The sequence below is a fragment of the Microcoleus sp. Pol7_B2 genome, assembly GCF_036701035.1.
GTDB lineage: Bacteria > Cyanobacteriota > Cyanobacteriia > Cyanobacteriales > Microcoleaceae > Microcoleus.
The window spans coordinates 1-44773 of the sequence record NZ_JAUBQB010000058.1; the positions used below are offsets into that span (position 1 = coordinate 1).

The following is a 44773-nucleotide window of genomic DNA, read 5'->3' on the forward strand; positions in this document are numbered from 1 at the left end:
CTACTTTTTGTCGATAGTCTAGACTGTAAGCCATTTTTTTCTAATTAACTATTTTTATCGATTTTATCATGATCTTATCTCTGTCTCATATTTATTTGAAATGACTATACATCGCCTTTCAGCGAACACCATGATTATTGCGATCGCACTTCTTCTCCTCCCTTGTTCGCAGAATTCTGTGAATTATTATAATTAGAGCGACCGAGTTGTTGAAATCCTATTTAACTCAATCCAAGAACATCCTAATATTTAGCATAGATTGGAATGAGGACAGAAATTATCGCTACAAACTTGATGATTTTGAGGACATAAGCCCTGACTTATTAATAGGCGAGCGCCAATCATTAGACTTTTTGCAAAAATAGATAATATCTGCGTTCATTTGCCTTTATCTGCGGTTAAAAACAGAAAATCCAGAATTCTTGCAAAAAGTCTAACCACTAATCTTACTTAGTCTTGTCCAAAGTCCGCGATTCCAACCAAATAGGAATTGCAATCCAAGCAACTGCTAACAGCAAAGCAAATACCGCAAATTGAGCGGCCCAACCTACCAACTTCTCTAAAGACACAACTTGTCCCAAGAAGTAGGATAAACTCACCATTACAGATGCCCAGCTTGCAGCACCCAGAACATTGAACAGTGAAAATTTCCAAAAAGGCATTTCTGCAATACCTGCTAGGGGGCTAGCAAAAATTCGCAGCAGTGCGATGAAACGACCCAAAAATACGGCTTTAGCTGCATTTTTGCTAAACTGTTCTTTTAAGTCAAACAGTTGTTCTTCTCGAAAGCGGAAAAATTGTCCCAGCTTCAGCAGCAGTGGCCAGCCACCATACCTGCCGATCGCATAACCAAAATTTCCCCCCAATGTAGCACCGGCGATCGCACTGCCGAGAACAAACCAGTAATTCAGTTCCCCGCTGCCAGCTAAAAACCCGCCAGCAATCGTAATAGTCTCGCCTGGAAGAGGAACTCCCAGATTTTCCAGCAAAATTCCCAGAAACACTGCCCAGTAGCCGTAATCACGCGCAAACTGCTGAATAGTCTCTAACGATAAAAACTCAAAAGACATTCGATACTGCCTTCGTAAACTTTTGCAAAGCTCAATACATTTATATATTGGCTCGATTCAGCCAATAGTGCAATCTTTCGCTGTGATGAAGAACACACTGTTGTCGCGATCGCTGGCCCAACTAAAAATTAAGCTTTCAGGCATACTAGATGAATAGAGAATTGTTGCGGTTGCCTTCCGCGCGATCGCTACCTAGTTTCCTACTAAATTTATCACAACGGCTCTCCCCACCGATTCCCTAGCTCGATCGCCCCTCCTAAAACATACGCTGAAATTCCCTGAGTCTCTCAACAGAGTCAGCAACTAAACTAACTTATTCATACTTTACGATCGTAGGATAACTGCTATGGAATTTCCCAACTTCAACCAACCCATCGTCCTTCAACCTCACAACTGCCTCGACTCCCAAGCCGGCAACCTCCTTCAGCAACAGCTAGCCGAGATTGTGCCCGATCGCCACAAACTCTGGGTAATAGACATGGCCGCCGTAGATTTCATCGACAGTTCCGGGATTTGCGCCTTAGTCGGCGGACTCAACGCCGCCCGCCACCGGGGATGCCGCCTCGTCATCTGCAACCTCTCAGCCACAGTCAAGCTAATTTTTGAAATTACTCAACTCGATCAACTCTTTGAAATCTTCGACAGTTTCGAGCAAGTTATCTCCACTGAAACTCCCGCTTTAGTTGCTTGATTAAAATGAGATCCCTAGTTTAGATCTCAAGTTTGCAAGAGACTTCAAGCAACCGCCGAGCTAATTTCTATATCATAAATAGGTTGATTTGTCAAGCAATACCAATGACAAACAAATAAATCCGGCACTTGAACGCCGACAGAAGCGATCGCAGGTGCAGCCGGAAAAGGCCAAAGTCGATCGAAACAAATCCTTTCCCCTACGAAGCCGAACTGTATCAAATAAGTCGCTGGGGGCGCATTTAAAAGATTCAGCAAGCGGTAAGCCAACTCATACAACTGCTGTCGCCAAACATCCGACAAATGCACCGGTTGAGAGTAACTCAACTCGCCAGACTGCTTGTCAGGTTCGCCACCAATCACCTCCGCATACAGTGGCCCCTTTGCAGTCAACACCACAGGCAGCCAAAAATTGCCCTCGCCGACGGGAAAAAGTAACTCCTGGGACACTCGATCGCGCGCCGCCGAAACATTGCCACAAAATCGAAACACATCTTGAGCCGGAAAAAGCAGATTTTCTGGCACATCCAGCGTCAAAGGACAAAAGATCGCCCCACCCGGAGCGATGGCGCCAGAATTGAGTTCAGAAACCCCACAGATATTGACTTCAGTTAAAGGATGAGATTGAGCGATCGCCGCCTTGAGACTGGTGGCCGGGCCTTTCTCACCACCCGCGACAATCAAAACCTTAGACATTGCCAAAGCTCGGCATTTGAATTCCTCGATCGTCCTCAGCATCGACGCTCGGCAGATCCAGGCCCTTAGCCTTGCGGCTCCGCACAGCTAGACGGTAAGTTACGCTTTGCAACTCTGTGTGCAACTGGCGATTTTCCTTTTGCAATTGCTCCAACTTTTCCTTAATCGGCTCGATACGCTCGGCAAACTTCTGGCGGTAAACCCCCGGCAATTCCTGAACCACCTGTTCCAGCATCCGAGAGCGATCCGTCAATTCTTGCACCGACTGTCGCAGTTGGTAAACCTCAGCATCCCGCTCCGCGATTTGTTCCTGATAAAAACCCACCTGTTCTTCAACAGCTTGGAGTTGTTCCCGCATTGCCTGCATTTGAGCTTGGTGGCGATCGGAAACTTCCGGCGCCGGCACAAAACTAGAATTGCCCTTCACCAGCCGGAAAAGTTCTTGAGACAACTGTTGCACCAATTGGTCGCGCATTTGCAGCTCTTCGGTGAGACGAGATACCTCTGATTGCAATTCTTTTGAGCTTACAAGTTTAGTTTGATTCACGATGACTCTCAGCTTTTGTTATATAATGTGTTTCTCTTTAAAAATATCTTCCCCTTACCGCAGAGGCAAGAGGCACTTCAAAAGTTTTGAACCCATTAGGCTAAATCGAGCCAGGGGCCCGATGTCAAGGGTAAAGCTCAGTTTAACTCACATCAGGCATCCACGTCATCACCTGAGTTTCTTGGCATAGACAGAGTTAAAATCCTAGGTTTTTTGTCAATAAACCAGGTTTCTTAGCTTTTTCCGAGAATAGTGCCAGATATTATGTGTAACCAATCACAGCCGAAAGCACTTTGCCAGCTTCGTCCACGGTGCTGCCAAAACAGATAATGCCGTCCTCGTGACCGGCCATCGCCAGAATTTGACGCTCTGCCAAATTCTCCTCCTCAAAAAGTCTAAACATTTCTAAGGCCATCTGGGGAGTGCCGTAAGGTATTTCTTTTCTAGTAGTAGGAATCTTAAACAGCAGTTGCTGCCATAGTTTAGGATTGTGAACATGAATTATCGCGCCCACATCCTGTCTATGAAGGTACAGGGCCCCGTGAGTCAGGGACTCCGACGAAGCTTGTACGGGGCCCCGGCACCCGAGGAAATTTTGTTCTAAGTTAAATTCAGTAACAGTACAGTAGAATTCTGGTCCTAGAGTCCTCAAGTGTGCAGTCTGGGTTCCCGAAATCACGAATTGGCAAGAATTGCCGAGTCTGACGCTGACGTTGCCAAACCCTATGCCATTTTCGTAGACGCCAATTAATCCCCAAGAGTGCAGCCGATCGCGCCAGTCCATCAAATCTGCTATGTTCCGGGCAGCTACAGGGTCTGCTTCTTCCCAGTCACAGCGGTACTTAACGACTCCTTCATCCATCCATTTTTTGTCCGATCAGACACGACTCTGACACGACAGACATTGCCGAAGCTGAGACTTAATCGAAGTTGTCAAGAAGTTGTCAAACAGCTTTTTTTGCCTGCTGCCTTATGTCTCGGTGCATAAGTGCCTTAACTAATCTACATTCCAGTGTCGCCGTAATTAGCGATCGACATTAGCAAAAAGTAAGCTACGAAAGAAGAACCAATTATTCCAAAAATCATGGTTTAGCCTCTAGGTGATTACAAAAGTTCAATATGAAAATGTACGCCTTCAGTTGGGGAGTTTGATTCCAGGCTTTTTCCCTTTCGAGTTTCTGAGGTGAAACTACATAACCTCCCTGAATCGCTTATCTCTCTATACTACAGCATTTCTACTGAGTTTAACTCTACCTTAATAAATATTTAAGGATAAAGTACCCCTTAATTAGGTAACGCCGGTAAAAAGCAACCGTACATTTACTTATTTTTTACGATTATATCTATATTTAAGCAAGAATCAAGGGGAACACAAAAAATATTTTTTAGCCAGTCTGGGAGGAACTGGCGCAATCTTCGGGTGTTCTACGTTAGTCAACACCTATGTTGATCGAGCAATTTTTAGCTCCGGGGCATCCTACAAGCTAAGAAACCGGGTTGAGCGTAATATCATGTCGGGTAAAATCACCGCCACGCCAGCTCGCGTCGGCGGGTTGACCCAAATCTGTAGTAGTAGTATAAGTTATAGATCCCGTAAACCCGCGCCTACCTAAAGGGGGATAGTCGATCGACCGAACCTGATATAAGTCCTATTAAGAAAAAAACAAGCCGATCGAGGAGTGATACCTCGATCGGCTAAAGTCTTCTGTGGAGTGCGATCGCTCGTAGCCCTTTAAATGTGGAAGTGATACAAGATACTGCCGTCGTCTTTAATTTCGCAATTGGCATTAAAGACTTCAGCTTGTTGGTTCAAAAAACGCTGAGCGACATCCGGCGACAGCCGCGTTTCCATTGCAAACCGCACCAGAGTTATTTCGCCGCGGCCTTCTTTGATCAGTCGGTACAAAGCACTTTGGAGCCTTTCACTCTCTTCTCGCTGAAAAGCTGCTTTGTACCTCCAATCCGCCACCGAAGGAATCAAACCGCGACTGACCAAAATCGCCAACAGCAACCCAATTCCCAAAATCAGAGGCACTGTCGGATCGCTCGTGGGCGTCGCCACAATTTGCGGCACTGTAGCGGCGGCCAAACTGCTAACCATTTCTTTTTCCGAAGCTTGCGTATCCGCCATTGCAAGCTGAGTTTTGTTGTAAAAGTCTTGCTGAAGCTTCATTTGCTGCAACAGCCGAGCGCGTTCTCTTTCGTATTGGTCGAGTTTTTGCTGAGCTTGTTTCAGGTCTTGAGTGACTTGTGCCAAACGTTGGTTGAGCGACTGATTGACTGATTGCCAACGATATCTGTTAATCAGGCGGCTTTTTTCCACCATGCCCTTCATCAACATATCCACCGTTTGGATTGCTTGCTCCTGATCGAGCGAGCGATACCCAACAACAATCTCTAGGGGTTGTTCCGGCTTAGAAATCTTGACACTAGCATTTTGTCGAACTTGCTGGGGCGACAGCTTAACTGCATCTGCCACTGCTTTGACAACATTATCTGCCAGCAGAACCTCTGGGGTGAGTTGCTCTCCCTGCTTGAGAATTGTCGTGCCCGTACTCGAAAATTTGACTGGCGGATTATTAGAAGTGAGAGTGCCTTGAGCCATGAATCCGGGGGGCGGGGCGAGGCGGTAGGCCAGGGCGCCTGAAATGCCCATAATTACAGCAAAACTGCCTAAGGCAATCCATCTGTATTGATGTGCTGAAGATCTAAAACGTAAATTTCCCATTTTGATAGTCAAGTCATAACATTCACTTGCCGCAGCTCCTGCCAAACCCAAGAACCATCGTTTCTTTCTGGTTAGTCAAATTGACTGCTGAAAATTTTCTCAGTTTCTATCTAAAAGCTATTAGCTTTTGAGAGTTGTCAATATTCACGATCCGAAAAAACCGATTGCGCTTTTATTTGATCCGAGCTATAACTTCAGTTTTTGTCCTTAATAATTAATCTGTAACAAGGCTTCTGGAAGTCTACTGGCATCAGACTAGCACTCAGGCGTGCGATCGCCTCGCCTCCCCGTGTTTGTTGACATTCAAAACAGTCTCCTTTTCACCCTTGGCAATTCTCCAATTATCTTACGTCTTGGCGTCTTGCGGACGCGGTTGAAGAATAAAAAAAACCTTAAATACTCGACCTAAAAACTTAACAAGCAAGAATTATACCATGCAGTTAAGAGTTTGCTGCGTATTAAAAAAAATTGTGGAGCTGGTCTCGCTCCCAGATCCACATATTCACATAACAATTATGGTTCGATCAGTTGATGGTTCGATCGAGCCTCAGAGGCGAATGTTCAGAAGCCGATCGGCAAAATAAGACCCTCGCGGGCCATGACAGCCTTCGGAAAAGCAATTTGCACGTCTTCGGCGATGCGATCGAGAAAATCGTCAGTATGAGCCGGATCGTGGTGAAAAATCACCACTCGTTTCACCCGCGCCTCCTTAGCCATTCTCACCGCTTCCTGCCAAGTCGAGTGTCCCCAACCCACCTTCGGAGACTTGGGGTTGTGATATTCCTCGTCTGTGTACATCGCATCGTAAATCAGCACGTCAGCGTCGAGGGCTAAATTGTAGACATTCTCATCTAGCCGATCGGGAAAATGTTCAGTATCCGAACAGTAAACAACAGATCGGCCCTGCCAAGTCACCCGGTAGCCCATAGCAGTATTGGGGTGATTCAGAGAACCCGTCCTAATCTCAATATCGTCCAGCATCATCGTCTGGTTGTGATGGAGTTCGTAGAAATTCAAATCTGCCTGCAAACCCATCAGCGGCACCGGCGAATTCGAGTGCAGCACCCGTTCGACAAAGTGCCTTTTCATGCAATCTCCATCCGGCGGAGTCGCCCCGTAAATATCAAAGCTATTGCCGCGGATGAAAGCTGGGGCGAACAGCGGGAAACCTTGAATGTGATCCCAGTGATAGTGAGTAAAAAACATATAAGCTTGCACGGGCATTTCTTGCAGCAACTGGTCTCCCAGCATCCGCAAGCCTGTTCCGCCGTCAAAAATCAAGCGTTTGCCAGCGACTCGCATTTCCAAACAAGAAGTATTGCCGCCGTAGCGAACAGTTTCCTGTCCGGGTGTCGGAACACTGCCCCGTACGCCCCAAAACTGTACTACAAAATCATCTATACCTTTTATTGATTCGGAGGGTTGAGGGCAATCAAGGGGAGTTGCCGCTACAGAGGACAAGCTGATTTCCATTTTAAAATTCAGGCTTTAAGGTTCCACATTGTCCGTGATGGCGCAGAAGATGGTCGCACAACACTAAAGCTACCATCGCTTCCACCATTGGCACAGCTCTTGGCAAAACGCAAGGGTCGTGCCGTCCCTTGGCAGCCAGCAGCGTTTCTTCGCCTTCTCGGGTAACGGTGCGCTGCTGCTGGCGAATTGTTGCAGTTGGCTTGAATGCCGCCCGCAAAATGATATTTTCGCCGTTAGCAATGCCACCCTGAATTCCGCCAGAGCGATTCGTCACTGTACGAATTACACCCTTATCATCAGTATAGTATTCATCATTATGTTCGCTGCCCTTGAGCAGAGTCCCGGCAAACCCGGAACCAATTTCAAAGCCTTTGCTGGCGGGCAAGGACATGATGGCTTTTGCCAAGTCGGCTTCGAGTTTGTCGAATACGGGCATTCCCAGTCCTTTGGGTACATTGCGGGCGACGCATTCGACTACACCGCCGATCGAATCTCCGCTGTCGCGAACTTTTTCGATCAGTTCAATCATTCTTTCGGCACATTCGGCATCTGGACAGCGGACGATGTTACTTTCTACTTGTTCTAAGGTAACAGTGTCCGGATCGGCGACACATTCTAAGTCTTTGATGCGTTTGACGTAGCCGACTATTTCGACTCCTGCTGCTTGTTTGAGAATTTTTTTAGCGATCGCCCCTGCTGCTACTCTACCAATTGTCTCTCTCGCGGATGATCGACCTCCGCCTTGCCAGTTACGAATTCCGTACTTAGCATCGTAGGTAGCGTCAGCGTGAGAAGGGCGGTAAGTTGTCGCCATTTCGCCGTAATCTTGGGGGCGAGTGTCTTGATTGCGGACTAAAATTGCGATCGGCGTTCCCAAAGTTTTGCCTTCAAACACCCCTGACAGAATTTCGCAGGTATCTGCTTCTTTGCGAGGTGTGGTAATTTTGCTTTGGCCGGGGCGGCGGCGATCGAGTTCGGCTTGAATTTCCGATGCGTTGATCGACACCAGGGGCGGGCAACCGTCAATTACTACTCCCACACCCCCGCCGTGAGATTCCCCAAATGTCGAGATCCGAAATAAATGCCCAAAGGTATTGCCCATGATGCTTTGCCCTGAAACTTAATAATTTTTAGCTTAAATGGAATAGAGATTTACTGTATTTCTGAAAAATATAGCATTGACGAGTAGGCGACACGCGATCGCCCCACAGAATCACTCCCTTCCCACCCCTAGAAGAATATCTACCAGGGAGAGAGGGAGAGACAGAGAATAGGAGATATCTGGAAACACACTTAAATTCATCCGTGTATCCGTGTCCGAATCCGTGTTGTGTCTTCCTTCTTCTTTAGTCTTCGTGTTCTTCAAAAGGATCTCTCAATTCCTTAGAGGGGGGACCGAAAGCGGTGTAGATCGAGAATCCGGTGATTGCCACCAGACACACGCCCAGTGAAATGCCTAGAACTGCTGCAGGTTCCATATTTTTGATCGATTATGAGTGCTCCACTCTATAATATTACAAAAAATAACAATCCGTCTGAAACTCTAGTGATTTTAGGCGCTGTACGGTATGGCATCCAACCCCCACTCCCCATTTTCCGAGTCCCCCTGCAGCATTTCTGAGAAATTGCGATCGCAATTAGCGGTGAAAATATGTCAAACTTCTCTGTAGAGATTCATTGCAGGTGACTTATGGCACAACGAACTTGGTTAGGAGATATACTCAAACCCCTTAACTCAGAGTACGGCAAGGTGGCTCCTGGTTGGGGCACCACGCTGTTGATGAGCGTTTTCATTGGACTGTTTTTCGTGTTCTTGTTGATTATTTTGCAAATCTACAACTCTTCTCTGATTCTGGAGAGTGTGGATATGGATTGGTCGAGCCTAGGCCGCTAAAAATTGATCGCAAAACAGTAAGGCTAAAAGTAAAAGCTGAGGGTTGAGGAGAAAGGGCAAAAGCTAAGTTTTCCCGTTTTTCCTTACCCTTTCCGATTACTTTTGCCATAAATAAACAAAAAGTAACTAAACAAATTGCAGGAGAGAAAAAATGAATATTTTTGGCATTGGTTTGCCCGAAATGGCCGTTATTTTTACGATCGCCCTCTTGGTATTTGGTCCGAAAAAATTACCCGAAATCGGCCGGAGTATGGGGAAGGCAATTCGGGGCTTTCAAGACGCTTCGCGGGATTTTGAGTCGGAGTTCACGCGGGAAGCTAAGCAGTTAGAAGAAGCAGTAGCAACTAGCAGCAAACCGGAAACTGAAAAACTCGCGGCGGCTACTCCCAAGGAAGATAGCACAGACAGTTAAATGAACAACACTCAGAAGTCGGAAACACCAGCGGAGTTAGTGATTCCCCAGCTAATAGTTGGGTTGGGAAATCCCGAACCTAAATACGATCGCACCCGACACAACATAGGCTTTAATGCTGTCGATGCCTTGGCTAAATCTTGGCAGATTTCCCTGTCGGAAAATCGCAAATTTCAAGGCATATTTGGCGAGGGAAACAGGCCGCGGGGACAGAAAATCCGTTTGCTGAAACCGCTTACTTACATGAATCTGTCGGGTCAAGCGATTCGGGCGGCGACGGATTGGTACAAAATACCTGCGGAGGCGGTATTAATAGTATACGATGATATGGATTTGCCGATCGGGAAATTGAGAATGCGGCTGGCAGGTTCTGCAGGCGGACACAACGGCATGAAATCAACAATTTCTCATTTGGGCACAGACAAATTTCCCCGGTTGCGGATTGGCATCGGCAAACCTCAAAACGATGCTGCTAAAAATGAGAAAGATACGATTTCCTTCGTGTTAGGAAAGTTTTCCTCAGAGGAAAGTCAGTTAGTAGAAAAAGTGCTTAAACTGGTTGTAGAAGCTGTGGAACTAAGTCTCCACCAAGGAGTAGAAAAAGCCATGAGCCTTTACAATAGTCGCACAATTGCAGAAACAAACGCGGAAACAAAAAGGTGAGTTCGAGACGTTTGCCTGAAACAACTGCATATGTCCGAGTTACTGGTCAATCTTGGCAAAAAGGCACGATTGAGGGTGAAGTGACTGCCGGCAATTTTGAGTGGCAGTTTCAGTGGCGTTTCACGTCAGAAAAAACACTGATACTTGAGCCTTCTCAGGGTAGGGCATTGATTCAGGAACCGCTGCACCGTTTCCTGGAAAAATGGGATTATCAATTAGAACCAGGTGGCGATTATTCGTTTACGGTTCGGGCTCAGTTTTAATATTCATATTTATTTGGGAATAACTCTTGACCCTTTATGCTAAATCTAGCATAATGGAAGTGTAGTCGTAAACAACACAATCAATGCCATGAGAAAAAAAATCTTGAGAAAATATTCTAAACATGAGACAAATATCACCCAAAGATATTCTATGGATCGGAAGTTCTCTGAACGATCTTAAAGAATTTCCTGAAGATGTACGTGGCATAATGGGCTATGCTCTGTATCTAGCACAAACAGGAGGAAAACACCAATCTGCTAAACCTCTCAAAGGGTTTGGAGGTGCAAAAGTTTTAGAAATTACCGATGACTATGATGGGGATACCTATCGAGCTGTTTACACGGTAAAGTTTGCAGATACAGTGTATGTTTTGCACGCTTTCCAGAAAAAGTTTAAAAAAGGAATTGCTACACCGCAACAAGATATTAAGTTAATCCAAGAAAGGCTAAAACTAGCTCAAGAACATTACGAAGAGTTCAATAGTAAGTAAGAATGGAATTAGTAGTGATAAGATGTGCTTAGATTTATAAAGAAGCTGGAAATAGACTGCTTCTTATCACTACTTTTTCAGGAATAACTAAGACCAGGTAAAAAAGGGCGAAATCATGAGTAAGGAGAGCGATATTCAAGTTAGTAGTGGCAATATATTTGCTGATTTGGGTCTGCCTAATTCTGATGAAATGCTGATGAAGGCGGAACTGGTACGCCAGATAACTGAGATCCTTAGTCAAAGGGAACTGAATCAAGTTCAAGCCGCAGAAGTATTAGGAATTGACCAGCCAAAGGTGTCAGCGTTGATGAGAGGAAAGCTGACTGGTTTTTCAACAGAAAGGTTGTTTCGATTTTTAAATGCGTTAGGGTGCGATGTGCAAATTGTGGTGAAGCAAAAGGTCGAATCGCCCGTGACCGCAGGAATTAGTGTTGTTAGCATCTGATATCTGAATAGTCACTTTTTTGTATAATTCACCTTCTTTGCATTCACTTTTATAAATGGGCGGTTTGTCAACAAATCAGGTGGCGTCGCTTCTCGGTAAGCGCCGCAATAATACATTGTCAAAACAGCGTTGTAAGCCCAGCGATCAGAAGGTACATTGGTAAAAGGAGTGGGCAGGCTTTCAACCTGATTCTGCACGCAAGCAGGGAGAATTTGTTCTGGCGTTGCCTGCCGCTGAGTTTTAAAGTCTTAGTAATGGGAAGGGAAAAAGCGCTGGGGAAGGCAAACTTTCTCTAGTAGTATCTCCCGATTCCAGTGATTCTTTAATTAAAGCAGGTGGCGTCGCTTCTCGGTAAGCCCCGCAATAATACATTGTCAAAACAGCTTTGTAAGCCCAGTGATTGGAAGGTACATCGGTAAAAGGATTTGGCAGAGTTTCAACCTGATTCTGCACGCAAGCATTGAGAATTTGTTCTGGCGCTGTCTGCACTTGAACTAAAGAATTATTTGGCTTGGGTTGTGTGGTATTTTCTGCTTTTGCAGGATCAAAAATACCTGTAGAAATTAATAGTGTAGCAGTGGCAAAGATGGTGAGTTTCATACATTTATAATTTTCTGAATAAGTTGATTGGTAGTGAGGAGTTTAGTCCTCAAAATAGGGGAAAATAAGGACTCTTCATCCTTACTCGAAACCTTTGGAATGTTCAGACATTTTTCGCATTCCCAAGGCCAAGACACTCAAAAACAACAGCCCCACTGCCCCAGCTAGCGGATTGCCGTTAATTCCTGTCACCCACTCGGGAACAGATGCCGAATATCGCACTAACTGCCCGATGTTAATGATGTAATATCCCCAGACTAAACCTGCATGAAGCCCGATCGACAAACCGAGGCGATTTTGGCGCGATCTTTTTCCCCAAACCAGAATCAAACCCAGCAACAACAACCCCGGAAACTGTGGCCAAGCCCGTAGCATTGCGGCAACAGGTTTGATAAAATGAGATAGGGCAAACACCAGGCTATTCGCCCACAGAGATATTTTATAATTGTAATCCCGCTGCAACTCTTCCAGCAACCAACCCCGGAATACCAACTCCTCCGCAAAACCGACTCCAAGGGCGCTTAACAGCCCTTCTGCGATGATTCTAGGCAAATTATCTGAATTTTGCCACGCGACTAAGCCGAACAGCCCTTGCACCGCAAATAAGCTGAAAGTGAGCAAAAGCCCGATCGCCAATCCGATTAAAAGCTCAAAACCGTTTTTTCGCGTATTGATTAAACCATAACTCTTGAGTAATTGGGTTTGTCCGTAAACCTGTTTTCCCCACCGCGGCACTAGGAACAGAAACTCAGCAAACAGCAATCCCATTGTGAAAATAGTTGCGAGGTTACTATCTTTAACTAACAAGTAAATTGGTGCTGCTAACGGCAACCAGATTGAGAGCAAAATTAACAGAAAAATTGCGATGCGTAAAAGAAATGGATACGTGGCTATTTTGCTCCGGGTAGTCATTGCTTACAAGTTACTTGCTGAGAGATTTTAATTTTTAGTAAAAATAAACATAACACGGGCCGGGCGCATCAGTGAAACGGTCAAGTTGCTGTGGCTATAGCTCCTTGCCTTACCGACAGCATCGAGGATACGAAGCCCCTAGTGCACTACTTTTGGTGTAGCACAAATAAGCGTCACTAGAAAAAGTGACTGTAAACTCGCCAACACTGCCACTTATATATGGAGTATCAGAATATGGAAGGATAAATCAAAATGTCACAGCAAGATCCTACAAGTATCGATTTAACCAGTAGTGACTTTTCTTTTGGAGAAATCTCAGTCGATGACATCGCTGCGATCGCAGCAATAGAGGCTGGAATTAGCGATCCAACGCATCCAATCCAAAGCGAAACCGCACCAATACCTAGCATCCCACCGCTACCGATCGCACCTATCCCATTTCCGACGCCAATTCCCATCCCCAAACGGCCGGTCAGTGGGCGCTACCGCGGTACATTAGGCAGCTTTCAACTCGAACTGCGGGTTGACGTTGACCGCACTCGACCGATGAAGCGGTTAAGCGGCGACTTTTTCCAAATTAGCGGTGGTACGACCACCTATTTTGGCTCCTTTATCGTCGATGCGCCGACGATAACGGTAACTGCTTCTCAAGTCGTCATCAAGGGTCTCGGAAGCTTTAGCTTTGCCGCCGGAGCTCCGGTGGTGCAGGTAACAATTGCACGAAAGGTCATCTTCCAGCCGCAGGCGCCAGCAACGGTGCAATTTTTCACAAATGGCGGAGCAGCCGGAGCAACTTACACTTGTGTCTTCGAGTCTATCTATTTCCGAAGTCTGCGGCTCGAAACAGACCGGGTTTCCGATGTTGTCACTCCTATATTCAGCAGCTACAACACGGGTTCGCTGCCGTCAGGGGGGCCAGCGCGCAACCTCAGCGTTGTCAGTTCCTATGCAGAAGCTGGGATCGAGATGATCCCAACAGCAGGGAACAACGTTATCAATATCGATGAAGCTGGTGCTGGTGCTAAATGGAGCAACGCGGAACTGCACGCTTCGATGCAAAAACACTTCACCTTGTGGCAAGATTTGCCGCAGTGGGCTGTTTGGCAAGTCGTTGCTCAACTGCACGAGATAGGCCCTAATCTGTACGGCATCATGTTTGACCAGCAAGGGAAGCAGCGGCAAGGTTGCGCCGTATTTCATCAAGGTATTGGCGGGGAAACTGCCGAAAAATTGCGATTGCAGCTCTATACCTACGTTCACGAGCTGGGACATAGTTTTAACTTACTTCACTCGTGGCAAAAGTCCTTGGCGACGCCCCCTGGTACGAATCGCCCCCTGGCGCTGTCTTGGATGAACTATCCCTTTAATTACCCAGCACCGGGTGGCCAGGCTACGTACTGGAGCCAGTTTGCGTTTCAGTTCGACAATGAGGAGGTAATCCATCTCCGCCATGCGTTCCGCAACAATATTATCGTGGGTGGAAACAACTTTACTGTCGGCTCTGGTCTGGGGCAGGAAGTGATGGCCGATCCCATTCGCGATGAGTCGGGACTGACTTTCAGGATCTCTACCAACCAAAAGAGCTTCGCGCTGGGTGAGCCTGTGGTACTGCAATTAATGCTGGGAACGACGACTGCGGGCGGGCGCCGGGTGCATACTTGGTTGCATCCGAATTACGGCTTGGTCAAAATCGTGATTCGCAAGCCTAGTGGCGCGGTTGTTGTTTATGAACCGCTAATCGATCATTTAGTTGGTCAGCAAGAAAGTACGATCGCCGGCGATGATGTGATTCCTGAAAGCGCGTATATCGGCTATGGCAAAGATGGACTCTATTTCGATCTACCCGGAAATTACCAGGTACGAGCGGTCTATGGGGCTATGGACGGTTCGCAGGTATTCTCCGATATCCTGACTATTCGAGTTCGCTATCCTGTGACGCCAATTGAGGAAGAACTGGCCTCTCTGTTTATGGGTGACGAACAGGGTACTTTGCTCTATTTGCTGGGTTCGGATGATGAGTCTTTGCAAAGCGGTAACGATGCTTTTGAGGAAGTTCTGGCGAAGTATCCGAAACAGCCGATGGCAAACTATGTTCGGATGGTGCAGGGTATCAACGCTAGCCGTGAGTTTAAAACGATCACGGACGATCGTGAAACCCGGGTGATTGTACGCCCACCGAAGTTGAATGAAAGCGCGAAGTTGCTGACAGCAGTTGCAGATTCCAATATTCTCGACCCTGTTTCGGCACAGATGTCCCTTTCCTGTTTAGCCGAGGTTCAGGCTAAAATCGGAGATGAGGATGCGGTCAACAAAACTTTGAGCCAAATCTCAGCAATGGAAGTCAAGACAATGCGATATGCAGACAAAAAGTAAGCCTTAAATTGCTGCATTACTCTCAAGATTGCTTTACCATTTCTAGTAGACGCACAAACTCTATTTGTAGGGTGGGCAGTGCCCACCTTACCACTACAAATAGTGTTCTCAACTCATCGCCTAAGTCTTGAATTTGTACAAAACACTACCGACAAAAACCTCACTGTATTAAGGATAAGTCTGTTGTTTGTTCGAGCCTTAATAATTCTGTTGGCAATTTTGGCGATCGGGTTTACCTGCGTACCCGATCGTCCCCAAGCCGATTTTTTGACCCCTTACCATTACCAAGCGAGTACCAATATGCGTTTATCGATCAAACTTCGCGACGGTTTCAGCAATAGTACGGTCATTATAGAAGTCAACGGACAGCAAGTCTATCGCAAGTCAGGCGTGACTACAGATTTGACGATTTCCTTCGCGGATGTGGTGGAAGTTCCTGTTGAAGAATCCACAGTTAAATTGAAGGTGACGGTGGAGGGTGGCAAGACGCAAACCAAGGAAATTCGAGTGCAAGAGACTCCTTTTGTTGATGTCTGGATTCTTAACGGCAAAATGGAGTTGCAAGCATCCAAGGAAGAAATGCCGATGCTTTAGCAATTTAGCAATTCCTCGATTCCACATCAGATTAAACATTGACATTGTGAGGTTATTTCCTAATTTTGCAATCCTGATTTTTTGAAGCTGGCAACTGGTGCGGGCTGTACGCAGCAGGCAGAAACAGCTAGAATGGTATCGTATCAATTGCAAATTTAGGTAAAACAAGCTTAACAAGCCAGGTGACAATGACGGAAGCCTCCGATTTTTCCAATGTCGATCGAGAATTAGATGACACAATTTTAAGCTTCGCAGACATTCAGGCAGAACTCAACCTGCGCCACGCTAAAGATGCTCTGCGAGATATAGTAGAAAATCTCGACTTGACACTCCAAGAGCGAACTGGACTAGAACCAGAAATTGGCGGGTTGGAGAAAATGCTCGACAAGCTAGAGCGCGCTTGCGTGCAAATAGCTGTGTTTGGGATGGTGGGAAGGGGAAAATCTTCGGTTTTGAACGCGCTTTTGGGTCAAAATGTGTTTGAAACTGGCCCGACTCACGGGGTGACTCGCACTACGACTATTGGCCAGTGGGATGTCGGAGAGGGTATTGATGAGAATTTACCCGATCGACTTTCGCCAGTTATTTACCGTTTGTCGCAAGTTGAATTAATCGACACTCCGGGAATAGATGAAGTTGACGGCGAAACTCGCGAACTTTTAGCCCGCCGCGTTGCTCAACAAGCTGATTTGATTTTGTTTGTGGTGGCTGGCGACATTACGAAGGTAGAATACGCCGCACTTTCGCAGTTGCGGGAAGCCGGAAAACCGATGTTATTAGTTTTTAATAAAATTGACCAGTATCCTGATGCAGACAGGCTGGCAATTTATCATAAAATTCGAGACGATCGCGTGAGAGAATTGTTGTCTCCCGATGAAATTGTGATGGCGGCGGCTTCGCCTTTGACGGCGAGGGCGGTGCGCCGTCCCGACGGAAGTATGGGCGTGCAAATGACTCGCAGTTTGCCACAAGTACAAGATTTAAAATTAAAGATTTTGGAGATTTTAGACCGGGAAGGCAAATCTTTGGTTGCCCTGAATACGATGCTCTGTGCAGGGGATATTAACGAGCAGTTGGTGCAGCGAAAAATGGAAATTCGAGATGACGCGGCTAATCGAATTATCTGGAACGGGGTAATGACTAAAGCTGTGGCGATCGCACTTAATCCAATTACTGTAGTTGATATTCTTAGCGGTGCGGTAATTGATGTGGTGATGATCTTAACTTTATCTAAAGTTTACGGCATTGCGATGACGGAAGCGGGCGCGGTGGAATTGCTGCAAAAGATTGCGATTAGTATGGGCGGGATTACGGCCGGCGAATTGTTGGCTAATTTTGGTTTGAGCTCGTTGAAAGGATTGTTGGGTTTGGCGACGCCAGCGACGGGGGGTTTGGCTTTAGGGCCTTATTTGTCTGTGGCGGTGACGCAAGCTGCGATCGCGGGGGTTTCTTCCTATGGTATCGGTCAAGTTACTAAGGCTTATTTGGCTAATGGTGCTTCTTGGGGAGATGATGGGCCAAAGGCTGTGGTGAGCAAGATTTTGTCTTCTTTGGATGAGGATTCTATTTTAAATCGGATTAAGGAGGAGTTGCGGGCTAAGTTGGATTTGGGAAGTGTGGAAAAACAGAAATCTTAGCGCTCGGCTGTTTTACGTTGAGCCAGCAATCTTGGCGTCGCCCTGCCACAATCCGGCAGGGGTTTAAACCCCTGCTTCAAAGCTAAATTTGTCGGAAGACAATTTAACAAATTATTAGGATAACAACCAATTACCAATTACCAATTATTACTAACTCAGGACTTAGGCAATTGGCACAGGTTGGGCGATTGCGGCAAATAAGGTGCGCCGTGCACACCCTACTCTAATTCCACGAACCGGCGGCTTAACATCAGGTTTTTAACCCTAATTCCATCCTATTTGTAACCTCTATTTTTCTCCGACCAAATGCGGGTTGGTAGTCCCCAAACATAGACAAATCCTTCGGCAGCTTTGTGATCGAATTCGTCCTCTGCGCCGTAGGTTGCTAAGTCGAAACTGTACAGAGAATTGTCAGATTTGCGACCGACAACAGTCGCATTTCCTTTGAACAGTTTGAGCCGCACGGTTCCAGTTACTCGCTTTTGCGTGTCCTGAATAAATGCGTCTAAAGCTGTTTTCAAAGGATTGTACCAAAGACCGTTATAAATCATTTGGCTGTAGGTTTCTTCGATGCCTCGCTTGTACCGCGTCACATCTGCTGTCAGCGTCAAACTTTCTAAGTCTCGGTGCGCGTGCATCAAAACTAAAATCGCTGGTGTTTCGTAAATTTCGCGCGATTTAATCCCGACGAGGCGGTTTTCAATCATGTCAATCCTGCCGACTCCGTGGTTTCCAACTATTTCGTTTAGCTGAGAAATTAAGGCGACTGGTGATAACTCTTTGCCGTTTAAACTGACAGGATTTCCGGAATCGAAACCGATTTCTATGTATTCGGGTGTGTCGGGAGTTTGCTCGATAGCCTTTGTCATCAAATACACCTCTTCCGGCGGTTCCGCCCAAGGATCTTCGAGGATTCCGGCTTCAATTGCCATTCCTAATAAGTTGCGATCGATACTGTAAGGGGAAGACTTTTTCACCGGGGACGGAATGCCGCATTTTTCGCCGTATGCGATGGTTTCCTCGCGGCTCATTTTCCACTCCCGCGCTGGTGCTAAGATTTTAATCTTGGGGTTGAGTGCGCCGATCGACACATCGAACCGTACCTGATCGTTTCCCTTACCTGTACAACCGTGGGCGATCGCATCTGCACCGTATTTTTCCGCAGCTTCTACTAACAATTTAGCAATCAGCGGGCGAGCCAGGGCAGTCGAAAGGGGATAACGGTTTTCGTAAAGTGCGTTAGCTTGAATCGCTGGAAACGCATAGTCTTTGACAAATTCTTCGGTAGCATCAATAACTAAAGATTCCGAAGCACCGGATGCTAAAGCTTTTTTGCGGATCGGTTCTAATTCGTCTCCCTGTCCCAAATCCGCAGCCAGAGTAATTACCTCTTCCACACCCCACTCGTTTTTGAGGTAAGGAATGCAGACGGAGGTATCGACTCCGCCGGAATATGCTAGCACAACTTTTTTAGCGCGACTCATTGCTCTTTACATCCTGAATTTAACTGACATCTTGCACTATTTTCACTAAGCTTTTCAGGGCGGGCAAGATGGCCACCCCACAAAAAAATATCATTTTTGTGGAACAGGCCGGAAAGCCTGTTCTTGAGAATGGTGCAAGATATCCGATTTAACCGACTTTTCATTATGCACCTAATTGAGATCGATTCTTGTCAGAAATAGTACAGATCTATATATTCTTTTTTTGATAAACTTGGCTATTTACCGCGGGAGTTGCTGGGGAAAATCTGCTACCGTGGGATACGGTAACTGTGGCGATGGGGAAAAGCGGTGTTTTTTAGTGTTGTAATTCCGACGTATAATCGTAAACCGATTTTGGCAAAATGTCTACTGGCTTTGGAAAATCAGCAGTTTGGTGAGATTGTCAGAGAGTATGAAGTAATAGTCGTTGACGACGGCTCGACGGACGGGACGCTGGAGTGGTTGGTGGCAAATGCTGACTTGTTGCCTCATGTGCGATCGATCTGTCAATCTCACCAAGGCCCGGCGGCGGCTCGGAATTTGGGCGTTGAAGATGCTAAGGGCGATACAATTATTTTTATTGACAGCGATTTGGTGGTAACAGAGCATTTTTTGCAAGCACACGCCGATGCTTTACTACAGGGTTACAAAGATACTAATGCTGTTTTTACTTACGGCAGCGTGATTAATACTTGCAATTTCGACAATCCTACCTCAGAACCTTACAAAATAACCGATTTTTCGGCGGCTTATTTTGCTACGGGAAATGTGGCGATCGCCCGCGACTGGCTGCTAGATGCTGGACTTTTTGACACTCGGTTTCAACTGTACGGATGGGAAGATTTAGAGTTGGGAGTTAGGTTGAAAAAATTAGGTTTGAAACTGATTAAATGTCCGGCTGCTGTCGGTTATCACTGGCATCCCCCTTTTAGTTTAGAGCAAATTCCGGGCATGATTGACCGAGAAATTCAGCGCGGGAGAATGGGAGTTTTATTTTATCAAAAACACCCAAGTTGGGAAGTACGGATGATGATTCAAATGACTGTTTTGCACCAAGTATTGTGGGGAGTTTTATCATTAGGTGGGATGCTTAACGAGCGAACGATGACTCCTTTTTTGCAGTGGTTGATTGACCAAGGCAAGCCCCAGCTAGCTTTAGAAATTGCTCGGATTTTTTTGAATTGGTATAACGTGAAAGCCGTGTACGCCGCTGGTGGGGAATTGCCGACGGAGACAAAGATACCATAAATCAGCCCGAAAGCGCCCATAAAATATAAGATATTGTTGGAGTTTTTCAGTAGCCATGGGTGTCAACTTAAGCTCATAATTAGTCACGGTATACTGTTTAACAATTATGCCTACACTGCCCTTGCGCTGCTTAAGAAGGGGGATTTAGGGAATTCAAGACTTGGATACAAACCCGCCCAAAAAACAAGAACTTTAGTCTTAAATTGACACCCATGTTCTGCCTGTTTTAATTAACCTTTCCCGTGAGGATATCTACTGAAAAAACACCACACAAAGCCACCCGATCAAGGGAGTCCAAACCGGGTTATAGACCTTGTAAAAGTTTGAGCTTTAATCAAAACTCCTTGCTTAGCTTAGCCTGTGATTTGAGGCATCTAGGCTGTTTTCTCACTCGGCTCCGATAATTTGAGCCACCAACATTTTCAAACGAGCATTACTTTTGATACAATAACAGATAATTTAGGAGTGTGCTATAGAGCCAATAGTTGTGCTGGTTTACCTGAGAGTGTTAGCTACAAGCGGTTAATGACTTTAAAAATATTTTCACATATACAACTTGAATAGTTTGAGGGTCTGCTGTGAATACAACTGACAATAAAAATCCAAGACTAGAAACACTTAGACTTCAAAACACTGTCTTACAAGAAAATATTTTAATGGTGGACGACCATCCAGCAAGCTTGCGACTTTTATCCCAGCTTTTGTCTAAGCGAGGATATAAAGTGCGGCCGACACGAGATGGCAAATTGGCTCTTAACTTTGCTCGGTCGAGTCCACCGGATTTGATTTTGCTGGACATTATGATGCCCGGTATGGATGGCTATCAAGTCTGCGAACAGCTAAAAGCTTGTCCGCAAACCAAAGATATTCCTGTGATTTTTATTAGCTCTTTAAATGAAGTTTTTGATAAAGTCAAAGCTTTTTCGCTAGGGGGGGCAGACTACATTAGTAAACCGTTTCAAATAGAAGAAGTTGTGGCTCGCGTAGAAAATCAACTGCTGCTCAGTCGGCTTTCTAAAGAACTTTTAGCAAAAAATGTGCTGCTAGAAGCTGAAATAGAAGAACGCAAGCGGATCGAAGCACAACTACGAGAAAGCCAGCACTGGCTGTCGGCAGTAATTAAAACGAATCCTAATTTATTGTACCTTTACGATTTGATAGAAGATAAAAGTCTCTATATAAACCGCGAAATTTATAGCGATATTGGCTACACATTTGAAGAAATACAGGAGATGGCAGCCACATTTATTCCTAAGTTAATACACCCTGACGATATCCCTGCATTCTTAGAACAAAGAAAAAAAATTGAGACAGCAAAAGATGGCGAAAGCTTTGATTTTGAATACCGGATACAGCACAAAAATGGTGAATATCGCTGGTTTTTGAGCCGGGAGAGCGTGTTTTCCCGAACCGCGGATGGCAAACCTTGGAAAATTCTGGGAACTGCTGCTGAAATTAGCGCTCGCAAACAAGCAGAACTCGAACTTAAAACAGCTTTAGCTGCTTTGGAACGGCAAATCAAGCAAAGATTTCTGCTAGAAACAATTACTCTCGAAATTCGCTACAGCTTAAAGCCGGATCAAGTTTTTCAAACAGCGGCAGCCCAAATAGGTCGAATTTTTAATGCCGATTGCTGCTTGATTCACACCTACACAGAACACGCAATTCCCCGCCTATCTAATGTGGCTGAGTACAAAAAAACCGCATCCCAATCGCTTTTAGATCTACAAATTCCTGTACATGGGAATCCTCACGTTCAATTTGTATTATCCCAAGATCAAGCTGTAGTTTCTGAGGATGTTTTTGCCGAACCGCTGCTAGAAAATGTCAGAGATTTGTGTTCTCAAATAGGTTTGAAGTCGATGATATCCATCCGCACTTCCTACCAGGGAAAAGCTAACGGAATGATATGTTTGCACCAGTACGATAGCCCCCGCCACTGGACGCAAGATGAGAGGAGATTATTAAAAGCTGTAGCGGCACAAATGGGAATTGCTAGAGCTCAAGCCAATCTTCTCGAACAAGATAAACAACAACGACTTAAACTTCAACAAAGCGAAGCTAGTCTCGCAGCCGCCCAGAAAATTGCTCATATCGGCAGTTGGGAATTTGATTTAGTCACCAATAAAATTACTTGGTCAGAAGAAGTATTCCGCATTTTTGGTCTTGACTCAAGCGCAACTGAACCGAGATCTGCCCAACTTTTAAAGATGTGTCATCCCGACGACAGAGAATTATTTCAACAAACAGTCAGCCTGACTATCTCACAAGGAATTTCTTACAAAAGAGAGTTCCGGTTTTTGCATCCTAGCGCTCAAATTATATACGTTGAAGGAAGGGGAGAAGCTGTTTTTAGCGAAACCGGGGAAGTAATAAAACTGTTGGGAACAGTGATGGATATTAGCGATAGAAAACAAGCAGAAGCAGCTTTGCAAATTAGCGAAGAACGTTTTTATCTGGCATTTGAAGGCAGTGCCATGGGCTTGTGGGATTGGAATCTTGCCACGGGAGAAGTCTATTTTAATCCGCGGTGGAAAATGATGCTGGGGTATGAAGTAGAGGAAATAGCAAATACTTTTGCATCCTGGGAGCAACTGGTACATCCACAGGATTTGTCTCCGGCTAAAGCAGCGCTAAATGCTCACCTGGAAGGCAAAAATCCTACTTACGAAGTGGAATTTAGGATGCTGACCAAATCCGGCGAGTGGAAGTGGATTTTAGCTCAAGCAAAGGTGATGGAACACGATGCTTCGGGAAATCCTTTACGGATGACGGGCACGCATATTGATATTAGCGATCGCAAACAAGCCGAAGCAGATTTGCAATTTAGCGAACAGCGAGAACGAGAAAAAGCGCAACAGTTAGAACAAACCCTGGAAGAACTAAAAAATGCTCAATCCCAGCTCATTCAAGCCGAAAAAATGTCAAGTATCGGGCAAATGGTAGCGGGAGTGGCTCACGAAATTAATAACCCCGTCAACTTCATCTATGGCAATATTATTCCCGCCGCACAGTACGCTCGCGATTTGCTAAAAGTGATCTATTTATACCAGCAACACTATCCCCAGCCAGTTGCCGAAATAGACGAAGAATTGGCAGAAATCGAAGTAGATTTTATCGCTGATGATTTCCCCAAAATCCTGGCTTCAATGCAAGAAGGTGCTAACCGAATTAAGCAGATAGTGCTGTCGTTGCGAAATTTTTCGAGACTCGACGAAACAGCTCGCAAAGTAATAGACATTCATGAAGGGATAGAGAGCACTTTGGTGATTTTGCAGCACCGATTGCAGTCACAGGTAAAACGTGGGGAAATTCAAGTCATTAAAAATTATGCCAAACTGCCAAAAGTCGAGTGTTATCCGGCTCAATTAAACCAGGTATTTATGAATTTGCTGGTGAATGCGATCGACGCTGTGGAAGAGTCATCAGCAAACTGTACTTGCAAAGTTAATCAGATTCGCATTGTTACTGAAGTCAGCAGCGAAAATCAAGTGTGTGTGCGGATTTCTGACAGCGGGCCGGGTATCCGTCCCGAAGTTCAGTCAAGGATGTTTGACCCGTTTTTTACTACAAAACCGATCGGCAGCGGCACTGGTTTGGGGTTATCGATTAGTTACCAAATTGTTAAAGACACCCACGGCGGTAAGTTGGAGTGTCATTCAGAAGTTGGCCGAGGAACAGAATTTGCGATCGAACTGCCGATTTCGCAAAAGTTAAAATTTGAAAGTTAGGATAAGCTGTTAAATCATGTGCGGTAAATTAACCATAATTATTGTAGGGGGCGGTTCACCAACCATCTATAATATAAGCCAAAGATGAGCCTAAACCCGCTCCGACCGTAAGAGTTGGGGCAATTCAACGGAGCTCATATTAATCGTCTCTCAGAGCCTATTTTAGAGTGCGTCATAACCTGAGATTTTCTCCAGTATTTCTTGCCAACGGTCTGCCATTTAGTGTAATCTCATCTTAAACATGATATAATTAAGAGTTAGCCTTTTGAGGCTCCAGAGGTTGGGCTGCTAAAATTAGTAGTGAATATTACAGTTGCTATTATACAAACTCTGTCAACATACGTCTGCTGTAGCGTCTACCAAATTTTAACTGAATTATGACTGACTCAATTCGCTTCCTCATGTGTGCTCCCGACCACTACGATGTGGATTACGTGATTAATCCGTGGATGGAAGGAAATGTGCACAAATCATCGCGCCATCGCGCCGTCGAACAGTGGGAAAAACTTTACCACGTCCTCAAAGACAACGCCGTTGTAGACCTCGTACCGCCCGAAAAAGGCTGGCCGGATATGGTTTTCACCGCCAACGCAGGCTTACTTTTAGGCAATACCTTCGTCCTCAGCCGTTTCTATCACAAAGAACGACAAGGCGAAGAACCCTATTTCAAAGCATGGTTTGAAAGCAAAGGTTTCACCGTGCACGAACTCCCGAAAGACTTGCCGTTTGAGGGCGCTGGCGATGCTTTGCTCGATCGCGAAGGACGCTGGTTGTGGGCCGGATACGGCTTCCGTTCCGAACTCGACTCGCACCCGTTACTAGCAAAATGGCTCAACATTGAAGTGCTTTCGCTGCGTTTAGTTGACGAACGTTTCTATCACCTAGATACCTGTTTTTGTCCTCTGACAGGTGGCTATTTGCTCTACTATCCAGCAGCATTTGACTCCTACTCCAACCGCTTAATCGAAATGCGAGTTGCGCCGGAAAAACGCATTGCTATTGAAGAAGCCGATGCCGCAAATTTTGCCTGTAATGCCGTCAATATTGACAAAGTTGTGGTAATGAACAAGGTTAGCGAAGCCTTAAAATCACGCATTACTAAGGCCGGTTTTCAAGTAATTGAAACGCCGATGAGCGAATTTCTGAAAGCGGGCGGCGCCTGTAAGTGTTTGACGCTACGGGTAACGGAACCGGTGCAAGAAGATCGATCGGCAAATGTGATGGTAGAAAGCCGCACAATTCGCATGGAAGGCCACCTGCTCGATGCCGGTTTAATCAGTCGTGCTTTAGACTTAATTATCGAAAACGGCGGCAGTTTCCAAGTGCTCAATTTCAATTTAGGAGAGCAGCGGCAAAGCACATCATCTGCAGACGTTAAAGTTTCGGCTCCTTCCCACGATGTGATGGAAGAAATCATGGGAATGCTGATTGACTTGGGTGCAGTGCCGCCACCACAAGAGATTTGCGACGCTATTTTAGAACCTGTAGTGCAAGATGGTGTCGGTCCCGACGACTTTTATGTAAGTACAATTTATCCCACAGAAGTGCGGGTAAATGGTCAGTGGGTGAAAGCGCAAAATCAGCGGATGGACGGTGCTGTTGCTATTACTGAGACTGCTGACGGCCCAGTGGCTAAATGCAAATTATTGCGCGATTTAAAAGTAGGAGAAAAAGTGGTTGTTGATGTGGTCGGCATCCGCACCATCCGCAAAACAGAATCGCGGGAACAGCGCAATTCTCAAGAATTCAGCTTTATGTCCGGCAGCGTTTCTAGCGAGCGCCGCGTAGAATTGGTGGTGGAACAAGTAGCCTGGGAATTGCGCCAAATTCGCGATCGCGGTGGCAAAGTTGTAGTTACCGCTGGGCCTGTTGTCATCCACACCGGCGGTGGCGAACATTTAGCGCATTTGATTCGCGAAGGTTACGTACAAGCGTTGTTGGGCGGAAATGCGATCGCAGTTCACGACATGGAACAATCGAATATGGGAACCTCTTTAGGGGTTGACATGAAACGTGGCATAGCTGTGCGTGGCGGACACCGACATCACTTGAAAATAATTAACGCTGTGCGGCGTTACGGGAGTATTGCAAAAGCTGTTGAAGCAGGCCTGGTTACTAACGGTGTGATGTACGAGTGCGTCAAGCATAATATACCGTTTTCTCTTGCTGGTTCGATCCGCGATGACGGGCCACTTCCTGACACGCAAATGGATTTAGTTAAGGCTCAAGAAGAATATACTGAGCTGTTACGCGGTGCGGATATGGTGTTAATGCTGTCCTCTATGCTCCACTCAATTGGTGTCGGAAATATGACGCCGGCTGGTGTGAAGATGGTGTGTGTAGACATTAATCCGGCGGTGGTGACGAAATTGAGCGATCGGGGTTCGATCGAGTCTATTGGAGTTGTTACCGATGTGGGATTGTTCCTAAGTTTGTTAGTTAATCAATTGGATAAATTGACCAGCCGCCATCATGTAACTCAATCTGTTTAGATTTAGCTAGTCTACTCGTTACCAGGCTTTTCCTGGTAACGCAGATGCGGAGGCTCTGCCTCCACTTTTACCTATTTGGTGAATTCGCCCCTTAATCGGCTGCAACTTTGATATTCCAATAAAAAACCTCAGACCCGCAAGCCTGAGGACCGGAGTTCCTGAAAATCGTCACTTCTTACTATTGTCGCCAACCAACACCACAACATACAAGAGGGGTGTAACCCAGCACGGCAGCTTCTGGCAGACAGAGATTGCTTCGTGACTCCGAAGGCGAAAGCAATTTTTAATTCAACACTTCACGAATGCAAAACAATTCTTCTGGCCATTTCTCAGATCGGGGTTGATAATTTTTCTTTAGGATGGGCGTCTGTCCTCGATCGCAATATAAGGAGCACCGTGAGTCCCCGTATATATTTGAGTCGGGCGGTAAATGCGGTTTGCCTCTAGTTGTTCCTTCCAGTGGGCCAGCCAGCCAGCAACGCGGGCGATCGCAAAAACAGGCGTAAACAAGTCGAGCGGAATTCCCATTTTTCGGTAAACCAGACCAGAATAGAAATCTACATTTGCATAAATTCCTTTGTGACCCAATTTCTCCTCAACCACTTCTTCCAACTTGATAGCAATGTCGTAATAATCGTCGTGGCCGAAGTTCTCAAACAACTGTTCCGCTAACCTCTGAAGAATAGTTGCTCTCGGATCTTTCACCTTGTAAACTCGGTGACCGAAGCCCATGATTTTGTCCTTATTTTCAACGCTCTTCTCGACAAAAGCCCGCACATTTTCTATCGAACCAATTTGCTCCAACATATCAATCACTTCTTCATTAGCTCCCCCGTGCAGTGGCCCCGCCAAAGTGCCAACTGCTGAAGCAATCACTCCGTAAGGGTCTGTCAGCGTCGAAGCTGTTACCATTGCCGAAAATGTAGAGGCATTAATTGTATGTTCAGCGTGGAGAGTCAGACAAGTGTCAAAAATGCTAGCTAACAGCGGATCGGGTTCTTGCTCGTTGAGCATATAAAGAAAGTTAGCCGAGTAGTCCAAGTCATCCCTCGGTCGCACCGGGTCATTTCCCCGCCGCATTTGCTGGAACGCTGCTACCATTGTGGGAATCTTAGCTAGGAGCCGCACTACAGCTTCTCGAATGTATGCTGGGTTAGCCAGAGCTCTGCGGGAGTAGAACAAGCCCAAGGCGGCCGCTGAAGCTTGCAGGGCGTCCATGGGATGTCCTCTTTCTGGAAAGCATTTCATCATGTCCCGGATGCGATATTTGATCCGGCGGTGATAGCGAATTTCATGCTCGAAAGCTTCGAGTTCTTCCTTTGTCGGAAGTACCCCCCAGATTAATAAATATGAAGTTTCGAGAAAGGAACTTTTCAATGCCAGTTCCTCGATGCTAATCCCGCGATATTCCAGCAACCCTTTTTGTCCATCGACGTAGCTAATGCTGGACAAGGTGGCGGGAACACCTTCTAAACCTGGTTTGAATTCGCCGACGACCATTGCGATACCGTTTTGTGTGAGTTCAATCTACATAAAAGTACATTACCAGAAACCAAGATAGTGTCGCAGTCTTGACAAATAATCATTTAATTGCGCTTGGGAAACCGAGTTTTTCAACAGACAGCCCGATCGCACCGCTGCATCTTGTCGCCCCTCAAACCCGGTTTCACCGTCGCAGAATGCGGTTTTAAGAGGGCTGGCGCGTCCTGTTAATGTCGGGGCAGTTCGCTGTTTCTAGTGCAGCAAAAACTTGGGCGGAGTTAGCCAAAACATTTGGCTGCGGCCGACTGGGGAGCCGGTTTCCGGGAGGATTAAGCCGATGATACCTGCTTTTTTGAGAATCAGGGCATCTTGCGATCGAGCCCAAAGCAAAGTTTCTGCCCAGTGGCCTAAGTCTGGTTGGTGGCCCACCAGGGCCAAGCTGCGGCTACCTATTTCCTGCCACTGTTTGTACCACTCCAGCCAGTTTCCGATGTCTCCTGAAGGTGCGAGGGTGGCGGATTCTTCTATTTGGGAACTCAAACCGACTGTTTGCAGGATTTTGGCGGTTTGCTGCGCCCGCAGTAGGGGACTGGTGAGAATCAGGTCAAACTGAATTTCGAGTTCGTACAGCCGTTGGGCAATTTTCCTGGTTTTACGATCGCCCTCTTTAGTCAGCGGGCGTTCTGAGTCTGTATCATATTCTTCGGGTGCGGCTGCGATACCGTGCCGGATCAGGTAAATAACCATATATCAATACTTCCAGGCATTGGGTCCCGTTTTTCTAAGATATCTCTAGGATATACCTACCTTTTGCCTATTCTACAACTGCATTGAAATCTGCCGGCATCATCGGGTTTGCGCTTTTGTAGCGATCGCGCCCTTGTCGTTTCGCATCATATAATGCTCGATCGGCGACGGCAACGAGTTCATCCGGTGATATTTCCGCAGTGGGAATAATAGTTGCAATTCCCATGCTCACAGTCACGATCGCGCTCACATCAGATTGCTCGTGAGGAATTGCCAAATGTCGGATTGCCTGACGCATCGACTCAGCAACCGCGATCGCCCCTGCAGCATCCGTACTCGGCAGGATAGCAGCAAATTCTTCGCCCCCATAGCGCACAAACAAATCGGTAGAACGTTTAACCGCGGCTGCTGCGGCTTTGGCTACTTGCACCAAACAAGTATCCCCAGCTTGATGTCCGTAGCAATCGTTATATCGCTTGAAATAATCTACATCCAACATAATCAACGAAAGCTGTTGTTTCCCCTGCATCAGTCGGTACCATTCCGACTGCAATCGCTCATCAAAACAGCGGCGGTTTGCTACTTGTGTTAACCCATCTGTCGTAGCAATTAATCTTTCTTGTTCCGCCCGGTGTCTGAGCATCTCCTCTGCCCGTTTCCGTTCTGTAATATCAGCAAAAGTCGTCACTACTGCATAGGGTTGAGACTGATTGAGATGGAACAGCGGTTGAGAATTAATCGAAATCCAAGTCAGCGTTTTATCTGATTTGTGAATGCCCATCACCACATTCGATCGCCCCTGTCCCGTGCGTAGGGTGAGGATTGCCGGATGCTGTTGGCCCGGGAACGGTTGGCCATCCTCCCGAACGATTCGCCAGTCTAAATCTACGGATGTGCGCCCCATCATTTGCTCGGGGGTCAGTCCGAGAATTCTTTCGGCACTAGCATTACACGCAGTAATTTGTCCGTTTGCTAGCTGGAGTACGACACCTTCTGTCATGCTAGTAATCACAGAACGATACCGTTCCTCGCTTTCCTGTAATTGACTCAGGAGAATGTTTTTGGCATCAAACTCTGAAGCCAGATGCAGGCTGCTTGCCAGAAACCCGGCCATCAGTTGTAAAGTCTGGATATCTGACTCTGTAAAGGCAGAGGGTGTAGCTGAAAGCACTTTTAAGACCCCAACCCGATCGTCCTGATAGAACAAGGGAACAACCACCATTGACCGGAGACCAATGCTCTGACAGGCAGCCAGATTTACCCGTGCATCGGTTTCTGAATCCTCGCAAAGCATGATTTGGCCGGTCTCAATACATTTTCCCGATAAACTTGTCCCTACTTTGAGCCGTAATCCAACATAGGGGGAGACAATACCACTGGCTGCCCGATACACCAATTCATCCCCTTCAACCATTTCAATCACTGCTCCATCGGCGCTGGTCAAATCTTGAGTCCTCTCTGCAATCACAGCCATGACTGCATCGAGATTGGGATTGCGGATGGCGATTTCCTGTTGGGTAGCAATCACTATACCCAGACGCTGGAACTCTTGTTCTAATGCTGCTTCTGCTTGCTTGCGATCGGTGATATCCTTCATAAAGCAGTGATGCCCTATCAATCGCTCCTGCGAGTCGTAGGCCGCCAACATCACCACCTGCTTGTAAAAGATCGAGCCATCTTTCCGCATACCCCGGGCCTCAACCTCCACTCGGCCCTCGGCTAGCATTTTTTGATAAGTCGCCATCATCCTGTCGCAGTCTTCGGGATGAACTGTTTTCTGCCAATTCATACCAACCATTTCTTCAGGCTGATAACCTGCTATATTCGCGTAGGCTTGATTAACGTTGATGTACCGTCCGAAAATATCCAGCCGCGAGATGCCCTCAACGGCATTAGCAAGAGCTGTACTTAATTCTCTGAGTTCTGTTTCTGTCTGGACAAGATCCGTAATGTCTTGGGATGTACCAAACAACCGAATGACTTTTCCCTCTGCATTGAGTTGAACCTGTCCTCTGGCTTCGGTATGGCGGATAGAACCATTCGGGCCCACGATTCTGAGGCGCAATAGATAAGGCTGCCCGTGAGTGAGCGCTCGTTGAACTACCAGGTGTAGCTGTTTGGCACTTTCGGGATGGTAAAGCTGCAGGTTTTCTTCATAGGTAGGTTCGCCTAGGGCGCTGGATCGTCCCACAATCTCAAAGAGTTCGGGAGACCAGGTAATTTTACCCGTAAGTACGTCCCATTCCCAGTTACCGATCTGGGCAACCCGCTGGGCTTCTGACAACCGGGTTTCACTCTTTTGCAGGGCTGTTGCTGTCTGCTGGCGGTCGGTAATGTCCTTTTCATTCACGAGCAACATCGGGTTGCCGGTTACCGGGTCGTCGGTACACCGCACGTCCATCCTATGCCAGCGAATTCCCGCCAGAGTAATCACTTGAGCCTCCGTGCTAAATACCTCACCGGACTTAAGAACTGCCATTGCTCGCTCTCCTAGCTGAGAGTCAACAAAGCGACTCACAAAAGCATTATCTGTCGCAGAGCCAGGGTGCAGCGCCTCCCCGTAACAGCGCAAGGCCGCCGGGTTTTGCAGCAGCGGCACACCTTCGAGGGTGTACAGCGAAACCATCAGCGTGGTGTGTCGGATTGCCTCGATCGATCGCAGGGTTTCTGGTTCGATTTGATGAGCGGTTTCGACCTTACCCTCGACCAGGATTGCCAAACGCCCGCCATCAATCCTGATGCCACAGCACCGACAGCCGACAGAAACAGGCTCACCGCCCGGGTAAAACGTCCACTGCTCGGACAAAGTTTGGCCTTGCTCAAACTGCTGCAGATAGCTCTGCAAGCGAACCCGAGTACACTCTGACAACATATCCCTAAAGTTGTGGCTCGCGAGTTGCTGCCGCGTCGAAGCATTCCACAGGTACAAGGAAGCTTGATTTGTCCACCGGATTTGCCAATCCTCAATATCAAATATCCAGATCGGGTTTTGCAACAAGTCAAAGGCTTTGAGGTGGACAATATCGCCGCTCAGGGAACAGGCAAACTCTGGTTGTAGACAATTTTGATGATTGATTCTGGGCGCGCTTTCTGTATGGGGATCAGTTTGATTCGGTTCTGTTTCGAGTTCCGGCGGTTGATTTGGCCCGAACACTGGGCGGTGAAATCCCAAGTGCCGCATCCTCAACCCGATGTGCATTGCAACCTGTTGCAGGATCTGAACGTCGAGAGGTTCCCACTGACGCGGACTTCGGCAGTGATGAGCAATCAACAGTCCCCAAAGCTTCCGAGATTGCTGCTGTTTGCCATCTAGCAAGATTGGCGCAACTAAATTTGCGTGAACTTGGAGGCGATCGAGCAATTCGACATCACAAGCTTGAAGAGAACCGCTGTGAGTATCAGAAATGCTGTTCGTTTGTCCCTGGCTGTAACGCTCTACCCAGGTAGCTTCACAGCAAGGAGCATAAATCTGTTTTCCTAGGATTCGCAACCACTGGGCATCAACGGATTCCGCAAATACTACGCCATCTCTATGGGATAGGAAGCGATAAATAATTACGCGATCTGTTTGCAGCAGCACCCTGGTTTCTTCTAGCGCACATTGCAAAATTGTCTCCCGATCGCCGACCTCGTTGATTTGAAGTGCAATTTCTGAAATTTTTTCTAGAATTTTCTCTAACGAGCTAGAGAAAGTCTGTTTTGTAGACATCTCCGTGTTCCTTTTTCTGTTAAGCTATTTTCTAGTATTCTACCTCGCAACAAATAAATATAATAATTTGTTTTTTCTCGTATAAATCCCTGGCTTAGGTTAGGAATAAAACCCAATATATAGGTTGTAATCCAGACTTTTTTGAAAAAACGCAATTCCTGATTTTATGTTATTTAATCAATAGTTTAGGTGTTTCGGTATCTATTTTGCTTGTTCTCAATCGTTTTTTTGCTGATTCTTATCTAAAATATCCTGCACCCACTCTAATAAATTATGATTGATTTAGCGAATTTATAAGGAAATATAAAAAAATTAACCCTGTAAAAGAGTTATAATTTAAGAATTATGTTGTGAAGTTTAGTAAACTAAAGCAAACTAAATTTTTCCCCATACCTGGCTTTTTTACGAATATACTTCGTTGCATCCCTTGACAATAGTTAAAATACCCGGTTTCTTGGGTGTGTATTTTTGGGTCAGGGGAGAAAATTTATTACTGTTAGTCCTGGAGGGATAAACCGGGTTTTTCAACCCCTTTACTTCGTTCAAACTGACATCTTGCACCATTTTCAATAAGCTTTTTATGCGCGGGTTTTCCTGCCCAACCCCTACTCCCCACAAGAAAATTTAATTTTTGTGGAACAGGCCGGAAAGCCTGTTCATGACAGAGGTGGACTGGGCGTGAGTTCAAACCCTCAATAAGAGTTAAAAAACCCGGTTGATGAGAGTTGGAGTGCGGGCAGGACTGATTGCCAAGTTAAGATTTTGCTCGGAATGATAAAAAAATACGGCAAAACCTGGTAGCAACCGGAGGTCGAAAAGCGATCGCTTTCCCAGACGGTTGCTGGAATCAACACCGCACCTAGAAACTCCCGAGTTAATGGTCGTAAACAGGATTATCTTTAGGACTAATTAAATTAAGCAATTTTTGCTTAATCTGAGCATCAAATACTTCCCATTTTAGCCTTGCATAATCGCTCTTCTCATTCCCACCAGAAAGAAATCCCACCGGAATTTCAAAACCTCCTGCTTGACTTCTGCCGCCACCAAAAAAGCGTCCTTGAGCATCTTGACCGAAGGCTTCTTTAATGAATTCGTCGGGGTCGAGAGTAAGTTTATTAGTTCGCAGCGAGCCAATTACTACTTCAATTTCTTCGTCTTTGTCGTGAACAATTGCGTAGACAACGGCTGTGTGTACGTTCTCTTCTGTTACTAAAAAGTCCGCCGCTTGGGGAATAGAATCGCGATCGTCATAGCGGAGGTAGCCGATGCCGGCAATCGAAAAATTGTTCTGGACCGTGCGGTGTTTGAGCGATCGCTCGATCGCATCCATCACCCACTTAGAACGAGACGACTGCAACACCGCATTCAGCAACTGCGGGTCGTAAAACCGACTCAAATAAGCCGCAGCTAAAAAGTCTTCCTCCTGAGCTTGTCTGAGGGCGATCGTATCCGATCGTAAACCGTGCATCAAAGCTGTAGCACATTTGATATGCAGACTGACGCTGGCATCGAGAGTTAGAAGTCCAGCCTGTAAATACTCGGCAAAAATCGTGGCTGTAGCGCGGATTTGAGGGCGCAAATCGATAAATTCTGCGTTCATTTCCCCCTGCAAATTGTGATGGTCGATGACGGCGGCGATCGGAACTCCAGCGGCTAAAATAAACTCGGTTAAGCTACAAGTCGTCCCTTGGTTGTCGATGAAAGCGCAGCCCTGAAACACCGACAAATCCTTAGTTTTTACTGTTTCCAGCGTCCACCGCTGCAACGGCAACCCTGTCAATTTAACTAAGGCAATATTTTCTTGGTGGCTGAGGGCGCCGGCGTAGATAATCTCGCAGAGGATATCGTATTGTTCGGCGATTAATTTGTAGGTCCAAGCGCTGGAAAGTGCGTCGGGATCTGGAAAATCTTGCAGCAAGATTAACTGGCGAGTGCCTTTGTGCCGATCGAACATTTGGCGCAATTGCTCGACTTTGCGATCGTGCAATTCCTCGCGGAGACGGCCGCGATTCTCTTCAGAAGCAACTTCGGCTTTGCTGCGCCGTTTCCCAGGCGCACTCACTCCGGGTACAGCCTCGCTGCTGGCCTCAAGTTCACCTTCGCGGTTGCCGGATGTTTCATCGGAATTGTTAGGGAGATGGTCTTTCATCGTTGAAAATTAACAATTTAACTATTTCAGGATTTGCACGACATTCGATCTTAAACCCGGCTTCTTTGTAGATGCCTGTTTGTCAAAGCCCATACTTTTTACGACAAACCTGATTTAAGAGCGTAAATTTTCTGTTTACTTTTTTAAATCATGCAGAGAGTGTGTGTTGCCAGGAACCAAGCAATCTCATAACTAATAACTCCCGCAAAAAACCCCCGCGCTTGCGCTGACAGGGGTTTTAAAGGCCTATTACATATTTTTGCCATTCTTTGTGCATACCGCTCTTAACGTGTTTAGTGACTTCAAAATAAAGACCGCTGTGAGGTTTCCTAGGCGGATAGCGCAGCGACATTCCCGCTTCTTTCGGCGTGCGGCTGCCTTTATTGACATTGCAGCGCACGCAAGCGGTGACGAGGTTTTCCCAACTGTCCCCTCCCCCGCGCGATCGGGGAATTACATGATCGAGGGTTAAATCGTCCCCCGTATAACTACAGTATTGACAAGAGTGTGCATCCCGGTGCAAGATGTTCCGGCGGGTCAGCGGAATATCCTTATAGGGAACTCGGACATAATGCCGCAGTCGGATCACAGTTGGTAGCGGGAAGTTTGGCGCAATAAATTTCCCGTTGTGTTCTACCTGTTCTGCTTTTCCTTTCAGCAACAAAACTACCGCCCTTCGCCAATTGGTGATGTTAAGGGGTTCGTAGGAGGCGTTCAGCACCAGAACATTGCCCATTGTTGATTATTAAAGAGAATATTTTTTTCGATGTTAACACAGGTTCCACTTTAGGTGGGACGGCATCAAGAACAGCGAGGCTCAGCAAAAAACGCTGAAAAAGCACTCCTTTACCCTATACCTTGGCGCCTGCGCCCCCTAGGGCTGCATCTATTTTCTGCCTTTGGTGTTGGTCAGCGAGCTTTTTTCCCGGAGTTTTGGCTTAGATGAGGTCAGTGTGTGCGATGATCGCCAAAATTTGCAGAATCAATTTTATTTTTTTCTCTAAATGCCTAATCTTCCCGGCAACAAACAGTTTAACTTTTTAGACTATTAGTAACCTTAAATGAAAAAGCTTACTACTGCTCATGAAATTTCGGCTCTTAAAGTCAGGTTTTAGCGCGTCAATTATTGCCCTTGCTGCTCAGATTTTAGCAAACAGTCCAGCCTTTGCCCAAACGCCTTCATTCTTCTGCGGTGCTGCTGGCGGCCGCCCCGCTACAATTGCTGTCCAACAAGGCAAAAATATTCCCGTTATTTTGTGGCTAGCTGATAACTATTTCAATGAATCAGGAGAAGATGCGATTACTCGATGTACCAGAGTCTCAGGAATTCTCAACAACTCGCAACCCCAAGGAAGCTGGGATAATATTGTCACAGCAGGTGCATCGTCCACCGGTCAACTAATTATTTGTGCAGCTAATCCTCAAGACGGTTCCTGTAGATTATTATATCAAGTACCCAAAGGGCAAAATCCCGAACAAGCCCGACAAGAACTCTTAAAAAGAGTCACAAGTCCTAATGTAAGTGTTTCGCCTGTTAAAGTAAATTGATAGTAATAACTCATTAGCTACGGCTAGGACATGGCAATGCCGTGTCCTACTTGCAGAGAGTTGAAACTCTTGTAAAATACTTCGGTTGAGTGGTGAAAAAATTGCAGCTTTGCTTTAGCAATTCTTCTAACCCTTCAACCTGCCTCAGCCAGACAGTGCCGTTGCTTCCAGCCACAGCAATTTGCTTTCCGTCTCGACTCCAACTGACACTAACAACATTCTCCTCGAACTCAAATTGAGCAACCTGCCGCCCCGCTAAATTCCACAGCCGTACAGTCTTGTCAATTCCCACGGTAGCAAGCCGTTCTCCGTCGGGACTAAAACTAATTGATTTCGCATCAAAATGCAAGGTTTGAAATTCCTTAACTAATTCTTTTTCGGACAGATTCCACAGCCCTACTTTGCCATTCAATGTTACTGTAGCAAAGCGATACTGGTGTTGAGCCGGAGTGAAACTCAGTCCAATTGCCTGAACAGGCAGTGTTTTTTTCAGCTTGCCCGACAAATTCCAAAGTCGCACTGTAGATTTGCCATCTAAAGTCGTTATGAAATCGCCGCTTGGGCTAAAATTTACGCTTCTCACTAAGCCGTTGTGGCCTGGGAGTTTTAGGCTAGACGATACTAATTGTGGCAGTTTATACAAATCCCAAATTGCAGCATAGCTGTCTATCCCTGCGGCCGCTAATAACTTTCCTTCGGGACTAAAACTGAGGCTGGTAACAGAGCCTTGAATTCCTTTCAAAGTAGAAATATTTTTACCTGATAAATTCCATATTTTAACAGTGCTATCCCTTCCGGCGGTCGCTAAAAATTTACCATTCGGGCTAAAGTTTACCATATTAACTGACTGCTGCAAAGCTTTCCATTCAGCAATTTTTTGCCCGGAAAAGTTCCATATCCGAACTCGATCATCTATTCCTGCGGTTGCTAAAATCTGCCTGTTTGGGCTAAAAGTGAGGCTGGTAACGGCACCTTTATGAGCTGACCACGTTATTTTTTGTTTCGGACTTAAGGAGGTTTTAATCTGCTGTGTTGCGCTAATTTTATCGAGAATTATTTGTAATGCTAACAGCGGTCTAGTTGCCGGGTATTGTTCTAGCTTATGTGTGTTTCCAACCAAGGTTTTTAATTTTTTACCGGAGGCGATCGCCCTCAATAAAGCTTCTGATAAAGCTTCGCGATTTTCTGTCTTTTGAGAAACAGCCAACAATAAAGCATCGCTGCCATTTTGTTCGATTTCAATACTTGCTTGTGCTAGTTTAAACCGCTGGTAAGCGAGAGTTGAAAAGCCGATCGCTGCCACTAACGATGCTGCCAGTACCGCAGAACCGATGCCGATCCACTGTTTGGCTTTTTGTTTGGCAGAGTCAGCTTCACTCCAAGCTTTTTCGGCATCGCAGACAGCTTTTTTGGTTTCTAGTGTAGCTGAATGCAGCAGTTTATTTTGCTCGCTCAAAATAACTTTCTGGCTAGCAGTCAAAAACTGAAAGTCTTCGTTTCTCAAACTTTTTCCTGCCGCCCAAACTAATGCTGACTGCAAATCATTCCCTCGCAGCAGTTGAGAATCATCTTCACAGCTAGAATTTAGCCAGAGTTTGATCGCTTCCGAGTAAGGCGAGAGTTTTTCTAATTTTTCTTCAATTAATCGTTTGTTAAATACAGCTTCATAAACAGGATTAGAAATTGTTAATTTTTCCCCGCGCTTAACGATTAATCCGCTTAATCGCAACTCCATTTGTTCGGCACTACCATCGGGGACAATTTCAGTTTGTTCTAAAATTTGCTGATAGAATCCCAGTCTCCTGACAATGCGCTGGTTTTCTTTGAAAAGCCGATCGCGAATTGTGGACAAATGTTCGGGCACATCTTGAGTTTCCCAATTCTCCACGATTTTCAAGCGCACTACTTTCTCCACCCACTCTTTAGAAGTGTTAATTTTATCTTTCTCCCCCCCTTGGGAAGGGGGGGCTGGGGGGGGTAAATTCGGGATTAATTGTGGATTTTCCAGCAGAAGTTTGCACAGCTTTTGAGTCAAAAAAGGCTGCCCGCCCGTCCAATACAATACTTCTCTCAAAACTTCATGAGGGCTGTCTGTAAGCTCTGCCAACCCCGCTGCTAGCGGTTGAGCTTCTGTTTCGTCAAAACCCGTTAATTCGATCGCCTTGCCAATATTAAAAGGGGTATTGCTGGTGGCATTTTGCTCGCGGCACAAATCTGTCGGCGATGCTACGCCTAAGAGGGCCCAAGTTAGGCGATCGAACTCTGAATTGTTGGCGCGCTTGTTGTAGCACGATCGAATTAACGCTAAAAAATCGTCGGCGGGAAAATCTAGGGCGAGAATGCTGTCGATTTCGTCAATAAAAATGACAATATTGCTGGAAATGTTGGGTAAGAGTACGGTTTCGATGAATTCGCTCAATCTTTGAACCGGAGTTAAAAAATTGCGATCGCGCCACCAAGTCCGCACGTTGACAATATCCGACAGGTTAAAGTTATTTTCGAGAATGCGTAGCAAACCAGCATACCACTGTTCGGGAGTGACGCCGCGGTTGCCAATTTCCGAAATGTCGATCGCAGCACAAGCAATTCTTTCATTTCTCAGCCGCTGAATTGTCCGCACCTGCAAGCTAGATTTGCCCATTTGCCGGGAATTCAAAACATAGCAAAATTCCCCGGCTTTTAATCCGTTATAAAGGTCGTCGTCGGCTTGCCGCTTCACATAATTCGGAGCGTTATTGGTGAGACTGCCGCCGACTTGATAGTAACTGGGCTTTGTGGTAAAATTCATATAAGTTATTCGGCGGTTAAAACCGCTACTACACAAACAAAATCCGCCTTCGCGGACTGAAGAAGTGAGGCGGTATTAAAGCATAATTCTGTATAATAAATTGTAACACAATACCGTATGAAAACTGATTGGACGGGATATAACGACGACAAAGACAAGTTAAGAGCTGAAATTTGGTCTTTGCTGAAGCATCAAGCCGCATCTATTGGCGATCCGTTCGGTCATATTCCCAACTTTGTCGGTGCACAGGTGGCTGCCGAAAGATTGGCAACTTTACCAATATGGCAACAAGCAAAAACGATTAAGTGCAATCCAGATTCGGCGCAAATTCCGGTGCGGATGCGAGCTTTGCAAGATGGAAAACGCCTGTACATGGCAGTACCGCGATTGACAGATGATCGCTGTTTTGTAGAGTTAACTGCTGAGGATTTGCAACGGCAAAATATATCAATTGCCGAAAGTGCGATCGCCCGCAAAGCACTCGCTTGCGGAAAATTGGTAAGTTTTGCAGAAATGGAGCCGATTGATTTAGTAATAGTCGGCTGCGTAGCTGCCTGCCCCAACGGTGGAAGAACCGGGAAAGGTGCAGGTTTTGCCGATTTGGAATTGGCTATGTTGAAGGAATTCGGGTTAGTACAAATCGATACGCCAATTGTCACAACAGTGCATCCTTTGCAAATAGTCGCAGATTCGCGTTTACCAATGCAAGCTCACGATTGGGCGCTGAATTGGATTGTTACTACTGAGGATGTAATTGAGACTAATACAAGTTACCCGCGTCCAATTGGGTTAAACTGGGATAGTATACGGTCGGAACAGTTGGAACAAATTCCGATTTTGCGAAAGTTAAACGAACCGCGTAAGCGCTAGGACGCGAAGAATGAAAGAAAGAAGAGGAAGAAGGTAATTTCAAATAACAATATTATTATTTATCTCAAGGCAAAAGAGAATTCACAGCGATCGCCCCCATTTCTATTCCTTCAATAATAATCGGTATAACAGCCGATCGCCCGAAATCCAACCTTTGACTATAATCGGGCTGCTCAACTTCAACCAGAGGTTGAGAGTACACCTCAACCAGTCCTTCAACAAGATTCACAATCCAATAAATCGCAATTCCAGCGCGGGCATAAATCCGTTTTTTTACAGTTCGATCGCGCTGAAGCGTCGTATCTGATACTTCAATAATCAGGGCAATATCTTCTGCCCCCGGATGCCGATCGAGATACTGTCGCGTATCCCCTCGAACAACCACTATATCAGGTTCGGGTTCGCTGTTGGAAAGCGTTATCGGTTCTTGAGAATCGACATACCAACCACGGGGTACAATATTCTCTAAAGCAGTTCTGACAAGACGAGTTGTGACTCGATGCGGTGGATTTTTGGGCTTTTTGAAAACCAGCCAACCTTCCAGCAATTCTACAGAGTCATCATCCGTGAGAATGCCAGCTTGAATTATGGCATGATACTGCTCGATGCTCAAGCGCAAAATCAGATCGTTCGGAATTGCTGCAACGCTTTCGACGGGCGACATAACTGTATAGCCGAGTTGATTATTGTCTTATTTTACTGTTTATTTAACGAACCCGCGAAGGCGCGTTACGCGGAGCGGCGCGTAAGCGCTAGGACGGGAAGTAAGAAAGAAGAAGAGGCAGAAGGTAATTTCATAATATATCTACTTTGTGGTGAACACGCGCCATGCAATGAAAGCTGTAAAGGCTAGATAACCAAACACGGTTATCCAGTCTAGCCAATTATCGGATGTTATCAAAAAAATATCGTTCATGGGTATCATTCACCTGATTATTACTTACCACACTTACGCACAAAATTTTACACGATCGCGCTTAAGTGTGATCGAAAATATTGTCGATACAGTTCGCACCTCGGCACGCACTCGTTCCCCTGCAATCTCACCAACCCCAAACTATCTAATTTAAACGCCTGCATCGCCTTTAATTGCACCGGAGAGTCCGCAGCCACAATCTCTCTCATCCCCTGCGCCAACTCTGGATATTCTTCCAAATTCCACAACTGCCGGCGCAAATGGTCGCTGTAAATTCCCGCATCTGCGATCGCAGTTTCTTTTAATTCATCGAGTGTCACACCCGATCGCGAAATGTGATATAATGCAACTCGCATTAAATACGGATGTCCGCCGACAATTGCTGTCAATTTTTCAACTTCTGCATCCGACCAATTCAAGTTGTGGCGCGCTGCTAAATCTTGTATTTGCTGATGGTTGAATTCCGGCAAATCTACGGGCAGTCCGACGTTGAAAGGCGATTGATTGATGTTCATCGGGATGTAAACTTCGGTGGAGTGAACTACAATTAATCGCAGTTTTTTCCAGATGTCCCGCCGCTTCGATTCTTCGTGCCACGCCCGCAGCAGTCCTAAAAAGTCTTCGGCAATGTCTGGATATTGGAAAACGCGATCGATCTCGTCTAATCCTAAAATTAAAGGACTGTCGATTTGTGGCAAAATGTATTTCTCAAAGTAATCTTTGCAGTTGACTTTGCTGCCAAAAATGTCATCCCAATAATCGTCTAATTGATTGGGTAAGTGCAACTCGCGCCCGACGTAAGCGCAAAACCACTTTAAGAATTTATCTAAGTTGGCAAATACGGCTTTATCTACTAACTGAAAAGTTAGTGGCACGGTGCAATAGCCTTGACGGGCTCCGTGATGCAAAATTCTTGCCATCAACGAAGTTTTGCCCATTTGTCTTGGTGCTTTAATTCTAATTAAGGCGCTGGGCTGCACAATAGTTTGATAGCAGCGTTCTTCAATGGGCGGGCGTTCTACATAAAATTGAGAAGCGACATCGACTTGTCCTCCCGGTAATTCTGGTTCGGCGGCGGGTAGAGGTATTTCGTCGCTGCTAATTTCTAATAGTTGTTGTTGTGTTAAATCTTCCGTTTCCTCTGTGACTCGTGCCGGAGTTTCTGCTAGCAAGTTCAGAACTTCTTCGATAATAATTGGAGTGTCGGCGGTGGTTTTCCATTCCCTCTGTTTGATGCGGTACAGATAGCCCCGCAAGTCGTGATTTAGAGGCGAGTTGAGGGGAAAACCGACGCGGATAGGGAGAATTATTGGTTTTCTGTCTGGGCGGGAGTCTTGCAGTTCTTTTGCTTGCTGAACTTGATATGTTAGTAGTTCGCTTTGGTTTTCCGTGGGCGGCAACAGTAGCAGCAAATAATCGCATTCTTGGAGGAAGAAATTAATGCGCTCAAACCAATTATCTCCCAATCTAATGTTATTTTCGGCTGTGAAAACTGTATGACCGATCGCGCTTAAGGCAGTTTCTAACTGTTTTCCTAACTCGCGATCGGGTTCCGCGCTGCGATAACTGACAAATATTTTAACAATTCTGCTGCAGGTGGCTGTTTCCCCCGCTGGTGGCAAATTGTCCAGTTCGTCTAAATTTTCCGGTTCCTCAAGTTTAGCCGATCGATGGTCGCTAGCAGCCAGAGTCATTTCAAAAGCCGCGAACAACTGCCTAATTTTACTCAAATCCGCACCTTCTCTACCCTGCTTAATTTTGCTGACTGTATCGGCACCAACGCCAGATTCAGCCTCGATTTCCGTCAGAGTACCTCTAATGTTATGTCGGTCAGACCATTCTTGGAGCGCCTCGTTAAGTTTCTTTAAGCCAGAGGCAGTGAGAATGCGACCGCGATCGCGTTTTGACTTGAGCACTTCGCTTGCAGTGAAAGGGGAACGAATCTAGAAATTTTAACGCCTTAAGTTCCTATTTTGGGGGATTTTAAGGAAGATAATCAGCCAGCCGGAATTTAAGGGATTTTACTTGGAGATGTTTTTAGGGCGAGCGACTCCTCAAACTCTGTCCTGATAACGGCTTCAACAGTTGAATATATTTGAGGAGAAAAAGTTTTTCTTAACTCCCCAATCTCCGCCACTAATCACCACTTAACTTTTTAGAGTAGATACACCAAGCAAAAAAGGAGCAGCCAAATGAGCAAAATCTTACACAGACTGGCAATGGCCGCTTTGGGAACCGCCGCCATTTTCACAATTAATACACTTAATAATTTAACAGAAGCATCAGCCGCTGGTAAATTTGATGAACCAGAAATTTATCAAAACACAGTTTTTCCACTTGGCGTACCGGGTCAGTTTCATAAATAGGCAAATTCATTCATTTAATTAAGGAGAAATTATGAAGTCTACACTGTGTTCGCCGCAACCTATAGCTACAAAATCTGACTCCGTTGATGCTGAGGCGATCGATGCCTGCACTGCACTTGCATGGATGGAATTGGTAGCATTAGATGCTAGCGCTCTCACGGGGGATGATTGGCTGGCTTTGTGCGATGATATAGATAGCGGGGAAATCTACCGCTGCTGGTTTTTGTGGCGCGATCGCGAAGTTAGCGGTAATTGGGAAGCTTACGATCCTTTGAGCGATCGCCGATTTGTTGCTAAAGGAAAAGTGTTTCTCAAAGCCGCGATCGACTCCCTTGAAGATGCTAGAAATCGGGAAGTCGCCTAACTTAAATTCATGTCAGGTGAATAAAATTTGTGCATACACAACAAGAATTCTGCCAAGAGAATTCGCCACTGTACAAAGTTTTGTCCGCCTGCGCGAGACTGGAAGAAAAAGGGGTAATAGAACCGGATTTGAGATCACTCCCGGAAACGGAATACTCTCAAAGAAAATAAAAAAAATACGGCTGCGGGCAAGAGTGGACTGTATGATGCTAGGTGCTTCGTCTCGAAAGCGGTTGATAACGTTTTTCCAGCCGCTTTCTCGCTGCCGCCGTTAAACTCTTTCTCTTCAAACATGACTCTAAAACTGCGATGGCTGTTACCGGCCGCCCTTAGTCTTTTCTCGATCGCCCTGCCCGCAAAAGCTGATACACTAACATCTTGGCACTTCGATCCTAGGGGAAATCAGCTCAATTTAACCACAGATTCAGGAGTTCAGCCCCAAGTTAAACTAATTGCAAATCCCACGCGCTTAGTAATAGATTTGCCGGGAATAGTCTTGGAATATCCCGAAACTCCTCAAAGCTACAACTCAGCTATTCAACAAATTAGAGTCGGACAGTTTGACACCGGAACTACCAGGTTAGTCATACAATTAACTCCAGGTTATAAGTTAGACCCGCAAAAAGTCCGAGTCATTAGAGAATCTGCCACGCGCTGGTCATTTCAGTTGCCAAATCCCCAGCAAATAGCGGGCAACGAGTCTTTTATCCCAACAGCTATTACCCGCATAGAGCAAGCAGCAGGTCAAGTTACGCCCACTATTTTGCCGGGAAATCAGAGAAACTCTTCCACTGATTTGGTGATGTCCACAGGCTCGGAAATGACCGCAATTAAGCCTCAAATTGAAAGTGCGATCGAACAGTATAGATCCCTGAGCGCCGGAATGTTTTTTCTGGATTTAGATACAGGAAACTATTTGGATATCAAGGGCGATCGAGTATTTCCGGCCGCCAGTACCATCAAACTACCAATTCTGATTGCTTTTTATCAAGATGTAGACGCAGGCAAAGTTAGCCTAGACGAAACATTAGTTATGAAGTCCGACTTAGTAGCCAGCGGTTCTGGAACTATGCAAGACAGACCAAATGGCACTCGGTTTAGCATCAGAGAAACCGTAGATAAAATGATTACCATCAGCGACAATACAGCCACCAACATGATTATTGAACGTTTGGGGGGAATTGCTAAACTCAACGAGCGTTTTCGCAGTTGGGGATTAACTGATACGAGAATTCGCAATTGGCTCGGCGATTTTCAAGGCACAAATACCACAAGTTCTGTGGATATGGTAAAGTTGCTGGCGATGCTGTCTCGCTATAAATCAATACGGTTCAGTTAAGGCTCAAACCCTGGTAAATTAGGTATTGTTTCCAAAAATGGAGAGTAAGTTAG

The 44773-nt window shown here is 46.0% G+C and carries 37 protein-coding genes; 18 read left to right on the plus strand and 19 right to left on the minus strand.

Features of this window, described 5'->3' with window-relative positions:
• Positions 1-446: 446 nt before the first annotated feature.
• Complete coding sequence (locus QUA57_RS20005; RefSeq protein ID WP_333063240.1) at positions 447-1070, minus strand: DedA family protein; 624 nt, start codon at positions 1068-1070, stop codon at positions 447-449.
• Between the two features lie 346 nt (positions 1071-1416).
• On the opposite strand from QUA57_RS20005, the gene QUA57_RS20010 reads away from it, so the two are divergent.
• Positions 1417-1761, plus strand: a complete 345-nt coding sequence (locus QUA57_RS20010; RefSeq protein ID WP_333041710.1) for an STAS domain-containing protein — start codon at positions 1417-1419, stop codon at positions 1759-1761.
• A gap of 44 nt (positions 1762-1805) precedes the next feature.
• Here the strand turns inward: QUA57_RS20010 and QUA57_RS20015 are convergent, their stop codons facing one another.
• From QUA57_RS20015 to psbN, 7 genes are all read right to left on the minus strand, one after another.
• Positions 1806-2456, minus strand: a complete 651-nt coding sequence (locus tag QUA57_RS20015) for a hypothetical protein (protein ID WP_333063241.1) — start codon at positions 2454-2456, stop codon at positions 1806-1808.
• Entirely contained in the window at positions 2449-3003 is a 555-nt protein-coding gene (locus tag QUA57_RS20020) for an Npun_F5560 family protein (protein WP_333063243.1), read from the minus strand. Before QUA57_RS20020 ends, QUA57_RS20015 begins: the two co-directional genes overlap by 8 nt.
• A 262-nt stretch (positions 3004-3265) precedes the next feature.
• Positions 3266-3865, minus strand: coding sequence for a class II aldolase/adducin family protein (locus QUA57_RS20025; RefSeq protein ID WP_333041704.1), 600 nt, complete (start codon positions 3863-3865; stop codon positions 3266-3268).
• An 870-nt stretch (positions 3866-4735) separates the two neighbouring features.
• The gene (locus QUA57_RS20030; protein WP_190659309.1) at positions 4736-5731 is read right to left on the minus strand and encodes a hypothetical protein; all 996 of its coding nucleotides are present in this window, start codon (positions 5729-5731) and stop codon (positions 4736-4738) included.
• A 561-nt stretch (positions 5732-6292) separates the two neighbouring features.
• Positions 6293-7204 carry an MBL fold metallo-hydrolase gene (locus QUA57_RS20035; RefSeq protein WP_333063246.1) on the minus strand — a complete coding sequence of 304 codons (912 nt, stop codon included), beginning with the start codon at positions 7202-7204 and terminating at the stop codon, positions 6293-6295.
• A 1-nt stretch (position 7205) separates the two neighbouring features.
• Positions 7206-8306 (minus strand): chorismate synthase, encoded by a 1101-nt coding sequence (gene aroC / locus QUA57_RS20040; RefSeq protein ID WP_333063247.1) that lies wholly within the window; start codon positions 8304-8306, stop codon positions 7206-7208.
• A 244-nt stretch (positions 8307-8550) separates the two neighbouring features.
• Positions 8551-8682, minus strand: coding sequence for a photosystem II reaction center protein PsbN (gene psbN / locus QUA57_RS20045; protein WP_006633693.1), 132 nt, complete (start codon positions 8680-8682; stop codon positions 8551-8553).
• A 212-nt stretch (positions 8683-8894) separates the two neighbouring features.
• Between psbN and psbH the strand changes: the two genes are divergently transcribed.
• From psbH to QUA57_RS20075, 6 genes are all read left to right on the plus strand, one after another.
• Positions 8895-9098 (plus strand): photosystem II reaction center phosphoprotein PsbH, encoded by a 204-nt coding sequence (gene psbH, locus QUA57_RS20050; protein WP_015176007.1) that lies wholly within the window; start codon positions 8895-8897, stop codon positions 9096-9098.
• A 151-nt stretch (positions 9099-9249) separates the two neighbouring features.
• Positions 9250-9510, plus strand: a complete 261-nt coding sequence (locus QUA57_RS20055; RefSeq protein WP_172189683.1) for a TatA/E family twin arginine-targeting protein translocase — start codon at positions 9250-9252, stop codon at positions 9508-9510.
• Entirely contained in the window at positions 9511-10173 is a 663-nt protein-coding gene (gene pth / locus QUA57_RS20060; RefSeq protein WP_333063248.1) for an aminoacyl-tRNA hydrolase, read from the plus strand.
• Positions 10170-10436 (plus strand): DUF3146 family protein, encoded by a 267-nt coding sequence (locus QUA57_RS20065; protein WP_006633689.1) that lies wholly within the window; start codon positions 10170-10172, stop codon positions 10434-10436. The genes pth and QUA57_RS20065 overlap by 4 nt, the downstream gene beginning before the upstream one ends.
• A 122-nt stretch (positions 10437-10558) precedes the next feature.
• Complete coding sequence (locus QUA57_RS20070; protein WP_333063249.1) at positions 10559-10927, plus strand: type II toxin-antitoxin system RelE/ParE family toxin; 369 nt, start codon at positions 10559-10561, stop codon at positions 10925-10927.
• Positions 10928-11042: 115 nt separating this feature from the next.
• A complete protein-coding gene (locus tag QUA57_RS20075; protein WP_333063251.1) occupies positions 11043-11372 on the plus strand; it encodes a helix-turn-helix transcriptional regulator in 330 nt (109 codons plus the stop codon).
• A gap of 240 nt (positions 11373-11612) precedes the next feature.
• On the opposite strand, the gene QUA57_RS20080 is transcribed toward QUA57_RS20075, so the two are convergent.
• Both QUA57_RS20080 and QUA57_RS20085 read right to left on the minus strand, forming a co-directional pair.
• Positions 11613-11972 carry an S-layer protein gene (locus QUA57_RS20080; protein ID WP_333063253.1) on the minus strand — a complete coding sequence of 120 codons (360 nt, stop codon included), beginning with the start codon at positions 11970-11972 and terminating at the stop codon, positions 11613-11615.
• Positions 11973-12053: 81 nt separating this feature from the next.
• The gene (locus QUA57_RS20085; protein ID WP_333063255.1) at positions 12054-12884 is read right to left on the minus strand and encodes a type II CAAX endopeptidase family protein; all 831 of its coding nucleotides are present in this window, start codon (positions 12882-12884) and stop codon (positions 12054-12056) included.
• Positions 12885-13136: 252 nt separating this feature from the next.
• Here QUA57_RS20085 and QUA57_RS20090 point away from each other — a divergent pair, with 252 nt between their 5' ends.
• From QUA57_RS20090 to QUA57_RS20100, 3 genes are all read left to right on the plus strand, one after another.
• Positions 13137-15257, plus strand: a complete 2121-nt coding sequence (locus tag QUA57_RS20090) for a hypothetical protein (RefSeq protein ID WP_333063256.1) — start codon at positions 13137-13139, stop codon at positions 15255-15257.
• 183 nt (positions 15258-15440) lie between these two features.
• Positions 15441-15851 carry a hypothetical protein gene (locus tag QUA57_RS20095; RefSeq protein WP_333063257.1) on the plus strand — a complete coding sequence of 137 codons (411 nt, stop codon included), beginning with the start codon at positions 15441-15443 and terminating at the stop codon, positions 15849-15851.
• A gap of 188 nt (positions 15852-16039) precedes the next feature.
• Positions 16040-17488: a GTP-binding protein gene (locus tag QUA57_RS20100; protein WP_333063258.1), complete on the plus strand. Its 1449-nt coding sequence runs from the start codon at positions 16040-16042 to the stop codon at positions 17486-17488.
• Positions 17489-17763: 275 nt separating this feature from the next.
• On the opposite strand, the gene QUA57_RS20105 is transcribed toward QUA57_RS20100, so the two are convergent.
• Complete coding sequence (locus QUA57_RS20105; RefSeq protein WP_333063259.1) at positions 17764-18972, minus strand: argininosuccinate synthase; 1209 nt, start codon at positions 18970-18972, stop codon at positions 17764-17766.
• Positions 18973-19281: 309 nt separating this feature from the next.
• On the opposite strand from QUA57_RS20105, the gene QUA57_RS20110 reads away from it, so the two are divergent.
• From QUA57_RS20110 to argZ, 3 genes are all read left to right on the plus strand, one after another.
• On the plus strand, positions 19282-20220 hold the full coding sequence (locus QUA57_RS20110; protein WP_333063261.1) for a glycosyltransferase family A protein: 939 nt from the start codon (positions 19282-19284) through the stop codon (positions 20218-20220).
• Between the two features lie 578 nt (positions 20221-20798).
• Positions 20799-23951, plus strand: coding sequence for a PAS domain-containing protein (locus QUA57_RS20115; RefSeq protein WP_333063262.1), 3153 nt, complete (start codon positions 20799-20801; stop codon positions 23949-23951).
• A 377-nt stretch (positions 23952-24328) separates the two neighbouring features.
• A complete protein-coding gene (argZ, locus tag QUA57_RS20120) occupies positions 24329-26443 on the plus strand; it encodes a bifunctional arginine dihydrolase/ornithine cyclodeaminase (RefSeq protein ID WP_333063263.1) in 2115 nt (704 codons plus the stop codon).
• 354 nt (positions 26444-26797) lie between these two features.
• On the opposite strand, the gene QUA57_RS20125 is transcribed toward argZ, so the two are convergent.
• From QUA57_RS20125 to QUA57_RS20145, 5 genes are all read right to left on the minus strand, one after another.
• The gene (locus tag QUA57_RS20125; protein ID WP_333041677.1) at positions 26798-27943 is read right to left on the minus strand and encodes a citrate synthase; all 1146 of its coding nucleotides are present in this window, start codon (positions 27941-27943) and stop codon (positions 26798-26800) included.
• Positions 27944-28177: 234 nt separating this feature from the next.
• Positions 28178-28672 carry a phosphohistidine phosphatase SixA gene (gene sixA / locus QUA57_RS20130; RefSeq protein ID WP_333063265.1) on the minus strand — a complete coding sequence of 165 codons (495 nt, stop codon included), beginning with the start codon at positions 28670-28672 and terminating at the stop codon, positions 28178-28180.
• A gap of 67 nt (positions 28673-28739) precedes the next feature.
• Positions 28740-32381, minus strand: a complete 3642-nt coding sequence (locus QUA57_RS20135) for a diguanylate cyclase domain-containing protein (RefSeq protein WP_333063266.1) — start codon at positions 32379-32381, stop codon at positions 28740-28742.
• Positions 32382-33255: 874 nt separating this feature from the next.
• Positions 33256-34530: a bifunctional oligoribonuclease/PAP phosphatase NrnA gene (locus QUA57_RS20140; protein ID WP_333063268.1), complete on the minus strand. Its 1275-nt coding sequence runs from the start codon at positions 34528-34530 to the stop codon at positions 33256-33258.
• A gap of 238 nt (positions 34531-34768) precedes the next feature.
• Positions 34769-35266 (minus strand): HNH endonuclease, encoded by a 498-nt coding sequence (locus tag QUA57_RS20145; RefSeq protein WP_006633674.1) that lies wholly within the window; start codon positions 35264-35266, stop codon positions 34769-34771.
• Positions 35267-35613: 347 nt separating this feature from the next.
• On the opposite strand from QUA57_RS20145, the gene QUA57_RS20150 reads away from it, so the two are divergent.
• A complete protein-coding gene (locus QUA57_RS20150) occupies positions 35614-36078 on the plus strand; it encodes a COP23 domain-containing protein (RefSeq protein WP_333063270.1) in 465 nt (154 codons plus the stop codon).
• A gap of 46 nt (positions 36079-36124) precedes the next feature.
• Here QUA57_RS20150 and QUA57_RS20155 read toward each other — a convergent pair whose 3' ends face one another.
• Positions 36125-38866, minus strand: coding sequence for an AAA-like domain-containing protein (locus tag QUA57_RS20155; RefSeq protein ID WP_333063272.1), 2742 nt, complete (start codon positions 38864-38866; stop codon positions 36125-36127).
• Positions 38867-38983: 117 nt separating this feature from the next.
• On the opposite strand from QUA57_RS20155, the gene QUA57_RS20160 reads away from it, so the two are divergent.
• Positions 38984-39736, plus strand: a complete 753-nt coding sequence (locus tag QUA57_RS20160) for a 5-formyltetrahydrofolate cyclo-ligase (RefSeq protein ID WP_333063273.1) — start codon at positions 38984-38986, stop codon at positions 39734-39736.
• 64 nt (positions 39737-39800) lie between these two features.
• Here the strand turns inward: QUA57_RS20160 and QUA57_RS20165 are convergent, their stop codons facing one another.
• On the minus strand, positions 39801-40400 hold the full coding sequence (locus tag QUA57_RS20165; protein WP_333063275.1) for a Uma2 family endonuclease: 600 nt from the start codon (positions 40398-40400) through the stop codon (positions 39801-39803).
• Positions 40401-40699: 299 nt separating this feature from the next.
• Positions 40700-42568: an AAA-like domain-containing protein gene (locus QUA57_RS20170; protein ID WP_333063276.1), complete on the minus strand. Its 1869-nt coding sequence runs from the start codon at positions 42566-42568 to the stop codon at positions 40700-40702.
• A 276-nt stretch (positions 42569-42844) separates the two neighbouring features.
• On the opposite strand from QUA57_RS20170, the gene QUA57_RS20175 reads away from it, so the two are divergent.
• The 3 genes from QUA57_RS20175 to QUA57_RS20185 all read left to right on the plus strand — a co-directional run bounded on the left by QUA57_RS20175 (position 42845) and on the right by QUA57_RS20185 (position 44720).
• Entirely contained in the window at positions 42845-43018 is a 174-nt protein-coding gene (locus QUA57_RS20175) for a hypothetical protein (RefSeq protein WP_333040368.1), read from the plus strand.
• A gap of 31 nt (positions 43019-43049) precedes the next feature.
• Entirely contained in the window at positions 43050-43382 is a 333-nt protein-coding gene (locus QUA57_RS20180; protein WP_242718204.1) for a hypothetical protein, read from the plus strand.
• Between the two features lie 291 nt (positions 43383-43673).
• A complete protein-coding gene (locus QUA57_RS20185; RefSeq protein WP_333063279.1) occupies positions 43674-44720 on the plus strand; it encodes a serine hydrolase in 1047 nt (348 codons plus the stop codon).
• The last annotated feature ends 53 nt before the right edge of the window (positions 44721-44773 follow it).

Excerpts from the sequence above, each read along its gene's own strand:
- QUA57_RS20145 (WP_006633674.1), bottom strand. The coding sequence starts at position 35,266 with ATGGGCAATGTTCTGGTGCTGAACGCCTCCTACGAACCCCTTAACATC.
- QUA57_RS20100 (WP_333063258.1), top strand. The coding sequence starts at position 16,040 with ATGACGGAAGCCTCCGATTTTTCCAATGTCGATCGAGAATTAGATGAC.
- QUA57_RS20025 (WP_333041704.1), bottom strand. The coding sequence starts at position 3,865 with ATGGATGAAGGAGTCGTTAAGTACCGCTGTGACTGGGAAGAAGCAGAC.
- QUA57_RS20135 (WP_333063266.1), bottom strand. The coding sequence starts at position 32,381 with ATGTCTACAAAACAGACTTTCTCTAGCTCGTTAGAGAAAATTCTAGAA.
- QUA57_RS20080 (WP_333063253.1), bottom strand. The coding sequence starts at position 11,972 with ATGAAACTCACCATCTTTGCCACTGCTACACTATTAATTTCTACAGGT.
- sixA (WP_333063265.1), bottom strand. The coding sequence starts at position 28,672 with ATGGTTATTTACCTGATCCGGCACGGTATCGCAGCCGCACCCGAAGAA.
- psbN (WP_006633693.1), bottom strand. The coding sequence starts at position 8,682 with ATGGAACCTGCAGCAGTTCTAGGCATTTCACTGGGCGTGTGTCTGGTG.
- QUA57_RS20125 (WP_333041677.1), bottom strand. The coding sequence starts at position 27,943 with ATGGTCGTCGGCGAATTCAAACCAGGTTTAGAAGGTGTTCCCGCCACC.
- QUA57_RS20070 (WP_333063249.1), top strand. The coding sequence starts at position 10,559 with ATGAGACAAATATCACCCAAAGATATTCTATGGATCGGAAGTTCTCTG.
- QUA57_RS20010 (WP_333041710.1), top strand. The coding sequence starts at position 1,417 with ATGGAATTTCCCAACTTCAACCAACCCATCGTCCTTCAACCTCACAAC.
- QUA57_RS20165 (WP_333063275.1), bottom strand. The coding sequence starts at position 40,400 with ATGTCGCCCGTCGAAAGCGTTGCAGCAATTCCGAACGATCTGATTTTG.
- QUA57_RS20035 (WP_333063246.1), bottom strand. The coding sequence starts at position 7,204 with ATGGAAATCAGCTTGTCCTCTGTAGCGGCAACTCCCCTTGATTGCCCT.
- QUA57_RS20180 (WP_242718204.1), top strand. The coding sequence starts at position 43,050 with ATGAAGTCTACACTGTGTTCGCCGCAACCTATAGCTACAAAATCTGAC.
- QUA57_RS20030 (WP_190659309.1), bottom strand. The coding sequence starts at position 5,731 with ATGGGAAATTTACGTTTTAGATCTTCAGCACATCAATACAGATGGATT.
- aroC (WP_333063247.1), bottom strand. The coding sequence starts at position 8,306 with ATGGGCAATACCTTTGGGCATTTATTTCGGATCTCGACATTTGGGGAA.
- QUA57_RS20055 (WP_172189683.1), top strand. The coding sequence starts at position 9,250 with ATGAATATTTTTGGCATTGGTTTGCCCGAAATGGCCGTTATTTTTACG.
- QUA57_RS20015 (WP_333063241.1), bottom strand. The coding sequence starts at position 2,456 with ATGTCTAAGGTTTTGATTGTCGCGGGTGGTGAGAAAGGCCCGGCCACC.
- QUA57_RS20090 (WP_333063256.1), top strand. The coding sequence starts at position 13,137 with ATGTCACAGCAAGATCCTACAAGTATCGATTTAACCAGTAGTGACTTT.
- QUA57_RS20150 (WP_333063270.1), top strand. The coding sequence starts at position 35,614 with ATGAAATTTCGGCTCTTAAAGTCAGGTTTTAGCGCGTCAATTATTGCC.
- psbH (WP_015176007.1), top strand. The coding sequence starts at position 8,895 with ATGGCACAACGAACTTGGTTAGGAGATATACTCAAACCCCTTAACTCA.
- QUA57_RS20185 (WP_333063279.1), top strand. The coding sequence starts at position 43,674 with ATGACTCTAAAACTGCGATGGCTGTTACCGGCCGCCCTTAGTCTTTTC.
- argZ (WP_333063263.1), top strand. The coding sequence starts at position 24,329 with ATGACTGACTCAATTCGCTTCCTCATGTGTGCTCCCGACCACTACGAT.
- QUA57_RS20085 (WP_333063255.1), bottom strand. The coding sequence starts at position 12,884 with ATGACTACCCGGAGCAAAATAGCCACGTATCCATTTCTTTTACGCATC.
- QUA57_RS20155 (WP_333063272.1), bottom strand. The coding sequence starts at position 38,866 with ATGAATTTTACCACAAAGCCCAGTTACTATCAAGTCGGCGGCAGTCTC.
- pth (WP_333063248.1), top strand. The coding sequence starts at position 9,511 with ATGAACAACACTCAGAAGTCGGAAACACCAGCGGAGTTAGTGATTCCC.
- QUA57_RS20075 (WP_333063251.1), top strand. The coding sequence starts at position 11,043 with ATGAGTAAGGAGAGCGATATTCAAGTTAGTAGTGGCAATATATTTGCT.
- QUA57_RS20105 (WP_333063259.1), bottom strand. The coding sequence starts at position 18,972 with ATGAGTCGCGCTAAAAAAGTTGTGCTAGCATATTCCGGCGGAGTCGAT.
- QUA57_RS20140 (WP_333063268.1), bottom strand. The coding sequence starts at position 34,530 with ATGAAAGACCATCTCCCTAACAATTCCGATGAAACATCCGGCAACCGC.
- QUA57_RS20160 (WP_333063273.1), top strand. The coding sequence starts at position 38,984 with ATGAAAACTGATTGGACGGGATATAACGACGACAAAGACAAGTTAAGA.
- QUA57_RS20175 (WP_333040368.1), top strand. The coding sequence starts at position 42,845 with ATGAGCAAAATCTTACACAGACTGGCAATGGCCGCTTTGGGAACCGCC.
- QUA57_RS20005 (WP_333063240.1), bottom strand. The coding sequence starts at position 1,070 with ATGTCTTTTGAGTTTTTATCGTTAGAGACTATTCAGCAGTTTGCGCGT.